This is a genomic window from Porphyrobacter sp. THAI-01a (genome assembly GCF_056868655.1).
This window is the reverse complement of the sequence record NZ_CP180579.1, coordinates 499,283-553,531: the sequence shown is the minus strand read 5'-3', so window position 1 is coordinate 553,531 and position 54,249 is coordinate 499,283. Positions and strand designations below refer to the sequence as shown.

55 protein-coding genes (1 of these 55 running past the window's edge) are annotated in these 54,249 nt (G+C 69.4%); 33 read left to right on the top strand and 22 right to left on the bottom strand.

What is annotated here, in order from left to right; genetic code table 11:
* The first annotated feature begins 114 nt into the window (after positions 1-114).
* From ACMX37_RS02705 to ACMX37_RS02660, 10 genes are all read left to right on the top strand, one after another.
* The gene (locus ACMX37_RS02705; protein WP_483147426.1) at positions 115-282 is read left to right on the top strand and encodes a YezD family protein; all 168 of its coding nucleotides are present in this window, start codon (positions 115-117) and stop codon (positions 280-282) included.
* An 85-nt stretch (positions 283-367) separates the two neighbouring features.
* Entirely contained in the window at positions 368-2,809 is a 2,442-nt protein-coding gene (locus ACMX37_RS02700) for a TonB-dependent receptor (RefSeq protein WP_483147425.1), read from the top strand.
* Positions 2,810-2,842: 33 nt separating this feature from the next.
* Complete coding sequence (locus ACMX37_RS02695) at positions 2,843-3,616, top strand: sulfite exporter TauE/SafE family protein (RefSeq protein ID WP_483147424.1); 774 nt, start codon at positions 2,843-2,845, stop codon at positions 3,614-3,616.
* Positions 3,617-3,644: 28 nt separating this feature from the next.
* On the top strand, positions 3,645-4,448 hold the full coding sequence (locus tag ACMX37_RS02690) for a lipid II flippase family protein (RefSeq protein WP_483147423.1): 804 nt from the start codon (positions 3,645-3,647) through the stop codon (positions 4,446-4,448).
* Positions 4,449-4,544: 96 nt separating this feature from the next.
* A complete protein-coding gene (locus ACMX37_RS02685; protein ID WP_483147422.1) occupies positions 4,545-5,093 on the top strand; it encodes a pseudouridine synthase in 549 nt (182 codons plus the stop codon).
* Positions 5,090-5,920 (top strand): 23S rRNA (adenine(2030)-N(6))-methyltransferase RlmJ, encoded by an 831-nt coding sequence (locus ACMX37_RS02680; protein ID WP_483147421.1) that lies wholly within the window; start codon positions 5,090-5,092, stop codon positions 5,918-5,920. The genes ACMX37_RS02685 and ACMX37_RS02680 overlap by 4 nt, the downstream gene beginning before the upstream one ends.
* A gap of 141 nt (positions 5,921-6,061) precedes the next feature.
* A complete protein-coding gene (locus ACMX37_RS02675; protein ID WP_483147420.1) occupies positions 6,062-6,967 on the top strand; it encodes an SH3 domain-containing protein in 906 nt (301 codons plus the stop codon).
* Between the two features lie 130 nt (positions 6,968-7,097).
* On the top strand, positions 7,098-7,778 hold the full coding sequence (locus ACMX37_RS02670) for a response regulator transcription factor (protein WP_483147419.1): 681 nt from the start codon (positions 7,098-7,100) through the stop codon (positions 7,776-7,778).
* Entirely contained in the window at positions 7,775-9,127 is a 1,353-nt protein-coding gene (locus ACMX37_RS02665; protein WP_483147418.1) for a sensor histidine kinase, read from the top strand. Before ACMX37_RS02670 ends, ACMX37_RS02665 begins: the two co-directional genes overlap by 4 nt.
* Positions 9,124-9,711: a hypothetical protein gene (locus ACMX37_RS02660; protein ID WP_483147417.1), complete on the top strand. Its 588-nt coding sequence runs from the start codon at positions 9,124-9,126 to the stop codon at positions 9,709-9,711. The genes ACMX37_RS02665 and ACMX37_RS02660 overlap by 4 nt, the downstream gene beginning before the upstream one ends.
* A gap of 3 nt (positions 9,712-9,714) precedes the next feature.
* Here the strand turns inward: ACMX37_RS02660 and ACMX37_RS02655 are convergent, their stop codons facing one another.
* Positions 9,715-12,714 (bottom strand): CHAT domain-containing protein, encoded by a 3,000-nt coding sequence (locus tag ACMX37_RS02655; protein WP_483147416.1) that lies wholly within the window; start codon positions 12,712-12,714, stop codon positions 9,715-9,717.
* A 196-nt stretch (positions 12,715-12,910) separates the two neighbouring features.
* Here ACMX37_RS02655 and ACMX37_RS02650 point away from each other — a divergent pair, with 196 nt between their 5' ends.
* Positions 12,911-13,273, top strand: a complete 363-nt coding sequence (locus tag ACMX37_RS02650) for a PRC-barrel domain-containing protein (RefSeq protein ID WP_483147415.1) — start codon at positions 12,911-12,913, stop codon at positions 13,271-13,273.
* 40 nt (positions 13,274-13,313) lie between these two features.
* Here ACMX37_RS02650 and ACMX37_RS02645 read toward each other — a convergent pair whose 3' ends face one another.
* From ACMX37_RS02645 to ACMX37_RS02620, 6 genes are read right to left on the bottom strand one after another with little or no spacing between them, the layout of a single operon-like run.
* Positions 13,314-13,616 carry a SemiSWEET family sugar transporter gene (locus ACMX37_RS02645; RefSeq protein ID WP_088915260.1) on the bottom strand — a complete coding sequence of 101 codons (303 nt, stop codon included), beginning with the start codon at positions 13,614-13,616 and terminating at the stop codon, positions 13,314-13,316.
* The gene (locus ACMX37_RS02640) at positions 13,613-14,683 is read right to left on the bottom strand and encodes a mechanosensitive ion channel family protein (RefSeq protein ID WP_483147414.1); all 1,071 of its coding nucleotides are present in this window, start codon (positions 14,681-14,683) and stop codon (positions 13,613-13,615) included. The genes ACMX37_RS02645 and ACMX37_RS02640 overlap by 4 nt, the downstream gene beginning before the upstream one ends.
* A gap of 18 nt (positions 14,684-14,701) precedes the next feature.
* Positions 14,702-15,553, bottom strand: coding sequence for an SDR family oxidoreductase (locus ACMX37_RS02635; RefSeq protein WP_483147413.1), 852 nt, complete (start codon positions 15,551-15,553; stop codon positions 14,702-14,704).
* A gap of 41 nt (positions 15,554-15,594) precedes the next feature.
* The gene (locus ACMX37_RS02630; protein WP_483147412.1) at positions 15,595-16,386 is read right to left on the bottom strand and encodes a ZIP family metal transporter; all 792 of its coding nucleotides are present in this window, start codon (positions 16,384-16,386) and stop codon (positions 15,595-15,597) included.
* 13 nt (positions 16,387-16,399) lie between these two features.
* A complete protein-coding gene (locus tag ACMX37_RS02625; RefSeq protein ID WP_483147411.1) occupies positions 16,400-17,278 on the bottom strand; it encodes a manganese catalase family protein in 879 nt (292 codons plus the stop codon).
* A gap of 8 nt (positions 17,279-17,286) precedes the next feature.
* Positions 17,287-17,478: a hypothetical protein gene (locus ACMX37_RS02620; RefSeq protein WP_483147410.1), complete on the bottom strand. Its 192-nt coding sequence runs from the start codon at positions 17,476-17,478 to the stop codon at positions 17,287-17,289.
* Between the two features lie 239 nt (positions 17,479-17,717).
* On the opposite strand from ACMX37_RS02620, the gene glf reads away from it, so the two are divergent.
* The gene (gene glf / locus ACMX37_RS02615; RefSeq protein ID WP_483147409.1) at positions 17,718-20,048 is read left to right on the top strand and encodes a UDP-galactopyranose mutase; all 2,331 of its coding nucleotides are present in this window, start codon (positions 17,718-17,720) and stop codon (positions 20,046-20,048) included.
* The gene (locus tag ACMX37_RS02610) at positions 20,045-21,487 is read left to right on the top strand and encodes a glycoside hydrolase 5 family protein (protein WP_483147408.1); all 1,443 of its coding nucleotides are present in this window, start codon (positions 20,045-20,047) and stop codon (positions 21,485-21,487) included. Before glf ends, ACMX37_RS02610 begins: the two co-directional genes overlap by 4 nt.
* A 10-nt stretch (positions 21,488-21,497) precedes the next feature.
* On the opposite strand, the gene ACMX37_RS02605 is transcribed toward ACMX37_RS02610, so the two are convergent.
* The 3 genes from ACMX37_RS02605 to ACMX37_RS02595 are packed head-to-tail and all read right to left on the bottom strand — an operon-like array spanning position 21,498 to position 23,169.
* Complete coding sequence (locus ACMX37_RS02605; protein WP_088915266.1) at positions 21,498-22,037, bottom strand: CinA family protein; 540 nt, start codon at positions 22,035-22,037, stop codon at positions 21,498-21,500.
* Positions 22,037-22,543, bottom strand: coding sequence for a hemerythrin domain-containing protein (locus ACMX37_RS02600; protein WP_483147407.1), 507 nt, complete (start codon positions 22,541-22,543; stop codon positions 22,037-22,039). Before ACMX37_RS02600 ends, ACMX37_RS02605 begins: the two co-directional genes overlap by 1 nt.
* A 29-nt stretch (positions 22,544-22,572) precedes the next feature.
* Positions 22,573-23,169, bottom strand: a complete 597-nt coding sequence (locus ACMX37_RS02595; RefSeq protein WP_483147406.1) for a hemerythrin domain-containing protein — start codon at positions 23,167-23,169, stop codon at positions 22,573-22,575.
* A 168-nt stretch (positions 23,170-23,337) separates the two neighbouring features.
* On the opposite strand from ACMX37_RS02595, the gene ku reads away from it, so the two are divergent.
* Genes ku through ligD form a run of 3 tightly spaced genes read left to right on the top strand, consistent with a single transcriptional unit; the run spans position 23,338 to position 27,183 of the window.
* Positions 23,338-24,225, top strand: a complete 888-nt coding sequence (gene ku, locus ACMX37_RS02590; RefSeq protein ID WP_483147405.1) for a non-homologous end joining protein Ku — start codon at positions 23,338-23,340, stop codon at positions 24,223-24,225.
* Positions 24,225-24,713 carry an MgtC/SapB family protein gene (locus tag ACMX37_RS02585; RefSeq protein ID WP_483147404.1) on the top strand — a complete coding sequence of 163 codons (489 nt, stop codon included), beginning with the start codon at positions 24,225-24,227 and terminating at the stop codon, positions 24,711-24,713. Before ku ends, ACMX37_RS02585 begins: the two co-directional genes overlap by 1 nt.
* Positions 24,697-27,183 (top strand): DNA ligase D, encoded by a 2,487-nt coding sequence (ligD, locus tag ACMX37_RS02580; RefSeq protein ID WP_483147403.1) that lies wholly within the window; start codon positions 24,697-24,699, stop codon positions 27,181-27,183. The genes ACMX37_RS02585 and ligD overlap by 17 nt, the downstream gene beginning before the upstream one ends.
* 12 nt (positions 27,184-27,195) lie before the next feature.
* On the opposite strand, the gene ACMX37_RS02575 is transcribed toward ligD, so the two are convergent.
* Positions 27,196-27,930 carry a Crp/Fnr family transcriptional regulator gene (locus tag ACMX37_RS02575; RefSeq protein WP_483147402.1) on the bottom strand — a complete coding sequence of 245 codons (735 nt, stop codon included), beginning with the start codon at positions 27,928-27,930 and terminating at the stop codon, positions 27,196-27,198.
* A 152-nt stretch (positions 27,931-28,082) separates the two neighbouring features.
* Complete coding sequence (locus ACMX37_RS02570) at positions 28,083-28,322, bottom strand: hypothetical protein (RefSeq protein WP_483147401.1); 240 nt, start codon at positions 28,320-28,322, stop codon at positions 28,083-28,085.
* A 198-nt stretch (positions 28,323-28,520) separates the two neighbouring features.
* On the opposite strand from ACMX37_RS02570, the gene ACMX37_RS02565 reads away from it, so the two are divergent.
* A complete protein-coding gene (locus tag ACMX37_RS02565) occupies positions 28,521-30,653 on the top strand; it encodes a PAS domain-containing sensor histidine kinase (protein WP_483147400.1) in 2,133 nt (710 codons plus the stop codon).
* A gap of 13 nt (positions 30,654-30,666) precedes the next feature.
* Positions 30,667-31,041 (top strand): response regulator, encoded by a 375-nt coding sequence (locus ACMX37_RS02560; protein ID WP_483147399.1) that lies wholly within the window; start codon positions 30,667-30,669, stop codon positions 31,039-31,041.
* A 162-nt stretch (positions 31,042-31,203) separates the two neighbouring features.
* Here the strand turns inward: ACMX37_RS02560 and ACMX37_RS02555 are convergent, their stop codons facing one another.
* A complete protein-coding gene (locus ACMX37_RS02555; protein WP_483147398.1) occupies positions 31,204-31,809 on the bottom strand; it encodes a Crp/Fnr family transcriptional regulator in 606 nt (201 codons plus the stop codon).
* Positions 31,810-32,208: 399 nt separating this feature from the next.
* Between ACMX37_RS02555 and ACMX37_RS02550 the strand changes: the two genes are divergently transcribed.
* Positions 32,209-32,961, top strand: coding sequence for a hypothetical protein (locus ACMX37_RS02550; RefSeq protein ID WP_483147397.1), 753 nt, complete (start codon positions 32,209-32,211; stop codon positions 32,959-32,961).
* Positions 32,962-33,395: 434 nt separating this feature from the next.
* Here the strand turns inward: ACMX37_RS02550 and ACMX37_RS02545 are convergent, their stop codons facing one another.
* On the bottom strand, positions 33,396-33,926 hold the full coding sequence (locus ACMX37_RS02545; protein ID WP_483147396.1) for a hemerythrin domain-containing protein: 531 nt from the start codon (positions 33,924-33,926) through the stop codon (positions 33,396-33,398).
* Positions 33,927-34,123: 197 nt separating this feature from the next.
* Here ACMX37_RS02545 and otsB point away from each other — a divergent pair, with 197 nt between their 5' ends.
* The gene (gene otsB / locus ACMX37_RS02540; RefSeq protein WP_483147395.1) at positions 34,124-34,864 is read left to right on the top strand and encodes a trehalose-phosphatase; all 741 of its coding nucleotides are present in this window, start codon (positions 34,124-34,126) and stop codon (positions 34,862-34,864) included.
* A gap of 94 nt (positions 34,865-34,958) precedes the next feature.
* The gene (locus ACMX37_RS02535) at positions 34,959-36,380 is read left to right on the top strand and encodes an alpha,alpha-trehalose-phosphate synthase (UDP-forming) (RefSeq protein ID WP_483147394.1); all 1,422 of its coding nucleotides are present in this window, start codon (positions 34,959-34,961) and stop codon (positions 36,378-36,380) included.
* Between the two features lie 100 nt (positions 36,381-36,480).
* Here the strand turns inward: ACMX37_RS02535 and ACMX37_RS02530 are convergent, their stop codons facing one another.
* Positions 36,481-37,101 (bottom strand): DUF4142 domain-containing protein, encoded by a 621-nt coding sequence (locus tag ACMX37_RS02530; RefSeq protein WP_483147393.1) that lies wholly within the window; start codon positions 37,099-37,101, stop codon positions 36,481-36,483.
* 205 nt (positions 37,102-37,306) lie between these two features.
* Between ACMX37_RS02530 and ACMX37_RS02525 the strand changes: the two genes are divergently transcribed.
* On the top strand, positions 37,307-37,843 hold the full coding sequence (locus ACMX37_RS02525; RefSeq protein WP_483147392.1) for a sigma-70 family RNA polymerase sigma factor: 537 nt from the start codon (positions 37,307-37,309) through the stop codon (positions 37,841-37,843).
* A 107-nt stretch (positions 37,844-37,950) separates the two neighbouring features.
* Here ACMX37_RS02525 and ACMX37_RS02520 read toward each other — a convergent pair whose 3' ends face one another.
* Positions 37,951-38,229: a hypothetical protein gene (locus ACMX37_RS02520; RefSeq protein WP_483147391.1), complete on the bottom strand. Its 279-nt coding sequence runs from the start codon at positions 38,227-38,229 to the stop codon at positions 37,951-37,953.
* Positions 38,230-38,245: 16 nt separating this feature from the next.
* Positions 38,246-38,515 (bottom strand): GlsB/YeaQ/YmgE family stress response membrane protein, encoded by a 270-nt coding sequence (locus tag ACMX37_RS02515; protein ID WP_088915282.1) that lies wholly within the window; start codon positions 38,513-38,515, stop codon positions 38,246-38,248.
* A 174-nt stretch (positions 38,516-38,689) separates the two neighbouring features.
* On the opposite strand from ACMX37_RS02515, the gene ACMX37_RS02510 reads away from it, so the two are divergent.
* Genes ACMX37_RS02510 through ACMX37_RS02490 form a run of 5 tightly spaced genes read left to right on the top strand, consistent with a single transcriptional unit; the run spans position 38,690 to position 41,244 of the window.
* Entirely contained in the window at positions 38,690-39,199 is a 510-nt protein-coding gene (locus tag ACMX37_RS02510; protein ID WP_483147390.1) for a hypothetical protein, read from the top strand.
* Between the two features lie 10 nt (positions 39,200-39,209).
* Complete coding sequence (locus ACMX37_RS02505) at positions 39,210-39,650, top strand: DUF421 domain-containing protein (RefSeq protein ID WP_483147389.1); 441 nt, start codon at positions 39,210-39,212, stop codon at positions 39,648-39,650.
* 48 nt (positions 39,651-39,698) lie between these two features.
* Positions 39,699-40,178 carry a VOC family protein gene (locus ACMX37_RS02500; RefSeq protein ID WP_483147388.1) on the top strand — a complete coding sequence of 160 codons (480 nt, stop codon included), beginning with the start codon at positions 39,699-39,701 and terminating at the stop codon, positions 40,176-40,178.
* Positions 40,178-40,855, top strand: a complete 678-nt coding sequence (locus tag ACMX37_RS02495; protein ID WP_483147387.1) for a dihydrofolate reductase family protein — start codon at positions 40,178-40,180, stop codon at positions 40,853-40,855. Before ACMX37_RS02500 ends, ACMX37_RS02495 begins: the two co-directional genes overlap by 1 nt.
* Complete coding sequence (locus ACMX37_RS02490) at positions 40,855-41,244, top strand: hypothetical protein (RefSeq protein ID WP_483147386.1); 390 nt, start codon at positions 40,855-40,857, stop codon at positions 41,242-41,244. Before ACMX37_RS02495 ends, ACMX37_RS02490 begins: the two co-directional genes overlap by 1 nt.
* A gap of 12 nt (positions 41,245-41,256) precedes the next feature.
* On the opposite strand, the gene ACMX37_RS02485 is transcribed toward ACMX37_RS02490, so the two are convergent.
* On the bottom strand, positions 41,257-41,868 hold the full coding sequence (locus tag ACMX37_RS02485) for a response regulator (RefSeq protein ID WP_483147385.1): 612 nt from the start codon (positions 41,866-41,868) through the stop codon (positions 41,257-41,259).
* Complete coding sequence (locus tag ACMX37_RS02480; RefSeq protein ID WP_483147384.1) at positions 41,856-44,330, bottom strand: hybrid sensor histidine kinase/response regulator; 2,475 nt, start codon at positions 44,328-44,330, stop codon at positions 41,856-41,858. The genes ACMX37_RS02485 and ACMX37_RS02480 overlap by 13 nt, the downstream gene beginning before the upstream one ends.
* A gap of 281 nt (positions 44,331-44,611) precedes the next feature.
* Here ACMX37_RS02480 and ACMX37_RS02475 point away from each other — a divergent pair, with 281 nt between their 5' ends.
* The 3 genes from ACMX37_RS02475 to ACMX37_RS02465 all read left to right on the top strand — a co-directional run bounded on the left by ACMX37_RS02475 (position 44,612) and on the right by ACMX37_RS02465 (position 48,655).
* Positions 44,612-45,103, top strand: coding sequence for a DUF4402 domain-containing protein (locus ACMX37_RS02475; protein WP_088915290.1), 492 nt, complete (start codon positions 44,612-44,614; stop codon positions 45,101-45,103).
* A 108-nt stretch (positions 45,104-45,211) separates the two neighbouring features.
* Entirely contained in the window at positions 45,212-46,033 is an 822-nt protein-coding gene (locus ACMX37_RS02470; RefSeq protein ID WP_483147383.1) for a fimbrial biogenesis chaperone, read from the top strand.
* Positions 46,034-46,060: 27 nt separating this feature from the next.
* Positions 46,061-48,655 (top strand): hypothetical protein, encoded by a 2,595-nt coding sequence (locus ACMX37_RS02465; protein ID WP_483147382.1) that lies wholly within the window; start codon positions 46,061-46,063, stop codon positions 48,653-48,655.
* Between the two features lie 23 nt (positions 48,656-48,678).
* Here ACMX37_RS02465 and ACMX37_RS02460 read toward each other — a convergent pair whose 3' ends face one another.
* Genes ACMX37_RS02460 through ACMX37_RS02450 form a run of 3 tightly spaced genes read right to left on the bottom strand, consistent with a single transcriptional unit; the run spans position 48,679 to position 51,180 of the window.
* A complete protein-coding gene (locus ACMX37_RS02460; RefSeq protein ID WP_483147381.1) occupies positions 48,679-49,290 on the bottom strand; it encodes a Smr/MutS family protein in 612 nt (203 codons plus the stop codon).
* Positions 49,290-50,477 (bottom strand): murein transglycosylase A, encoded by a 1,188-nt coding sequence (gene mltA / locus ACMX37_RS02455; protein WP_483147380.1) that lies wholly within the window; start codon positions 50,475-50,477, stop codon positions 49,290-49,292. The genes ACMX37_RS02460 and mltA overlap by 1 nt, the downstream gene beginning before the upstream one ends.
* Positions 50,478-50,529: 52 nt before the next feature.
* The gene (locus tag ACMX37_RS02450; protein ID WP_267890701.1) at positions 50,530-51,180 is read right to left on the bottom strand and encodes a Tim44/TimA family putative adaptor protein; all 651 of its coding nucleotides are present in this window, start codon (positions 51,178-51,180) and stop codon (positions 50,530-50,532) included.
* Between the two features lie 263 nt (positions 51,181-51,443).
* On the opposite strand from ACMX37_RS02450, the gene secB reads away from it, so the two are divergent.
* The 3 genes from secB to trpS form a co-directional block, all read left to right on the top strand.
* The gene (secB, locus tag ACMX37_RS02445; protein ID WP_088915295.1) at positions 51,444-51,989 is read left to right on the top strand and encodes a protein-export chaperone SecB; all 546 of its coding nucleotides are present in this window, start codon (positions 51,444-51,446) and stop codon (positions 51,987-51,989) included.
* Between the two features lie 138 nt (positions 51,990-52,127).
* Complete coding sequence (gene murJ, locus ACMX37_RS02440) at positions 52,128-53,693, top strand: murein biosynthesis integral membrane protein MurJ (RefSeq protein ID WP_483147379.1); 1,566 nt, start codon at positions 52,128-52,130, stop codon at positions 53,691-53,693.
* 16 nt (positions 53,694-53,709) lie between these two features.
* On the top strand, positions 53,710-54,249 hold the 5' portion of the coding sequence (trpS, locus tag ACMX37_RS02435; RefSeq protein WP_483147378.1) for a tryptophan--tRNA ligase. It continues 480 nt past the right edge of the window; the window shows 540 of its 1,020 coding nt (coding positions 1-540); it begins with the start codon at positions 53,710-53,712; the stop codon falls past the right edge of the window.

Below are 54,249 nucleotides of genomic sequence, written 5' to 3'. Positions count from 1 at the left end.
CCCACCTTTCATGCCCCCACAGAAAATCTGTGCGGCACACCCTATTGTCAACCAATTGCGTTGAGTTAAATTCCGGCGCTGCGGACCCGGTTCCGCGCAACGAAAGGCCCTATCATGGACCGTGATTCGAAACCTCAAGTCGAGCCCGGACGGCGGGCCGACGCTCTCGGCGTGGTCAGCGAAGCGCTGTCGCGCCTGCGCTACGGCGCGATCCAGCTGACCGTGCACGACGGCAAGGTCATGCAGGTCGACGTGACCGAGAGGACACGGCTGGCCGATTGAGCGCCGACCGTGACCGCACCCCACACACCATCAGGGACTGGCAGACCGGACCGCCGGATGCATGCCCGCTTGCAAAGGCGAGACCATGTATCCGAACTCTCTCCGCACCGCCCTGCTGCTCGGCGCAGGCCTGCCTGCGCTGCTTTCCGCCCCGGCCAAGGCGCAGGACGAAACCTTCGCCGTGCCTCCCCCGACCGCCGCACAAGAGGAGCAGGGAAGCGATGACATCATCGTCACCGCCCGCCGCCGCTCCGAGAGCGCGCAGGACATCCCCCTCGCCGTGTCAGTGATCGACGCCAGGCAGCTCGACGAGACCGGGGCGTTCAACGTGAACCGCCTCCAGCAGCTTGCGCCGACGTTGCAGTTCTATTCCTCCAACCCGCGCAACACCGCCGTGAACATACGCGGCCTCGGCGTCCCCTTCGGCCTCACCAGCGACGGGTTCGAGCAGGGCGTCGGGATCTATGTCGACGACGTCTACTATTCGCGCGTCGCCTCGGCGACCTTCGACTTCCTCGATGTCGCCCAGATCGAGGTGCTGCGCGGGCCGCAGGGCACGCTCTACGGCAAGAACACGACGGCAGGCGCGATCAACATCCAGACCAACCAGCCGAGCTTCGACTTCGAGGGCAAGGCCGAAGTGAGCCTCGGCAATTACGAGTTCCGGCAGGCGCGGCTCGCGCTGTCCGGCCCGCTGTCCGACACGGTGGCGGCGCGCATCGCCTTTTCCGGCACCTCGCGACGCGGGACGATCCGCAATGTCACCACCGGCGAGGACATCCAGAGCCTCGACAATCTCGGGGTGCGCGCCCAGCTTTTGTGGGAGCCTGCCAACAGCCTGAAGGTCAAGCTCGTGGGCGATTACAACAAGCAGGATGCGCGTTGCTGCGGCTCGGTGTTCGTGCGCACCGGGGCGACCCAGCGCCCGCTCAACCGCCAGTTCGCCGCGCTCGCCGCCGCGCAGGGCTATGCGCCGCCCTCGAGGGATCCCTTCGACCGCCTGTCGGACCTCGATTCCCGACTCAATGCCGGCAACGTGATCGCGGGTCTGGCGCTGAAGGTGGAATGGGACGTCGGGCCGGGCCGGCTCACCTCGGTCACAGCATGGCGGACCTGGGACTGGAAGCCCGAGAACGACCGCGATTTCACCGGCCTGCCGATCGTCGCGCTGTCGCAGAACCCCTCGCAGCAGGACCAGTACACGCAGGAATTCCGTTACGCGTACACCGGTGAGCAGTTCGATTTCGTGCTCGGCGCCTTCGCGTTCGACCAGCGCATCGACACGCAGGGGACAGAAGCGCAGGGCCGCGCGGCCAGCCGCTGGAACATTGCGCCGAACAATGCCCTTTCGCTCGACCCGACTGTCCTCGACGGGCTGACCGCGCGCAACACCCAGATCCTCGAGAGCACCAGTCTCGCGCTGTTCGGGCAGTTCGGATGGAAGGTGACCGACGCCTTCACCATCCAGCCGGGGGTGCGTCTCAATTACGACCGCAAGGCCGGGTTCTACCAGCGCCGGGTGTTCACCGGGACAGGCGTGGAGCTGACCGGTCGCGAAAGCGACGCGCGTTCCCGCGCCCAGCTGGCGATCTTCCAGCCGCAGGTCAGCGCGCCCGAGGACACCGACTGGAATCTCACCTACGACCTCACGGCGAGCTACGAAGTCGCGCCCGACGTGCTCGCCTACGGCACATACGCAAGGAGCTTCAAGACCATCGGCATCAACCAGAACGGCCTGCCGACCGACGCCAACGGGCAACCCATCGCGGCGGCAGGGACGATCAGGCCCGAGAAGGTCGACCACTTCGAGGTCGGCCTCAAGAGCCGGTTCTGGCATCGCCGCGCGACGCTGAACCTCGCCGCCTTCCGCACCGATATCCGCGACTATCAGGCGACCGTCATCAACGGCGAGTTCGGAGTGCTGCGCGGGTTCCTCGCCAATGCCGGCAAGGTGCGCTCGCAGGGAATCGAGGCCGATTTCTCGGTCCGGCCCGGCGAGAGGTTCAGCGCCTATGCAAGCGGGGCCTACACGGACGCGAAATATGTCCGCTTCGTCGACGCGCCGTGCCCGCCGGAACTGGCGGGCGGCACCACCGCCGGCCCCGGCCAGACTCCGTCGGCGCCCGGCACCCCCGGCGGGATCAGCCCGGCCAACTGCGACATTTCGGGCCAGCGCCTGCCGGGCGTGTCGAAATGGGCCTTCTCTTTCGGCGCCGAGGGCAACCTTCCCGCGACCTTCCTCGGCAAGGCGGGCGAGGCCTATCTCGGCTATGACGGCAGCTACCGGTCGGACTTCTCGTCCAACCCCTCGCCCTCGGCGCTGACCGGGGTTGCGGGATACCACCTCTCGAACTTCCGCGCCGGCTTCCGCTCGGACGACGGACTGAACCTGTTCGCCTGGGTGAGGAACGCCTTCGACGAAGACTATTTCGAGCAGCTCTTCGTCGGCCCCGGCAACACCGGGCTGATCGCTGGCCTGCCGGGAGACCCGCGCACCTGGGGCGTAACCGCCAGCATCGCCTTCTGACCCTTCCAGACCCTGCCAGAGAGGACATGCCTCATGCCGGACCTGCCTCAGCTTCTTGCCGACATCCTTCCCTTCATCCTGATCGGCATGGCCGCTCAGATGGTCGACGGGGCGCTGGGCATGGCCTTCGGGGTCATCACCCAAACCCTGCTGGTGAGCGCGATGGGGGTTCCGCCCGCGACCGCCTCGGCGAGCGTGCATCTGGTCGAGCTGTTCACCACCGGGGCATCGGGGGCAAGCCACATCTGGCATCGCAATGTCGACTGGGGCCTGTTCCGGCGGCTGGTCCCCTTCGGCGTGCTGGGCGGCGTGGCGGGAGCCTATCTGCTTTCCAGCATAGACGCCTCGGCGGCGCGGCCCTTCGTGATGCTCTATCTTGCCGCCATCGGCGTCTACCTGCTGTGGCGGGCGATCCGGCTGTCGCGCCCGCGCTTCGAGGACCCGCGCTACACCCGCCCGCTGGCGACGGTCGGCGGGTTCCTCGACGCGGCGGGCGGCGGAGGCTGGGGGCCGGTGGTGACCTCGAACCTGCTGATCCAGGGGGGCGATCCGAGGAAGGTGATCGGCACGGTCAATTCCGCCGAGTTCCTGCTGACCCTGTCGATCTCGATCGCCTTCATCGCGACGCTGGGCCTTGCCGCCTTCACGCTGGTGACCGTGGGCCTGATCATCGGCGGGGTGGTGGCCGCGCCCTTCGGCGCGGTGCTGGCGAGCCGGGTGAGCCCGCGCGTCCTGCTGCTGGCGGTGGCGGTGGTGCTGATCGCGACCAGCAGCTACAGCATCTACAAGGCGTGGCCGATCATCTAGATGCATCGCCTGAAGGGGTTTGCCGGGCATGGATACCGAACTGATCGTCATCTGCATGCTTACGGCCGTGATCAATCTCATCGGCGCGCTCGCCTATGCGGCACGGATCGCGGGCGTGCGCACCGGACGGATCGCGCTGTCCTTTGCGCTCTTCAACATCCTGCTGCTGGTCAGCCGCACCTCGAACGGCTTCCTCGGTCCCTTCCTCGCCAAGCGGATCGAGACCGCGCTTGCCGCGGGCACGGGCGAGATGCTGATCTGGGAGCTGCGGCTGGTCCTGCTCAGCGCCGCCGCCGCCGTGGCGCTCGGCATCGTGCTGGTGCCGACCGGCCAGCGGCTGTTCGCGGCGGCGATCACCTTCTTCCAGGCGAGGCGCTCGACCACCCGGCTGATCCTCGCCAGCATGACGCCTGCGGGTCTCGCCACCCTGCGGGATTCGGTCGCGCTGCCTTCGGGCGACACGCTCAAGGCGCTGAAAGGCCCGCGCGGCGTCAGCTGGACGGTGCTCGCCGCCAATGCCGCAGCGCAGGCCTTGCTCGCAGTGGGCGTGCTCGCCTCGCTATATGCCGGCTATCTCGTGCCGGAGTTCCGCGTCACCGCCTCGCAGATGACTGCCATCGTCAACGGCTTCGCGACGATCCTGCTGTTCGCGCTCATCGACCCGCAGATCTCGGCCCTCACCGATGACGTGGTCGACGGCAGCGTCAGCGAGCCGACGTTCCGCCGGGCGATGATCTGGGTATCCCTCAGCCGCCTCGCGGGCACGCTGCTGGCGCAGGCCCTGCTGGTGCCCGGCGCCGTTGTCATCGCCTGGGCGGCCGGGTGGCTGTGAGGCGATGCCGGGAAGGACGCAGCCCCCCGCTCCCGGTCCGCGACGAGCGGCGGCAAAGCTCAAGACATTGCCGCTGCCGCGCGATAAGAGCGCGCGATGGCCCGGCTGCTCCTGTTCAACAAGCCCTTTGGCGTCCTGTCGCAATTCACCGACCGCGGATCGCCGACGGAGCGCGCGACCCTGTCGGGCTTCATCGCGACGAAGGGCGTCTATCCCGCCGGGCGCCTCGACCGCGACAGCGAAGGCCTGCTGCTGCTCACCGACGACGGGCGGCTCCAGGCGCGCATTGCCGAACCGCGCTTCAAGCTGCCCAAGACCTATCTCGTGCAGGTCGAAGGCGACCCGCAGGACGGGGATCTCGAGCCCCTGCGCAAGGGCGTCCGGCTAAAGGACGGCATGACCCTGCCGGCCGAGGCTCTGCGCATCGAACCACCGGACCTGTGGCCCCGCGACCCGCCGATCCGCGCGCGCAAGTCCGTCCCCGACAGCTGGCTCAGGATCACCATCCGCGAGGGGCGCAACCGGCAGGTGCGCCGGATGACGGCGGCGGTGGGCCTGCCGACCCTGAGGCTGGTGCGCTGGTCGATCGGCGACTGGACCGTCGAAGGCATCGCACCGGGCACTTTCGTGGAAATTTCCGCATGAACTATCGCCACGCCTTCCATGCCGGCAACAGCGCCGACGTCGTCAAGCACGCGCTGCTGATGGCGCTGGTGCGCGCCTTGCAGCTCAAACCCTCGGCGCTGACCCTGATCGACACCCACGCGGGCCGCGGGCTCTACGACCTCCAGGGCGAGGAGGCAGGGCGCACCGGCGAGGCCGCAGGGGGCGTGCTGCGGGCCTTCGCCGACACCGACCCCCTGCTCGATGACTACCGCGCCGCGGTGCGCGCGGTGAACGAGGGCGGCGAGCCGCGGCTCTATCCTGGAAGCCCGCGCATCCTGTCGCAGCTGCTGCGCCCGCAGGATGGGCTGATCCTCAACGAGAAGCACCCTGAGGACGCCGCCGCCCTGCGCGGCGCGATGCGCGGCCTGCCCGCTGCCATCCACGCGCGCGACGCCTACGAGCTGTGGCTGGCGCTGCTGCCGACCCGCACCCCGCGTGGGCTGGTGGTGGTCGACCCGCCCTACGAACAGACCGACGAACGCGCGCGCATCGCCGCAACCCTCGCCGCCGCGCACCGCAAGTGGGCGCACGGAGTCACAGTGATCTGGTATCCGCTCAAGGACAGGGCCGCCCACCTGCGGTGGAAGCAGCAGCTAAAGCGGCTCGGTATCACCAAATTCCTGACGGTGGAGCACTGGCTCTACGATGCCGACCAGCCGGGCCTCTACAACGGCGCGGGGCTGTTCTTCGTCAACCCGCCCTATGCCTTCACGCAAGGGCTGCCGCCGCTGCTGGAGGCGCTGCGCTCCGCGCTGGCACCGGACGGGCACCGGGGAACGCTCACGGCCGAGTGGCTGAACGGCTAGACCAGGCCCCCTCTGCTCCCCTTCGGGCCGCTCTGACGGGCACCTAACAGCACTTGTCATCTCCATGACAGGCCATGTGTGTGGCGGCCCCGGGTGCCGCGCGGCAAGCTCGCGCCATCGAATGCAACGGGGAGTACGACGATGACGACACGTTTCCAGCGCCCTGCGCGTGCAGCCGCCGTGGCCATGCTGGCCGCGACCGCGATGCTCGCCGCGGGCGTTCCGGCCCATGCCAAGGGCGACGATGACGACGCGGTCGATCTGGCCAAGTGCACCGAAAGCCTCGGCACCATCGCGGTGGTCGAGGGCGACACGCAGGGCTGGTCCGATTACGGCCTCGGCAGCCCCCGCGCGCTGATCAACGCCCTCGCCACCGAAAGCGGCTGCTTCACCCCCCACAGCCCGGCCAGCGGTGCCTCTGCCGATTTCCTGATGAATGTCATCGCGGGCGACAGCGAGGAGGTCGACCAGTCGATCGAGCTCGCCAAGGGCGCGGCGATGGGGGGGCTGGTGCGTTCGGGCGCGGCGGGCTCGCTGCTCGGCAGCGTTCCGGGCGCAGGCGCGGTGCTGGGGATGTTCGGCGGGCTCGGCGGCAAGAAGAAGAAGCTCGCCGCCGGGATCAAGCTCCTCAGCCCCGCCAACGGGCTGACCGTCGCCACCGGACAGGGCGTGGTCAAGAAGAGCACGCTGACCTTCGGCGGTGCGGGCGCGTGGAACGCGGGGGCGAATGCCGCCGGATACGGCGCCACCAAGGACGGCAAGATGCTGGTCGAGGCCTTCGTGCTCGCCTTCAACGATCTCGTCGCCCAGCGCGAGACCATCGCCTCGGTCCCCAGGGCTGGCGGCAGCGCCTCCGCCGCGACCGGGCTTGCGACGGTCGCTACCACCACCGCGATGCTCGAAACGCCTGCCGCCGATGCCAAGGTGGTGCGCAACCTCAGGGTCGGCACGACCCTCACCCCCACCGGCAAGCGCGACGGCCTGTTCATCGAGGCGAAGGACAGCTTCGGCACCACCGGCTGGGTTTCGGTCGAGACTCTCAACTGACCGCCGGCCACTTAGGCGCCCGCCCGGGCGGACATGCTGCCATCGCTTGCGCGTCGCGCCGGGCGGTGGCAGCAATGTCGCGGGGGAGGCGGCGCTGCCAGTGCAATCGCGAAGACCGGAAGCAGGGCCGATGAGGATCCTCTACGTCGAGGACGATCCGCGCGCGGCGGCGATGGTGGGCGACATTCTCGCCGCGAACGGGGATGTGCTGGTGTGGGAAGCCAGCGGCAGCGCGGCCCTGCTGCGCGCGGGGATGGAGCATTTCGACGTCATCATCCTCGACCGGATGCTCGGCGACATCGACGGGCTGACCATCACACGCCGCCTGCGCGAAGGCGGTATCGGCACGCCGATCCTGATCCTTTCGGCGCTTGGCCGCGGCAGCGACCGGGCCGACGGGCTTGATACCGGCGCCGACGATTACCTCGCCAAGCCTTTCGCGCCCGAGGAGCTGGTCGCCCGCCTGCGCGCCCTGCACCGCCGCGCGAGCGGGCGCGAGCACAGTGCCGTGATCCTCTACGGCGCCTTCGAATGCCACGTGAAGGCGCGCACGGCCTTCCGCGACAACCGCCATCTCGCGCTGAGCCCCAAGGAATTCGAGCTGTTCCGCTATTTCATGGAGAATGCCGGCGAGGTCGTGACCCGCGAGATGCTGCTGCATCACGTGTGGAAGATGGACTTCGATCCCCAGACCAATGTGGTCGACGTGAACATCGGCAGGCTGCGGCGCAAGCTTGAGGACGGGTTCGAACGGCCCGCGCTCGAGACGATCCTCGGGTCCGGCTACCGCCTGCTCGACGGGCGGCCATGACGGGCGCGCCGCGCTCGATCTTCACCCGGCTGGTGGGCGCCGCGATCCTGCTGTCGCTGGTGCTGCTCGCCGCGCTGTGGTGGCTGACCCACGCCAGCGTCAGCGCCACGCTCGAAGACGCGGCGCGCAGCAAGGTCGATGTCGATCTGGCGGGGCTGGTCGATATCTACGCGACAGGCGGGCAGGCCGACCTCGAAGCCCGCATCGCCGACCGTATCGCCTTCACCCCCGCCGAAGGCGGCGCGGCGCATTACCTGCTCGCCGACGACGGCGGGAGGCGTATCGCGGGGGATCTGGAAAAGTGGCCGGCGCTCGATCCGGCGGTGTCGGAAAGCGGCGTGATCGCGATCGGCAGCAGGGAGAAGGCCTATGCGCGGGCCGTGCAGCTCGCCCCCGGCCTGAGGCTGCTGGTGGCGCGCGGCACCGATCTGGAGACGCCCGTCCTCGCCAGCATCACCGCCGCCTTTGCCGGGGGCGGCGCGGTGTTCGTGGCGCTGGTCGCGCTGCTCGGACGGCTGGCGGCGCACGGGCTTCAGGGCCGCATCGCGCGCATCAACCTCGCCTTCCGCGAGCCGCAGGATGCGGCGGGGCTGGTGACGGCGGGCAGGGACGACGGCGACGAGATCGACGAACTCGCCGCGCACAGCGCCGCCGCTCTGCTGCGGGTCAACGACCTGCTGGCCGCCTACAAGGACACCTCGGAACAACTCGCCCACGAGATCCGCACGCCGCTCTCGCACCTCGACAACAGGCTGGTGAAGGCGCTGGCCGGCCAGCCCGAACCCGCAGTCGCCGAACGCCTCGCCGAGGCGCGGGGGGAGATCCGGCGGATCGTCCAGACGCTCGAATCCCTGCTCGATATAGCCGCCAGCAAGGCCCATCGCGGCGACCGTGCCGGGCTCGCCCCGGTCGATCTCAGCGGACTGGTGAGCGCGATCTGCGACCTTTATGCCGGGAGCGCCGAGGAGGCCGGGCTGGACCTCGCCTGGACCGTCGCACCCGGCGTCCTGATCGCGGGCGACGCGCGGCAATTGCGCCGGCTGGTGACGAACATGCTCGACAACGCGATCAAATATGTCCCGCCCGGCGGGCACGTGACGGTAACGCTGGAGCCCGGCCCGGTGCTGATCGTCGCCGACGACGGCCCCGGCATCGACCCGCGCGACCGCGAGCGCATCTTCGAACGCTTCTACCGTGGACGCGGGTCGGGCGAGGAGACGCCGGGCAGCGGGCTCGGCCTTGCGCTCGCCCAGGCCATCGCCGAACGCCACGGGCTGGCATTGACGCTGGAGGAGCCTGCCGCGGGCGGGCCGGGAGGCGCGGTGTTCCGCATCGCGCCCGCGCCATGAGCCGCGCTCTCGCAACGGCCGCCGGCGCGCTGGCGGCGCTGGCCCTCGCGGGCTGCGCTCCCGGGGACCCGCCGCGCGGCGCGGCGTCTGAACCGGCGCCCATGCCTGCCGACCGCGCCGAACAGCTGGCGGCCGCGCTTGTGCTGGCCGACAGCGCCGAACGAAGCGGCGATACCGCCGCGCTGGCCGGGGCGGCGCTGACGATCGACCGGCTCGCCCCGAGCGCCCGGACCGATGCCGATGCCGAGACCCTGCGCCGCTGGCGCGCCGCCCTCCCCCCCGGCACCGCCCCCTTGCGCGGACGGGCGCTCGGCCCAGGCTACCGTTCGGAGGTGCTGATGCCGGGAGCGGCGACGCAGCTTCACCAGACCTTCCTCGGCGGACGCAGCGCACAGATCGTGGTCCGCGTCGCTGAAGGACCTGCCCCGAAACTGATGGTCCGCGACCAGTCTGCCCGCGAGGTATGCCGCGCCGTCCGCGATCCCGTGAATTGCCGCTGGGTCCCGCTCTACACCCAGCGCCACAGCATCGAGATCGTCAACACGGGCGACACGATGGCGCGGTTCTACATCGTTTTCGACTGACACTCAGCGCCCGACGAAGACGAAGGGCGCCCACAGGGCCGGATCGCGCAGGGCGGTGTCCCTGCCCCCGGCCATCGCCAGCATCGCGCGGCGCAGCGCCTCGGCCGGATCGCCGCCCTTGGCATAGCGCGCCAGTGTCGCGGTCGAGAGCCGCGCGGCGACATCGTCGCGCACGGCCCAGTGGGAGACCAGCAGATTGCCTGCGCCCGCGTGGAGGAAGGCGCGCGCCAGACCCGCAAGCCCGCTCCCGTCCGCGCCCGTGCCGGCGGCGGTGTTGCAGGCGGAAAGCACCACCCACGCGCCTGCGAGGCGCAGGTCCATGATCTCCTCCATCGTGAGCAGTCCGTCGCCCTGCGCCGTGCCGTCAGGGGTCAGCACCAGCGCAGGCTCGTCGAGCCCGTCGAGCTCGCCCGCGACGAGGCCATGGGTGGAGAGCGCCAGCACATCGACCCGCGCGAGATCGGCACTGCGCAGTGCGGCCTCGGTCGCTTCGGCGCCGGTGAGCACCCGGCTCTCGCGCGCGCCGAGCGCCTCGCCGAGCGCGGCCAGTTCGCCCGCTGCGGCCGGAAGGGGCGGCAGATCGGCCAGGCGGCTGGCGTTCTCGGCCGAGCGGAACGGGGCCACCGTCGCCGCCCCCGAGGCGGCGGCAAGCTGGACAGGTCGGCTGCCCGCCAGAACGGGCGCGCCCAGCGCCAGATAACCGCGCAGCCTAGGCGGCGCGCCGGGCCTCGACGCCTGCCGCAGGCTCGCCAGCGACGGGAGGGTGACGAGCGCGTGATCCTCGATCAGCCAGCGCGGGCGGTCCGCCGTGCCGCCTGCCAGCACGGCGAAGGGCAGCGACGAAAAGGCCCCGCCCGCCGAGACCAGCAGGCGCTCGCGCTTGCCGATCACCTTGGCGATCGCCTCGGGCAGCACGAGCGCGCGCAGCTCGGCGGCCGCGGCATGGTTGAAGCCGCCCGGCCGCTCCAGCCCCTCGCGCAGGGTGCGCACCAACTGCGCGGCGCGGCGGCTCGATCCGTGGCGCACCACCGCCGCGCCGGAGGTGGTGGCGGCGATCACCGTCACGCCTTGCGGCCCCGGCGCGATCATCAGCAGCGCCTCGTCAGGGGCGAGCAGCGCCTGCGCCTCCGAAAGCGTGAGCCGCTCGCCCGCCTCGCCCTGTGCGAGATCGGGGGCGGCGGCGGCAAGCGCAGCGGCGGCGGCCTCGAATCGCCGGGCCGCCTCGGTGCGCTCGGCCTCGAGAGCGGCCAGCCGCTCGGGCGCGGCGCCGAGGCCGGCCAGCCGCAACTGGCGGTCGAGCAGGGTCTGGAGCGCCTGCGCCGCATCCTGCCGGTCGCGCAGCAGCGCGGTCGTAGCGGGATCGCGCGCGGCCATCCGGCGCTGGGCGGCGCGCGCGGTGATCCCGGCCGCGCCCTCGACCACCGGCTGCGCCAGCACGAAGGACTGCGCGACGTCGCCCGCCAGCGCGCTCGCCTCGAGCGCCCAGCCAAAGCCCCTGCGCAGCTGCCGGTCGAGCCCCGAGCGGCGCGCCCCGCCCGCCTCGAGCTCGCGTAGCCGGCGGTCGAGCCGGGCGGCGGCGACGGCGGCACGCTCGCGTCCGGCGGGGACATCGCCGGCGAGCGCCTCGAACAGCGCCAGCCGCGCCTCGCCCACCACCGCCGCCGTATCGTCGCCCGCCCCGCTGCGCGCGCGCAGCGCCTGCGCGCCCTGCTGCACATCGCGCGCACGAACGGCATCCCCAGCCTCGAGCGCGGCGAGCGCGAGCTTGTCCTCGCCCTCGATCCGCTCGCGGTGGTGCGCGGGATAGCGGCTGCTGCGGACCATGGAGGTGGCGGAAAGTTCGGCAAGGGCCTCCGCCGCCCTGCCGCCCTCGAGCAGCGCCTCGGCGAGGGCATCGCGCGCGAGCAGCGTGCGGTCCGCCTCCGGCCCCAGGTCGCGGGTCATCTTCTCCGCCGCCGCGCGCGCCAGCACCTCGGCCTCGGCGGCTTTCCCGCCCTGCGTCAGCACATGGGCCAGCGTCGCAAGGTAACTGAGCGTCTGCTGGCTCTCGCCGAAGCTCGCATAGGCCAGATCCAGCCCCTTGCGCGCGACGCTTTCCGCCTCCTCCAGGCGGCCGAGATCGGTCAGCACCCGGGCGAGGCTGTTGAGGTTGACGGCAAGGAAGGGGTGGCGTTCGGGCAGGAAGCTCTCGAGCATGGCCTGGCTGCGGCGGCCTTCCTCGGCTGCTTCCTCGAGTCGCCCGGCGGCGTAGAGGAAGGTCACGAGGTTGGCGAAATGCGGCGCGGCGTTGGCGGGGATCGGGTCGAGCCGGCGGTTGATCGCGATCGCCTCGCGCACGCTGGCGATCGCGCGATCGGTCTCGCCGTTGCGGATCTGGGCGTTGGCGAGGTTCGACCACGCCGCCGAAAGCTCGGTGCTGGCGCGCGCGCCCTCGGGCTGGAGACGGGCGCGCTCGAGCCGCCATTCGAGCACCTGCTCGGCCAGCACCGTCGCCTTGTCGAAGGCGCTGAGGGTGAGGTAGATCACCACCTGCGCATTGGCGATCAGCATCCGCCGCTCGCGCCACTTGGGCTCGTCCGGTCGCGTGGCGATGGCGGCCTCGATCACCGGCGCGAGCCGGCTCAGGCGGGCCTCGGCGCCCTTGATGTCGCCTTGCAGGTAATCGGCCGTGGCGAGCTCGGATTCGACCCAGGCCAGTTCGGGGTGATCGGCGGGATAGATCGTCCGGCCATAGGCCAGCACCTCCTCGAAGGCGCGGCGATAGGCGGCCGGATCGGCGCCTTCGTCGAGCGCGTCGGCAGCGGCGAACATGGCATCGAGCCGTGCCTGTCCGGCCGCTGCGCGAGCGGCAACCGGCTCCTGCGCCACGACCGGGGAGGCAGGGGCTGCTGCTGACACCAGCGCCGCAACGAGCATCGCGCAGGGCCGCGCCGACCGGCATGCCTGCCCTCCCGCACCCGCATCCCGGCGATCACCCGGCGAGCCGATTCCCCGCTGTTCCATGCACTTCCCCCGTGTGCGCCCCCCGGTTGTCTGTCACCCGACTTACGCGAAATTGCAACAGGCAGCGCCGCCCCGCCCGCCTGCCGCGGCTCCGCCGCACCTGCGGGGCAGCTCGCCCCCCGTCTGACCTATGTGAATGCCGCGAGCGCCGCCCCGCCCCAGCCTTCGCGGACCCCATCACAGGAGGAGCAACCCCATGGCAGACGCAGTCAATACCGACGAAACCCGCGAACTTATCGCCTCGAACAAGGTCGAGGGCACCGCCGTCTACGATCTCGACGGCGAGCGGCTCGGCACGATCACCAACTTCATGGTCGACAAGCGTTCGGGCAAGGCGGAGTACGCCGTGATGCAGTTCGGCGGCTTTCTCGGGATCGGGGCCGATCACTACCCCGTTCCCTGGTCGATGCTGAACTACAGCACCGATCATGGCGGCTATGTCGTCGATCTCGACAAGGACGTGCTGAACGATGCGCCGCGTTATGCGGACAACGACGAGCCCGACTACAATGCCGATTACAACCGGCAGGTCTATTCCTACTACGGCGTGACCTACTGAGCCGCGCCGTCGACGGCCCCGCGCCCCCGCTGCGGGGCCGTCACCCCTCCGGGTCGAGCGCCTCGGCCACCTCCTCGGTCTCGCGCTGCGGCAAGGCGATCATGACGAGGATGAACAGCGCGAAAACCAGGCAGATCGCGTTCGGGATGATCAGCGTCCACTCGCTCTGGAGCAGGCCGAAGGTGGTCCATGCGGCGAAGGCGAGGCTGGTGAGCGCGAACATGCCGAGCGAGAGGCCGTCGGTCGAGCGTTCGCGGATGATCTTCCAGGCTTGCGGCGTGAAGCTCGCCACCGAGGCGCAGGCGCCGATCGTGCCCACCACGGTGATCCAGTCGATGTTCATGAGAGCTGCTTCTCCTCCAGCACCACCCGCGCCCGGTTGAGCGCGTCCGGCCAATCCCGCGCCAGCGCCCGCACCACCGCCTCTCGCACGTCGCAGCGCAGTTCGAACATCTCGCTGCCGCCGCGCGCGCTCATCAGCACCCGCAGTTCGAGCACCTCGGCGGTCATGTCGGTGACCTGCACCGCCGCCGCGCGCCCGTCCCACAGCCTGTGGCTCCGCACCGCCTCCAGCGCCACTTCGCGCAGGGCGGCGATGTCGGCGGCATGGTCGGTGTAGATCATCACCGTGCCGAGCAGGTCGCTGGTCTGGCGGGTCCAGTTCTCGATCGGCTCCTCGACCAGCTTGGAGACCGGGATCACCAGCCGCCGCTGGTCCCAGATGCGCAGCACCACGTAGGTGAGGCCGATGCGCTCTATCCGCCCCCATTCGCCGCGATAGACGACAACGTCGTCGATCCGCACCGGCTCGGTGAAGGCGAGCTGGAAGCCTCCGACGATGTTCTTGAGCAGCGGTTGGGCGGCGACCCCGACCGCGAGGCCCGCCAGCCCCGCCGAGGCGACGAGGGCGAGGCCGATCTCGCGCACCTCGGGGATCTTGAGCAGCATCAGCCCGGCGCTCACCAGCATCACCACCACAACCGCGATCCGCGCGAGGATATCGGCGCGGGTGCGGCGGCGGCGGGCGACGAGGTTGTCCTCCGCGCCGATGTCCGAACGGGCATCGACATAGCCCTTCCCGAACCGGATCAGCGCGATCACGAGCCAGCCCCACAGCAGCGGCATCAGGGTGCGGACCACCGCGACGATGCGCGCGGCGGCGGCTTCGTCAGGCACCGCGAATTCGTCGAGCGCCAGCAGCGCGAGCGCCACCGCTATCCAGCGCAGCGGGCGCAGGACGTGGCCGAGCAGCAGTTCGTCCGTGCCGGTGCGGGTGCCGCGCGCCACCCGGCGGGCGATCGCTCCGAGCACGGCGTGCAGCACCAGCGCCGCCAGGGCCAGCATGCCCGCCACGGCGAGCGTCCACAGCAGCGCGCTCAGCCCCTCGCCGGCGGGCAAGAGCGTGGTCAAGTCGGGCCCTTCCATGGCTCAGCTACCGACGATGATCCCGCCATTGGGGTGCAGGACCTGCCCCGTCATGTAGCTCGCATCCTCGCAGGCGAGGAACAGGAACGAGGGCGCGACCTCGTTGGGCTGGCCCGGACGGCCCATCGGTGTGCTTTCGCCGAAGTGCTCCAGCTTCTCCTCGCTTGCGCCGCCGCAAGGGTTGAGCGGGGTCCAGATCGGCCCCGGCGCCACGCCGTTGACGCGGATGCCCTTGCCCGCGAGGTTCTGCGACAGCGAGCGGGTGAAGGCGGTGATCGCGCCCTTGGTGGCCGAATAGTCGAGCAGTTCCTCAGCGCCCTGGTACATGGTCACCGAGGTGCAGTTGATGATGCTCGCGCCCTTGCCGAGGTAGGGCATGGCGGCCTGCACCATGTAGAACATCCCGAAGACATTGGTCTGGAAGGTGCGCTTCAGCTGCTTCTTGCTGATCTCGGTCACGTCCTTGTCGGGATGCTGCTCGCCCGCGTTGTTCACGAGGATGTCGATCTTCCCGAACTTGCGGATCGCGAGGTCGATGATCTCGCGGCAGTGGTCGCGCTCGCCGATGTCGCCGGCGATGGTGACGGCGCGCGCGCCCTCGTCCTCGACCATCTCGGCGGTGGCCATCGCGTCCTCCTCCTCTTCGAGGTGGGAGATGACGACGTCGGCGCCCTCGCGCGCGAACAGCACGGCGACGGCACGGCCGATGCCGCTGTCGCCGCCGGTGACGATCGCAACCTTGCCCTCGAGCCGGCCCGAGCCGGGATAGCGCGGCTCCCAGTCGGGCTGGGGATCGAGATTGGCCTCGAGCCCGGGCAGGTCGCCTTCCTCGAGCTTGGGGACGATCTTGGACATGGGGGAACTCCTTCGGGGGCTTGGGGAGAGAGAGGCGCCGGTCAGGCCAGCGAGATATCGAGCACCATCATCAGCACGAGGCCGGCCATCAATGCCGGGGTGGCCGAGCCGTGCTCGATCCGCCGCCGGGTGTGGGGAATGATCTCGGCAGCGACCACGAAGAGCATCGCCCCTGCCGAGAAGCCGAGTGCCCAGGGAAGCACTGCGGCGGAAATCTGTGCGACGGCCACCGCCAGCGCGCCGCCGAGCGGCTCCACGAGGCCGGTGGCAAGCGCGCCGGCGGCGCAGCGCGCGCGGCTCCAGCCGAGACTTGCCAGCAGGGCGGCGACGGCCATCCCCTCGGGCACGTTCTGGATGCCGATGCCGAGCGCGGTCGCCCAGCCGAGCGCGGGGTCCTCCGCAAGAAAGCTCAGCCCGACCGCCGCGCCTTCCGGGAGATTGTGGAGCGTGATGGCGACCACGAACAGAACGATCCGCCGCACTTCCTCGGTGTCGGGGGATGTCGCGAAATGCCGAGGGGCAAGGCCGCGCGCGGCGAGCGCATCGGCCCAGATTCCCAGCCGCCCCATGACGCCCGCGCCGAGCCACACCGCCGCGAACACACCGGCGGCCGCCCATGCGACCGAAGCCCCGCCGGTCCGCATCTGCGCGAAGGCTGGCAGGATGAGCGAGAAGCAGGCGGCAGCGATCATCACCCCGGCGGCAAAGCCGATCAGCAGGTTCTGCCGCCGGTCATCGGGTGCGCCGGACGCGGCGACCGCGAGGCCGCCGAGTCCCGTCGCCGCGCCTGCCCCGAGGCTCGCCGCGATCCCGAGGAGAGCCGGATCGGCCACCGCGCAGTTCCGCTCAGTCGTCGGCTTTGCCGCTGCCGAGGTCGGCGCCGGTCAGCGGGTCGCTGTCCGGATCCGACGCCGTGCGCTGCGCCATCGCGCGCAGGGTTTCAAGCTTGTCGGCGGGCAGTTCGACCTGCGCCGTCCCCTCGCCGCCATCGGCGGGCTTGCCCATGTCGTCCTCGTCGGTGCGCTCCCATTCCGGGCCGCTGTTCCAAGGCCCCTCCGTATCGCCCGGCCCCGTCGAGGCATTGACATAGAGGCTGTCGTAGGGGGCCATCCCGGCAAGGCGTCCCGGCGGGAAATTGTCGGCGATCGAATAGAGCGCCTTCTCGAAGCTCTTCTGGTGCGCGATCTCGCGGGTCATCAGGAAGCCCAGCGCATCCTTGATCCCCGGATCGTCGGTGATCGCGATCAGGCGTTCGTAGATGATCTTTGCCCGGCTTTCGGCGGCGATGTTCGACCTCAGGTCGCAGGTCGGATCGCCGCGCGAATCGATGTAGGCAGCGGTCCACGGCACGCCCGACGAATTGGTCAGCGAAGGCCCGCCGCCGTAGAGGATCGACTGGGTGTGACTGTTCCCGCCCGCGGTCAGCGACCGGTAGAGCTCGGCTTCCTCGAGCGCCGCCTCGGCGAGGTCGCCCTTGGCGCCCTTGTTGAGCATGGCGACGATCGATCCGATCACCTCGAGGTGGGAGAGTTCCTCGGTCGCGATGTCGAGCAGCATGTCCTTGCGGCCCGGGTCCTCCTCGGCGAGGCCCTGCGTGAAGTAGCGCATCGCCGCCGCAAGCTCGCCGTCCGGCCCGCCGAACTGCTCGAGCAGCAGCGAGGCGAGTGCCGGGTTCGGCTCGGATACGCGGACGGTGTATTGCAGGCGCTTGTTATGACTGAACATGGCGGGATTTATCCTCTCGATGCGGCGGTGTCGCCGGCGTGGATGTGCGATTCCCGCACGATGTTGTGCCGCTCGGCGCGGCGGTCGCGCGGCACGAGGTCGGCGTGTCGGGGCATACGGAAATAGCTAAAGATCGCGACAATCAGCGGTAGGCCGAGTATCCAGAACGGCAGAAGGTTGACGATCGAGAAACTGTTCATCGAAAATACTCCGTGCCGTCTTTCGGCATTTGGTCGGCTGGAGTGAACAAGACTGCACGTAGCCTGATGATGACCCCATAACATGAGTTCAAAACCTCACGGTTTGTGCATTAATCTGTGGTTTGTGATCTATGTGAGCCGCGAAGTCTGCGGCAGGGGTTAAGCGGTCCTGTCGCTCCCTGCGATGCTGCCGGCGCTTTGCCGGTACCGACCCTTCGATCCGCAAAGGCTCTCCGGCAATGCACCGCCCGTCCCAGACCCGTTTCCCGATTCCTTCCGCACAGCGCCCTGCAATCGTCTGCTTCTCGCACCTGCGCTGGAACCTCGTCTTCCAGCGCCCGCAGCACATCATGACGCGCCTCGCGGACAGCTGCGACGTGCTCTACTGGGAGGAGCCGCGCGAGGAGCCCGGGTGCGACGCGCCGCGGCTCGAGCGCGAGACGCTGGCCGAGGGACTCGAACGGGTCGTGCCGGTGCTGCCCGCGGGCCTCGACCCGGGCGAGACCGACTTTGCCCTGCGCGCACTACTGCACGGCGCACTCGCCGGCCGGACTGCACCGCGGGTGTTCTGGTACTATACGCCGATGATGCTCGGGTTCAGCGCCGGGACACCGGCCGATCTGGTGGTCTACGACTGCATGGACGAGCTCGCCAATTTCGCCTTCGCGCCGGCAGATATCGCCGCCCGCGAGTCGATGCTGATGGCACGCGCGGACATCGTGCTGTGCGGCGGGCGAAGCCTCTACGAGGCACGCCGCGACCGTCACGACAACATCCACTGCGTGCCCTCGGGCGTCGACGTCGCCCATTTCGCGCGCGGGGCGGAAGGCCTGCCGGAACCGGCAGACCAGGCCGACCTGCCCCGCCCTCGCCTCGGCTTCTACGGCGTGATCGACGAGCGCATGGACCTCGCGCTGCTCGCCGAGGCAGCGCGGATGCGGCCCGACTGGGCCTTCGTGATGGTGGGGCCAGTGGTCAAGATCGCCGAGGCCGATCTTCCGCGCGCCGCCAACATCCACTGGCTGGGCCGCAAGGACTATGCCGAGCTTCCGGCCTATGCCGCGGGATGGGACGTCGCGCTGATGCCCTTCGCGCGCAACGCCTCGACCGAGTTCATCAGCCCGACCAAAACCCCCGAATACATGGCGGCAGGCCTGCCGGTGGTCTCGACCCCGATCCGCGACGTGGTGACTGGCTACGGCACCCTCAACTGCGTGCGCATCGCAGCGGACGCAGCCGGCTTCGTCGAGGCCTGCGAGGATCTCGTCGCCGCACCCGACACGGCGCACGCCACATGGCGGGCCGAGGCGCGCGATTGCCTTGCCGACAAGAGCTGGGACGGGATCGCGGCGCGCATCACGCGACTTGTCGAGACCTCGCTTGCGAGCCGCGAGACGATTCGTATCGCCAGGCAGCCGCCGCGCCGTCACTTCGACGTGCTGGTGGTGGGCGCAGGCTTTGCCGGCTCGGTGATGGCGGAACGGATCGCCGCCGGATCGGGCCGCTCGGTGCTGGTCATCGACAAGCGCGACCACATCGCGGGCAATGCCCACGACCACAGGGACGCGGCGGGCGTGCTGGTGCACCAGTATGGCCCGCACATCTTCCACACCAACAGCCGCGACATCCTCGAGTATCTCTCGCGCTTCACCCGCTGGCGGCCCTACGAGCACCGCGTTCTCGCCCAGGTCGATGGCAAGCTGGTGCCGATGCCGATCAACCGCACGACGCTGAACGCGCTCTACGGGCTGGGCCTTGCGACCGAGGCCGAGGCCGAGGCCTATCTCAAATCGGTGGCGGTCGAAGTGCCCGAGATCAGGAGCTCGCGCGACACCGTGGTCGCGCAGGTCGGCGAGGACCTCTACGCCAAGTTCTTCGAGGGCTACACCCGCAAGCAGTGGGGCGTTGATCCGAGCCAGCTCGACAAGTCGGTCGCCGCGCGCGTCCCGGCGCGGACGAACACCGATGATCGCTACTTCACCGACACCTTCCAGTGCATGCCGGCAGACGGCTACACCGCGATGTTCGCGAGAATGCTCGACGAGCCGCGCATCACGGTGATGACCGGCCAGAGCTTCGACGACCTGCCCGACGACATCACCTGGGATCACCTGGTATGGACCGGCCCGATCGACGAGTATTTCGGTCACCGGCTCGGCAAGCTGCCCTACCGCTCGCTGCGTTTCGAGCACGAGACCCTGCCCTGCGAGCAGGCGCAGCCGGTGGCGGTGGTGAACTATCCCGACGAGGCCGTGCCCTACACCCGGATCACGGAATACAAGCACCTCACCGGCCAGCACGCGCCGGTCACCAGCATCACCCGCGAATATCCGGCGGACGAGGGCGACCCCTACTACCCCGTCCCCAACGATGCGGCGCAGGCGATGTTCAAGCGTTATGACGCGCTGGCGCGGGCCTGTGCCAACGTCACCTTCGTCGGCCGATTGGCGACCTATCGCTACTACAACATGGACCAGATCGTCGGGCAGGCGCTCGCCACGTGGCGGCGGCTCGATGCGCGCTGGCGGAGCGAGGCGATGGCCGGGGCCGGCGCGGTGGCGGCGGAATGAAGCGCGCCGATGACATTTCTGGCGAGGCGCTGCGTGTCGTCGCGGCGCCCGAGCCCCTGCTGGGCGGCTGGGTGCGCTGCGCCGAGGCGGCACCCTACTTCGAGACCGAGACGGGCACCGCCTGGACCCCTGTCGGTCACAACGAGGCGATTACCTGGCCCAATCTCGCCGGGCTGCACCGCCGCCGCGATCCCGAGGCGGCCGAGCGCCACTTTGCCGCGCTCGCGCAGCAGGGTGTCACCTGCCTCCGGCTGATGCTCGACTACAGCCAGGTGCCCCACCGGCATCTCGAACACCGCGTGGGCCGGTTCAGCCCGGCGATGGTGCGGCTATGGGACGATCTCGTCGCGCTGGGCGAACGGCATGGTATCCGCTTTCTGCTGACGCCCTTCGACACTTTCTACATGGCGCGGCGCTGGTCGCGGCACCCCTATTCGCACGCCCGCGGCGGCCCCTGCGCCTCGCCGGAAGCCATGTTCACATGCGCGGACACTCGCGCGGCGATCATCGAGCGGCTCCGCTTTGCCACCGCGCGCTGGGGACACAGTCCCGCGATCTTCGCCTGGGACCTGTGGAACGAGATCGACGCCTGGTATGCGGGTGGCGACATGGCCGTGGTGCACGACTTCGTGACCGAGATCTCCGCCGCCCTGCGCGCCGAGGAACAGCGCCTTCACGGCCGGTCGCATCTGCAGACCGTCTCGGTCTACCACCCCAATCTCATTGCCCGCCCCGACCTTGCCGACGTGGTGCTGCGGCACCCGTCGCTCGATTTTGCCAGCCTGCACCTCTACGAACGCGGCACCATCGATGCCCCGGAAAACTCGCTCGCCCCTGCGGAAGCGACCGCACGGCTGGTTTCCGAGGCGCTCGCGCAATGCCCGCCGATGCGGCCGCTGCTCGATACCGAACACGGCCCGATCCATGCCTTCAACGATCGCCGCGCAACCCTGCCCGAGGCGTTCGACACCGATTGCTTCCGCCGCACCCAATGGGCGCACCTTGCCGCCGGCGGGGCGGGCGGAGGGATGCGCTGGCCCTATCGCCATCCGCACGTGCTGCTTCCTGCCATGCTCGCGGCGCAGGGCGTGCTCGCGGGCTTCCTGCCGCTCATCGACTGGCGCAGCTTCGCCCGGGCCCCGCTGGGCGAGCGGCTCACCGTGCACGACTTCGCCGGGCTCGCGGTCGGCTGCGGCGACGCCCGCCAGGCAATCGTCTGCCTGATGCGGGGCGCCATGCAGGATTCGATCGCCAGCCACGTCGAGATCACCGGGCTCGAACCGGGCTGCTACAGCATCACGAGGGTCGACACCGTCACGGGGCGGCGCGAGACCAGCGCGGTGCATACGCGGCAGGACGGCACGCTGGTGGTGCTGGCCGTCGGGGGCGCGCACGATATCGCCCTCGCCATCACCCGCGCGCCGGACGATGCCTGCTGATGCGTCAGGGCTAGAGCGCCTGCCGCCACGCGAGGGCGCGCATCCCCACCGCCAGCGCCGCAGCCGCCGCGAGATTGCGCACCTCGTGGCGCGGACGCTCGCCGTAGTCGATGCGGTAGACCCATGACTGGTGCGGGATCGCGGCGGCAACGAAGGTGACGCCCGGCCCCTCCTTCTCCTCGGGGTCGGCGTCCCCCGCGAACCCCGTGATCGCCAGCGCGAGGCCGCCGCGCGAACGGCTGAGGCTCTCCTCGGCCATCGCCCGCGCGACCGGTTCGCTGACTGCCCCGGCGCGGTCGATCAGCGCGCGGTCGATCCCCAGCATCTGCTGCTTGGCGGCGTCGGAATAGGTCACGAAGCCACGGTCGAAGCCGTGGCTCAGGCCCTCGATGTCGGTCAATAACGAGGCGAGGAAGCCGCCGGTGCAGCTTTCGGCCGTCACCAGTGACATTCCCGCCTCATCGAGCGTCTCTAGCAGCGAGCGCGCCGCCGCATGGAGCTGCGCCAGTTTGGGGACGGTCCGTTCGGCGAGATCGGGCATGGGCGTCATCAGCTGCGCAGAGCGACCATGTCCGGCGGCGGCAGGCTGCCGGATTTGGCCTGTTCCTGGAGCTGCCGCTTGAGCGCGGCCATCTCCTGCCCGATCGCCTCGAGATCGACATCGGCCTTGCGCACCTGTGCGAACAGGCTGCCGCGCTGGCGCTCTTCCTCGTAGACGTGGTGTTCGACCTGCTCCTTGAGCACGCTGACCTTCGCCTCGTAGAATTCGTCGCCGGGATCGGCTTCGCGCAGCGAGAGGATCAGCGCCTTGGCGCTGTCGTGTTCGACCTGCGCCTCGTCGAGCATGTCCTCTTCGACTGCATCGCGTACCGCAGGGTAGAAGACCTGCTCCTCGATCATCGCGTGGATGGTCAGTTCCTCGCAGATCTGGCGCACGATCTTGCTGCGGGCCGCGCCGCCGCGTGCGCCTTCGAACTTCTCGAACAGTTCCTCGACCTTGCGGTGATCGGCTGCGAGCATCTGCAAGGCGTCGCGCCTATCGTCCTGTTTGGCCATGACGGGGGTTCCTTTCGTCCGGATTGCGATCAGGCGACCATCACGCCGGCCATGTTCATGGCGCGGGTGAGCTTGCGGTTCTCGGCCTCGGACAGGCGTTCGCGCAGGGCCGGGAACAGCACCTCCTCCTCCTCGCGCATATGCTCCTCCAGCGCATCGCGCAGGTTGCGGAGCGTGGCATCGAAAGCGGGATCGGCCTTGTCGGTCTCGGTCAGCTCGTAAAGCATCGCCTTGACCTCGCCGTGGTCCTTGTGGAGGTCGCCGAAGGTCTCGCCACCTTCGGGACCACGACGCAGCATCGGATAGACGACATTCTCCTCCTGGAGCGCGTGCTTGCCGATCATGTGCTTGAGCGCGGTGAGCTGCACCGTGCGGCGCTGGGGGTGATCGGCCGGAGTGGCGGCAAGCTTGTCGATCGCAGCCAGCGTTGCCTCGTGCTCGCGGGTCAGGCCCTCGCACCAGTCGCGCGCCATCGCGGTCGGCGCCTGGGTGACCATCTTGCGGCCGATGTTGGCGATCGCCGCGACACCGGCGGTGACGAGCACGCTTTTGGCGGTGGTGGCGAGAACGCTGCCGGTGCTCGAGGGTTCGTAGCGGCGGGTCTTGCGGGCATGGGCGCGTGACATCGGTTCTCTCCTTGAGCGGCCGCTGTTCGAGTCGCGTTGCGGCGTCGCGATCCTTCTCGCCCGCACCCGCCGGGGCGGCACACGCCTATGTTAGTGCGACCCTTTCCGGCGCGCGGCACAGCGCAGCGGGCGGACGATCCAGCCCGCACACAGCGGCAAGGAGACAGCATGGCAGCGCGCGCCTATTGGTCCGGCCAGATCCGCCTCGCACTGGTCTCGATTCCGGTGGAGATCTTCTCCGCCACCAAGTCGGGCGCGGCCATCCGCTTCAATCAGGTCCACAAGCCGAGCGGCAAGCGCATCGCATATGAGAAGGTCGTGCCCGGCATCGGCCCGGTGAACCGCGAGGACATCATCAAGGGCTACGAGGTCGAGAAGGGGCAATACGTCCTGCTCGAGGAGCGCGAGATCGAGGCGGTCAAGCTGGAGAGCAAGCGCACGCTCGAACTGGTGCAGTTCGTTTCCGCCGACGAGATCGACCCGCTCTATTTCGAGAAGCCCTATTACGTCGCCCCCAAGGACCAGCTGGCCGAGGAGGCCTTCGTGGTGCTGCGCGAGGCGCTGCGGCAGTCGAAGAAGATCGCGCTCGGGCAGCTGGCGATGCGGGGGAGCGAAAAGCTCGTGGCGCTGAAGCCCTGCGGGAAAGGCCTGCTGCTGGAAACCCTGCGCTATGCCGACGAGGTGCGCGCCGGACGCAGCTTCTTTGCCGACATCGACGACGCGAAGCCCGATGCCGAACTGCTCGATCTGGCCACCGCCCTCATCGACAAGCGCACCGCGCCCTTCGAGCCGGGCGAATTCGAGAACCGCTATGTCGAGGCGCTGCGGGCGCTGATCGACAAGAAGGCGAAGTCCAGGACCGGCAAGGCAATCATCGAGGACGCGGGTGAACCGGCGAGCCGGGGGAGCAACGTCGTGGACCTGATGGCCGCGCTCAAGAAATCGGTCGGCGGCGAGGGCGGGCGCGCGGCTGCGAAGAAGACCACGGCGAAGAAGGCTTCCGCCGGCAAGTCTGCCCCCGCGAAGAAGCCCGCCGCCACCCGCAAGCGCGCGTGATGCCGCTCAACGACCCGCTTCCCATCGGCAGCCTGAGCGCAGACATGGCCTTGAGGCTCGGGCTGGCTGCGGGGATCGGCTTGCTGCTCGGCATCGACCGCGAGGTGCGCGGGCGGGCGGCGGGACTGCGGACCCACGGGCTGGTCTGTCTCGCCGCCGCGACGCTGACGGTCTCGGCCATCGCGCTCTACCGGACGATGGACATGCCGAACGCCGATCCGATCCGCATCTACGATGCAGCCGCGACCTTTGTCGCGATCATCGGCGCGGGACTGATCTTCTTCGCAGCGGGCAAGGTGCACAACCTCACCTCGGCGGCGCACCTCTTCCTCACCGCGGTGGTCGGCATCGCCTGCGGAGCGGGACAATGGCCGGTGGTGGCGCTTGCGGGGACGCTGGGTGTCGTCATGCTGTCCGTTCTGCGCATGGCCGAGAGCAAGGACCGCACCCGGCCGGTCGGTGACGGCGACGATGGCGCGCAAGACTGACCCCCTCGCCGCCTACAACGCCAAGCGCGATTTCGCGCGGACGGCCGAGCCGGAGGGGAAGACGGCTCCGACAGGCGGCAACACCTTCATGGTCCAGAAGCACGCCGCGACCCGGCTCCACTGGGACCTGCGGCTGGAGGTGGACGGGGTGCTCAAGAGCTGGGCGGTGACCAAGGGCCCGACCCTCGATCCTTCCGTCAAGCGTCTCGCGGTGCGCACCGAGGATCATCCGCTCAGCTACGCGACCTTCGAGGGCACCATTCCCAAGGGCGAATATGGCGGCGGCACGGTTATGCTGTGGGACCGCGGCACCTGGGCGCCGGTCCCGGGCAAGAGCGCCGGCGACCTTGAGGACGGGCACCTTCACTTCACGCTCGACGGTGAGCGGATGAAGGGCGAGTGGCTGCTCGTTCGCCTGAAGCCGCGTCCCGGCGAGAAGCGCGAGAACTGGCTGCTGAGGAAGGTGACGGACCCGTATGCAGCCGAGGGCGACGCCCTCGTCGAGCAGGCCCTCACCAGCATCGCGACAGGCCGCTCGATGGCCGAGATCGAGGCCGGCAAGGAGGCCGAATCACTCCCCTCGCCCTCCTCGCCGAAGCCGAAGGCCCGAAAGAAGCCCAAGCGCGCCGCCAATGCCAAGGCTCGCAAGCTCCCCGCCTTCCGCAAGCCGCAGCTGGCAACGCTGGTCGATGCCGTACCCACCGGCAATAACTGGCTGCACGAGATCAAGTTCGACGGCTACCGCGCGCTGGTCGCCGTCACGGGCGAGACGGTGCGCGTCTACACCCGGTCGGGGCAGGACTGGACCGACAATTTCGCGCCCCTCGCCGCCGCGATTGCCGATCTCGACCTGCCGGGCGCGCTGATCGACGGGGAGATCGTCGCCATCGGTCCTGACGGCAACCCGGACTTCTCGACGCTCCAGAGCGTGCTCAAGCGCGGCCACGGCGCGCAGGGCCCGGATGACGCGCTGGCCTTCCACGCCTTCGACCTGCTCGAGCTCGGCGGCGAGGACCTGACGGGCCTTCCGAACATCGAGCGCAAGGAGCGGCTCGAGGCGCTGCTCGGCGATGCGCCGCCACCCGTCCATGTCGCCGACCACGTGATCGGCGCGGGCGAACGCCTGTTCGCCGCGATGTGCGGCGCCGGCCAGGAAGGGATCATCGCCAAGGCGGCGGATGCCCCCTATGGTCACGGTCGCACCCGCAACTGGGTCAAGGTGAAGTGCACGATGCGGCAGGAATTCGTGATCGCCGGCTTCAAGGCCTCGTCCGCGCGCGGCCGCCCCTTCGCCTCGCTCCTGCTCGCCCAGCACGAGGGCGGCAAGCTCGTCCACAAGGGCAATGTCGGCACCGGCTTCGACACCGACACCATGGCGGACCTCGCCGCCCGCATGAAGCCGCTCGTTCGTAAGACGCCGCCGGTGGAGGTCGACCCCGCAGCCGCGCGCGGGGTGACATGGCTCACCCCCAGGCTGGTCGCCGAGATCGCTTTCGCGGAATTCACCGCCTCGGGCAGCGTGCGCCACGCGAGCTTCATCGCCCTTCGCTCCGACAAGCCCGCGAAGGCCGTGAAGCCCGAGCGACCCGAGGCGTCGCCCGATCCAGCGCCCGACGTGGCCATTTCGAGCCGTGAGCGGGTGATCTTCCCCGACAGCGGCCAGACCAAGGGCGACCTTGCCGACTACTACGCCGCCATCGCGCCGCTGATGCTGCCGTTCCTCGGCGGGCGCCCGGTCAGCCTCGTTCGCTGCCCGCAGGGGCGGGCGCGCAAATGCTTTTTCCAGAAACACGACAGCGGGTCTTTCGGCGACGGCGTGCATCATGTGCCGATCCGCGAGAAGGACGGCGACACCGAGGATTACCTCTTCGTCAGCGACGAAAGGGGGATCCTGCAATGCGTCCAGATGGGAACGATCGAGTTCCACATCTGGGCCGCCCGCGCCGAGGCCGTGGAGGCGCCCGATCGCATGATCTTCGATCTCGACCCCGACGAGGGCCTCGATTTCGACCGCGTCAAGCAGGCCGCAGGCGACATCCGGCGCCACCTCGCCGATATCGGTCTTGCGAGCTTTGCCATGCTTTCGGGGGGCAAGGGGGTGCACGTGGTGGTGCCACTAACCCCCGGCCATTCGTGGGACGCGCACAAGGACTTCTCCCGCCGCTTCGCCGAGGCGCTCTCGCAGGCAGAACCCGACCGTTTCACCGCGACCATGAGCAAGGCGAAGCGCAAGGGGAGGATCTTCATCGACTGGCTGCGCAACCAGCGCGGGGCCACGGCGGTGGTGCCCTATTCGGCCCGTGCGCGCAGCGGCGCGCCGGTGGCCGTGCCCGTGACCTGGAGCGAGCTCGAAGGGATGGAAAATGCTCACCCCTTCGCCATTGACGATGCCCCCGCGCTGCTGAAGCGCGCGCGTTCGGCGGGTCTCAAGGGCTGGGGCTTCGCCGCGCAGAGCCTCCCACAGCTCTGAGCGCCGCTGCCCCTAGCGGTTGAAGTGCAGGTAGTTGTTGTTGAACATCGCCACGCGCTTCAGGCGGTCGAGATCGACGATCCGGAGCTGGCGGTCGGACAGCTCGATCAGCTCCTCCCGGCGCATCTCCTGGAGCGTGCGGTTGAGGTGGACGAGGCTGAGCCCGTTCGCCTCGGCGAGGTGGTTCTGGGTAATCGGCAGATCGAAGCCGAGCCCCGTCGCCAGCCCCACCGCCTTGAGGCGATAGTAGAGCTCGACGAACAGATGCGCGAGCCGCTCGAGCGGGGAACGCTGACCGATCGACAGCAGCCATTCGCGCTGGATTCCGGCGGAGACCATCTCGTGCCACAGCAGCGCCCGCAGCAGGTGGGGGCGTTCGTCGATCACTTCGTGGAACTGGTGCGGCTGGATTTCGTAGAACCGCACCGCAGTAAGGGCGCCGATCGAGTGGTCCAGCTCGGAGAGGATGTAGATGTTGAGATCGCAGAAGTCGCCCGGAAGGAAGAAGCCGACGATCTGGCGGCGCCCGTCGGGCAGGTCCTTGTAGCGGCACGCCCAGCCCGAAACGAGCAGCCGGATGACGGTCGGATTCTCGCCCTCTCGGGCAATGTCCGTCCGCGCGTCGCGCGCGCAGATCGGGCCAGTCTCGAGGGTCGAGAGCGCGGCGCGATCATGCTCGTCGAGCGGCATGTACCGGCCAAGCAGGCGGAACAGCGGCTCGATGCCTGCAGCGGTCAAAGTCGTCATGATCTTCACCCCCGATTGGTCGGACTGGACATCCACGCGTCAAGGCGAACCTGCGGATCATGACACTAACTTGTGTGATGATCCGCACCACGTCGGCGCGGCAGACCGGACCGGAAACCGGCTGCAACGAGCTCGACCACGGGGGTGCCCCGTCAGTAAGTGGCGGGAGGGTCGCTGGCGGGAAAACTTTGGTCGCTCGCCTCGTCGACTTCGGTCCAGGGCTCTGCCGGGGGATCGCGCATCGCCTCGGGCCCCGCGTCGCGCACGGCATTGGCAGCCCCGCCCGGCTGACCTTCGGCAAAGGCGGCGCGGGATGTGCCCGTGCCGGCGGAGCGCCGCGCGAGCACATAGGCGCCAGCACCGAGAGCAAGAAGGCCGAGAATTATGCGCATGAACTGTCTCCTGTCGGCCCGCCATGTCTCCGGGCCGGAGACGCAAGCGGCGCGCCGTCATGCCGCCACCTTGCGGCGCGCTGCCAGCAGCGTCCCTAACCTCGATCAGGTGCGACAGGGGCTGGCCCGCAGGCTGATCTATGTTAGTCAGGCTTCTGCCCGTGCTCCCTATGCTCCGGGCTCTGAAAGACGAGCGAAATGGCCGACTTCCCCCACGATTGCGACCAAAGCCTGCTCGATGCCGCGTTTCGCGCCCTACCCGACGCGGCCTGCATCCTCGAACCGGTCGCGGGTCCGGAAGCGGAGCCGGGCGACTGGCGCTACGTCGCGAGCAACGCGAAGCACGCCGATCTGCTCGGCCGGCACGATCTCGTCGGCAAGACCCTGCGCGAGGCCCACCCCGATCTGGCCGAGGAATGGTTCACCGACTTTGCGCGCGTGCGCGCCACGGGCGCTCCCGAGACCCTTGCACGCCACCACGCGACGGCGCCGCTGATCTTCGAGGTCTGCTTCTCCCCCCTTGGGTCCCGCGAAGCCATCATGGTGCGCATCCGCGACATCACCGCCGAACATGCAGCCCGCGAGGAAAGGCGCGAGGCGGACACGCGCTACAAGCAGATCTTCGATGCGATCGACGAGGGGTTCTGCATCATCAGGGTGCTCTTCGACGATGCTGGCGATCCGATCGACTACCGCTTCCTCGAGTGCAACGAGGCCTTCGTCGAGCATACCGGACTCGAAGATCCGGTCGGCAAGACGATGCGGACGCTTCAGCCCGACATCGAGGACAAGTGGGTGGCCACCTATGCGCGGATCGCGCTCTCCGGCGTCGCCGAGCGGTTCGAGAACGAATCGCCCGCGATGGGCCGCTGGTTCGATGTCTTCGCCTTCCCGATCGGCGACCGGGCACCCTATCTGCTCGGGATACTCTTCGCGGACATCGGCAAGCGCAAGGCGATGGAGCTGGCGCTCCGCCACTCCGAAAGCCGGCTTCAATCGCTGATCGAGGCAACCTCGGACCTGATCTTCCGCATGAGCCCGCAAGGCACGCTGATGGAGCAGCTCGACGGCAACAGCCTGCTGGGCGAGGTCAGCGGGGAGATCGACTGGATCGGGAGCTTTGTCGCGCCGGCCGACCGGGACCGGGTGCGGCACCTCCTTCAGGAGGCGATCGAAACGCGCCAGCCGCTCGAGATGGAGCACCGTTATCTCAGGCCCGATGGCGAGATCGGCTGGCTCTATTCGCGCGCCGTTCCGGTGTTCGACGATGGCGGAGAGGTCACCGAATGGTTCGGCATGGCGACCGACATCACCAGCCGCCGCCATGCCGAACGCCAGCTTGCCCATGGCGCAGAGATGCTGCGCGTGGCGAGCGAGATCGGCAGGGTGGGCCTGTGGGACTGGAACGTCGAGAGCGGCGAGCTCATCTGGTCTGACGAGCACTACCGCATGGAAGGCTACGAGCCGGGCGAGATCGAGCCGTCCTACGAGCTGTGGGCCGAACGCGTCCACCCCGACGATCTCGAGCGAACGCAATCCGTCATTGCCGAGGCAATGCGTACCGGGGATGAATACATCAACGAATACCGCGTCTGCCATCCCGGCGGCGAGATCGTCTGGCTCTCGGCGCGGGGACGCTTTCTTTACGACGAGCAGGGCAAGCCGGTGCGGATGCTGGGCGCGATGATCGACACGACCCAGCGGCGGCGCGAGGAGGAATGGCAGACGCTGCTGGTCGCCGAACTCCAGCACCGGGTGCGCAACCTGATCGGCATGGTCCGTTCGGTCGCGCGGCTGTCGGCCCCGAGCCACCGCCACGTCGACGAATATGTCGACCACCTGATCGGCCGCCTGCAGGCGATGGGGCGCACGCAGAGCACGCTCACCCGCTCACCCGGAAGAAGCGTGGATCTGGCCGAACTGGTGCGCGAGGAGCTGCTGGTCCACGCCGTCCAGCCCGACAAGTGCCATGTCGAGGGGCCCGAGGTCGCGCTGTCCCCCCATGCGGCAGAGATCGTCACTCTCGCAATCCACGAGCTCGCCACCAATTCGATCAAGTACGGCGCGCTCGGCGATACCGGCTATATCCGCATCGTGTGGGCCATGATGGACAGGGACGGAAAGCGCTGGGTCAGCCTGCGCTGGCAGGAAACCGCACCGGTGCGCAAGACAAAGCAGACCCGCAAGGGGTTTGGCCGCAAGCTGATCGAGGAGCGGGTGCCTTACGAGTTGCAGGGCGAGGGCCGCTTCGCGCTCCACGACACGGGCGTCCTCGCCGAGCTCGAATTTCCGCTGTCCGACGCCGGCAGCATCCTCGATCCGCGATCGTGAGGGAGAAGCGGGCATGACCGACCACGCGCTGAAAGGCCGCCGTCTGATCATTCTCGAGGACGATTACTACCAGGCGCAGGATTGCCGGCATCTGCTCGAGGAAGCCGGTGCGCAGGTGATCGCGATGTCGGGCACGCTGCCCGATGTCGACACCCTGCTCGCGGGCGGTCCGGTCGATGCCGCGCTGCTCGACATCAACCTGGGGCACGGCCTGTCGCTGGATTTCGCCCGAGAACTGCGCAGCCGCGCGATCCCGTTCCTGTTCCTGACCGGCTATGACGCCGCGACCCTGCCCGAGGATCTGACGGGCAGTGCCTATGTCAGCAAGCCTGCCGACAGCGCGCGCATCCTGTCGACGCTGGAACGGCTGATCCGGTCGGAAGCGTAGGTCGCGTGGCGGCCCTCAGGCCGCCACCACCTTGAGCCGCTCGCGTTCGCGCGGGGTCTGGACCCGCGGGGCGAGATAGGAGCTGTCGAACCCGGCGATCTGCTGAAGAGTGCGCAGGTCGAGGATGGTCAGCTGCTTCGAGCGAAGCGTGATGAGCCCTTCCTATCGCAATTGCTGGAGCTTGCGGTTGATGTGCACCGGAGTGAGGCCGAGAACGTCCGCAAGGTCGTCCTGCGTCAGCGGGAAGTAGATCTGATTGCCCTGGTGCGCATCGACCAGCGAGAGCCGGTAATGTGCCTCGCAGATCAGGTGCGCCATCCGCTCGAGCGCGTCACGGCGGCCGACATTGACCACCCACGACGACAGCACGGCGTTCTCCATGCAGCCGTAGTTGCGCATCGCCTCGCCGACCGCCGGGAAGCGGTCGATCACGCGGCGCATGTCGGCATGGAGGATGTTGACGATTTTGCACGGGCTCAGCGTGATGACTTCCTCGATCGCGATGCCGTTGGGCGAGGAATCGAAGTAGAAGGCATCGCCCGGCACCAGCAGGCGGGTGATCTGGCGGGCGCCGTTGCGCAGGATCTGGTAACGTGCCGCCCAGCCGCTGAGGACGACCGGGAAGGACACCATCTCGTCGCCGTCGCGCGACAGGTATTTCTTGGCGCCGATCTCCTTCGGCTGCCGGCACAATTCTTCGACCGCCTCGATTTCCTGATCGCTCAGTTCGGCAGCATGCATAAGTCGCAGCAGGAAGGCGTTGAACACGTGCTCGCTCCTCTGGAGGTGTTGAGAGACTTGCACTTGTCCCTCAACGCGCCGCTCGTCTCTCGATCAAAAGTTATCGGCGCTGTCGAATCCCTGCATTTCACCGCGTAAACGCAGCGTATCGTCTCACTCCGGTTTTCGCAAATGCGTCGCATTGAGGTGCGCCGGGTGCATCGGTGGAGCGCAAGGCCCCCGGAAATTCCCCCATTCTTGCAACCGATTCGGCCGTGTGTGCCGATCCCGGCATGCCATTCGACGGGGCGTCGCGACACGGCGATGGGGCGTCCGCCGTGGGTAATGCAGGATAGGGGTCTTCCGGCGCTTCGATGGGACTCTCGTTGAGGCCCGATCTTGCGGGGCAGCCGCAGGGTCGGGGTTCATAACGGAAAGGAATGTGACATGGCGAACGAGCGCAATCAGAACCGCGAGAGCCAGAACCGGGAAGGCGGCCGCAACGACCAGATGCAGGCGAGCGAGAACCAGCGCGGCTATGGCCAGAGCGGTTCGGGCTGGAACCAGGACCAGCAGGGCGATCAGGGCCGCTATGGTCAGGGCCAGCAGGATCAGGGTCAGGGCTCCTATGGCTCGCAGGGCGGCTACGGCGGCCAGAGCGGTGGCTACGGCGGCCAGAGCGGCGGCTACGGTCAGGACAATTACGGCCAGAGCGGATCGGGCGGCTACGGCGGCTCCAGCGGCTACGGTCAGAGCAGCCAGGGCGGCTATGGCGGCCAGAGCGGCTATGGTCAAAGCGGCGGCTATGGCCAGAGCGGGAGCTACGGCCAGGGTGGGCAGGGTGGCTTCGGGCAGAGCGGCCAAGGCGGGCAGAGCGCCATGATGGGCGGTTCGCAGCACGGTCAGAGCCAGTGGGGCCAGGGTCAGCAGGGCCAGGGCCAGCACGGCCAGCACGGCCAGCAGGGCCAGCAGGGCCAGCAGGGCCACCACCATGACCACAGCTACAGCCAGTGGCGCCAGCGCCAGATGGAACAGTTCGACAACGACTACAACGAATACCGCCAGCAGCAGCAGGACGAGTTCAACTCCAAGTTCGACGAGTGGCGCAAGAAGCGCGACAGCGAAGGCGGATCGTCCTCGGGTAGCTCGGGCAGCTCGGGCAGCCAGACCACCGGAAAATCGGGGTCTTCCTCGCGCTGAACGATGCGGCGGCGGGCACGCCCCCGCCCGTTGCCGCGCCCCCTCGCCGCCCTCCGGTCCCCGCGGTCCGGAGGGCGGCTTTTTCATGGGCGATTCGACGCTGCCTCATATGACAATTAACGCGGATATAATTCAGGTTAGAGCGTGCCGCGAATCAGTCGGGCAGAGTGTCACGGTCGTTGGGTTTCCCGATCCCTCTGACAACTCGATGGCCGGACATGCCTTCGGTTTCCACTTCGTCCGGTCATTGCCCCAACAACTCCCCGCCCAGCAATGGGCGGGGTTTTTTGTTGCCCGTCACCCGCTGCGCCGGCCCGCCACGCGAAAGCGCCCGCAAGACCGCGAGCATTCCCGGGGGCGGGGGAACTCGTCGGTCTCGCGGGCGCAGCCCGGCAGGTGCGCGGTGGGTCGCAAACCGCGCTGCCGGGTTGGGGTCAGCCCTGGTCGAAGCGCTGGAAATACTCGCGGAACTCCATGCTCATGCGCTGGCGCTCCTCGAGCGGCGCATGGCGGATCACGTCGGGCAGCCAGCTGCTCTCTTCCTGATAGACGTGCTGCTGCACCGCGCTTTCGATGTGATCGAGCTTCTCGCGCCACTCGCGGGTCCCGGGCGCGATCTTCTGCAATTCGGCCAGCTGCACCTTGGTCATCGCGTGCTCCTCGTACGCCATGCCCGCATGGGCCTTGCCCGAGTGCTCGGAAATATCGGGGTAGACCACCGCCTCCTCGGCCATCGAATGGCCGTTGAGCAGCACGGCGAGCGCCCGGACCGCAGCTTGGGCACCGGCACCGCTGGCCTCGCGGGCCTCGGCGAACAGGGCCTCTATCTGGCGATGCTGGGCGAGAATGTCCTCGGCAAAGGCCTCTCCCACCGCCAGCTCCTCGAATTGCCGGCGCGCCTCGATGCGCTGTTCGTCGGTGGCCGCCGGGGCGAGTGCGGCGGCGATGCGGTCCAGAAAGGACATGGGAGGCCTCCTCTTCGGGGGATTGGAACGGGGTTCGTGGGATCACCCTAGATTCCGCCCCGCGTGCGGCCATCGCCTGCTTTCCTATCCCGCGTTAGTGTCCGCGCACCTGTCGCGGGCCAAGCCCTCTCCACCCAGGGGCCACTCGGACGTCGCATGACCGTTTCTCCATTCCCGCCGCAGCCCGGGCCGCAGCGATGAGCGCCGCGGCCCCGCTCTCGCTCCTGCTCGATTTCGACGGAACGCTCGTCGAGACGGCTCCCACGCCCGACGCGGTCGAGATCGGCGCGGACCTGCGCGCCCTCGTGACCGAGGCGCTGCAACGCCTTGGCGGGCGGCTTGCGATCGTCAGCGGACGTTCGCTGGAGCAGCTCGACGCGTTGTGGGGCCGCACGCTCTGGCCGGTGACGGTCGCCGCGAGCCACGGCCTCGAACTGCGCCACGACGGACGGCTGCGCGCCCCGCCTCCCGCCCGCATCTTCGCCCGCCTGACGCGGGAGACCGAAGCCCGCTTCGGCGCCCGCAACGGGGTGGTGATCGAATTGAAGAGCTACGGGCTCGGCATCCATTACCGCCTCGCGCCGCGCCTCGGCGAAGCGGTGCGCGCCTGGGCCGAGGCTTGTGCCGCGGAGCACGACCTGGTGATCCAGGAGGGCGACATGGTGTGCGAGCTGCGCCTGCCAGGCGCCGACAAGGGCGATGCCGTGCGCACCATCATGCAGCGCCCGCCCTTCGCGGGAAGCCGGCCGGTCTACATCGGCGACGACCTGACAGACATCGCCGCGATCGACGCCGCCCGCGTGCTCGGCGGGCAGGGGATCGCGGTCGGCCCGCGGATCGCGGGGCACGCCGATGCGGTGCTCCCCGACCCGCAGGCCGTCCATGATCGCATCCGCCTGTTGCTCGACGAGGCCCCTGCCGCGCCTTTCATCACATAGGCGGTTTTTTGCACGCGTGCCTTGGGCGAAGGCCGCAGCCACGCCCGCACCCCCCCTTGCACGGCATCCCCGCCGGCCAAACGGAGCGCCTTCCATGCCCCGCCTCATCGCCGTATCGAACCGCGTCCAGGTCGAGACCGAAGGAGAGAACGCCAACCGCGGCGGCCTTGCCGTGGCGCTCGCCGCAGCATTGCGGAGCAGCAACGGACTGTGGTTCGGCTGGTCGGGCGAGCAGACCGAGGAGTTTACCGGCCAGATCACCTTCCGCCGCGAAGGCGGGGTGGCGACCGCCACGATCGACCTCGAGGCGCAGGACGTCGACGAATACTACAACGGCTTTGCCAACCGCACCTTGTGGCCGCTGTTCCACTACCGGCTCGACCTCACCGAGATCGCGCGCGATTTCGCCGGGGGGTATGCGCGGGTCAACGAACGCTTCGCCGAGACGCTCGGCCCCCTGCTCGAGCCCGATGACCTGATCTGGGTGCACGACTACCACCTGATGCCGCTCGGCGCGCGGCTGCGGATGCGCGGCTTCGACAACCGGATCGGCTTCTTCCTGCACATCCCCTGGCCCCCGCCGAGCCTGCTGATGTCGCTCCCCAACCACCGCGACCTCGTCGAGACCCTGCTCGCCTATGACGTGATCGGCTTCCAGTCCGACGAATGGCGGCAGGCCTTCATCGACTACGTCACGGCCCAGTTCGATGCCGAGATGGACGGCGAATACGCGTGCCACAAGGGACGGCGCACCCGCCTGCTCGAGTGCCCCATCGGGCTCGATGCCGCCGATTTCGGCAGCGCGGTGCATTCGCTCGCGGCCAAGCAGGCCGAGACGCGGCTGGTCGTGAGCGCGGTCGGGCGCGACATGATCGTGGGTGTCGACCGGCTCGACTATTCCAAGGGCCTGCAGGAACGCTTTGCCGCCTACGAACTCCTGCTCACCAAGCGCCCCGAGCTGCGCGAGAAGATCGCGCTGCTGCAGATCGCCCCGCCCTCCCGCGGGGACGTGCCGAGCTACCAGCAGATCCGCGCCGACCTGAGCGCGCTGTCGGGCAGCATCAACGGGGAGTTCGCCTCGATCGACTGGGTGCCGATCCGCTACGTCAACCAAGGCTACTCGCGCGACGAGCTGTTCGGCATCTATCGCGCGGCAAAGGTCGGCCTGGTTACTCCCTTGCGTGACGGGATGAACCTCGTCGCCAAGGAATATGTCGCGGCGCAGGATCCGGCCGATCCGGGGGTGCTGGTGCTGTCGTGCTTCGCCGGGGCCGCCGCGCAGCTCAAGGAGGCGGTGATCGTCAACCCGCACAGCGCCGAGGACATCGCCGACGGCATCGCCCGGGCGCTCGCAATGCCGCTCGCCGAACGGCAGGAGCGGCACAAGGCGATGCTCGAATGCATCACCCGTCAGGACGTGAACTGGTGGTCCCAGACCTTCATGGAGGCGCTCGCCGAAGCGCCCGGCCCGGACAGCCGGCCGCAGCTTCTGGAGGCGGGCGGCGGGAAGGCCTGATCCCGCCCTTGGGCGGCCGCGGCCGTGGGCGGGCACAAGACAACCCCCGCGCCAGATGGGATCGTGCGCGGGGGTCATCCGTGACGCTAGGCGCGTCCGCCTATGGCGCGGGCGTCGCCTGCGGCGGGGCGCCGGTCGCGCCGCCTGCCGCGCCGGTGCCTGCGCTGTTCCGCTCCAGCCAGTCGTGATGCTTCTGGACGGTCGGGATCGTGCTCTGCGCGAACTGGCGCAGCTCGGCGACATCGCCGTTACCGGCATAGGTCTTGAGCAGCGCCAGCGCCTTGCGGTGCGCGGCCATCTGCTGGCTCAGGTATTCGCGGTCGAAATCCTGACCGTCGAGCCGCTCGAGAATGTCGAGCTGCGCCTGGCGCTCGGTGTCGAGGCTGGCGGGCATGTTGAAGGTCTGGTTGCCGCTGCCTGCCGCATCCTTGAGCGCCTGGCTGGACCGGGTGTGATCATCGACCATCATCTGCGCGAATTCGCGGGTCGAGCCCATCTCGGCCTTTTCGAGCGCGAGCTTGCCGGCGGTGATCTCGTACATGTCGGACATGGCCACGGCCTGGGCGAAACCCTGCGCGCTGGGGGGCTGGTCGGCGAAGTCCTCGCCGGCGGCATCGGTCTGCATCATGCCGGTGCCGTCGCCCACGGTCTGATCGGTCGCCTCGCGACCGTCGCAGGCGGCCACCAGCAGGCTCGCGGTGATCATAAGGGCTATCCGCATCCTCATTCCTTTCATTGCGCTTGGCCCCGATTGCGGGGCGGCACCTGTGATAGGGACGAGGGGCGGCAGGCGAATTCACATAGGCCAGTGACCCGCTTTAGCGGGGTGGCGCGGGGCAAGCGCGCGGAATCCTTGCCGAGTTTAGGGAACGCGGCTGCGAGGTGTCCGACAAAGGCAGGGGGGAGGAACACAAGGACAAGGTGCCATGCCCAAGCCAGCCTCCATCGAACAGCGCGACCCCGCACCGCCCTGCTTCACCGCCGAGATGACCGCCTCCTTGCCCGCGCTGCGCAGCTTCGCGCGCTCGCTGTGCCGCCAGCGCGACATGGCCGACGATCTGGTGCAGGAGACGATGGTGCGGGCCTGGTCGTCGCGGCACACCTTCCTGCCGGGGAGCAACTTCCGCCCCTGGCTGTTCACTATCCTGCGCAACCAGTTCTACAATGCGGTGAGGAAGCGCAACCGGCTGGTCGCGTGGGAGCCCGAGGCGGCCGAGCGGCTGCTGGTGCAGGAGCCCGAACAGGAGGCGCGCCTCCATGTCGCCGACATCGAGGGCGCGCTCGACCAGCTGCCGCCGGGCCAGCGCGAGATGCTGCTGCTGATCGCGGGCGCGGGGCTGAGCTACGAAGAGGCCGCGGCGGTCGCCGATTGCAAGCTCGGGACGGTCAAGAGCCGCATCAACCGGGGCCGCGCAGGCCTGAGGGCGATCATCGAGGGCGGCGAGGCCCTGCCCGACTGCTGATCTGCCGCAGGCGCCATCATGCGGGCCCGCCCTGAGGCGAGCCCGCATGCAGGCGGCGCGGGCGATGTGCCTCTGATCCCGCGCCGCCCTTATGTCCGGAAGAAGGCCTACTCGGCCTGTTCCTCGACCCGTTCGGCCTGCGCCTCGCCCTGCTCGCGCACGGCATCGGCCCGGTTCTCGAGGTTCTGTTCAGCAGCGGAATCCGTGCCATCGACCGTCCGGTCGAGCTGGTCGGCGCGTTGCTCCATCGCGTCGGCTGTGGCCTCGGCGTTATCTTCGATGGCGTCCGCGCGTTCCTCGGCCCGCTCCTCGGCGGGGCTGTCGCACCCGGCAAGGCCGAAAGCCGCGAGCGCCATGGCCGCACCGGTGATGATCGTTTTCTTCATGTGCGTTTCTCCGGAGTTACCGCACCGAACCGCGGCGGAACAGGTTGACGATGGCGAGCAGCACCAGCGCGCCGAGGAACGAGACGATCAGCGCGCTGATCGAGAAATCGCCGGCAGTGATGTTGCCGCCGCCGATCAGCGGGTTGATCAGGAACCCGGCGAGCAGGGCGCCGACCACGCCGACGACGATGTTGAGGAAGATGCCCTGCTGGGCGTCGGTCCGCATCACCATGCTGGCAAGCCATCCGAGGATGCCTCCGATGATGATGATCAGGATGATGTTCATGAGCTTTCTCCTTGCCGAGAGGTGATCCTGTCCGGTCGGCAGCCGCCATTCGGCCACGCGCCGGAAGCTTTCGACAGCCCCATGCCTGACAGGGTGGCGGGGATGCGCCCTCACCTATGTTGTGGAGGATGCAACACTCTCTGGCGCATGGGGGCCCCATCATGAGGACGGGCGATGACAGCTGCGCATGAGGTGGAGGGTGCGGACCGGCCCACGGGCGCCGATCATGCCTTTCAGGAATGGTTCTGGCTGTTCCAGCGCTTCGCCTGGGTCGCGCTGGCCCTGTTCATCGTGGCGGCGTTCGCCGGATTGACGGGACGCGGCGGGCCGCTCTCGCGCGGGACGGTGGAGGCGGGTGCGGCTCGGATCGCGTTCCCCGCCGTGGCGCGCTGGCAGACCACGGATCACATCACCATCGATCTGCCGGGCGATGCGCGTCGGGCCGAGGTCATGCTGCCCGCAAGCCTCCTCGACGGCTTTGCCGTCGAGCATGTCAGCCCGCAGCCAAGCGCCGTCATCGCCGTGCCCGGAGGCGAACGTTACGTCTTCGCGGTCGATGCCGGCGAGGGCGTTGTGACGGCCCGCTTCGACCTGCGCGCGACCGCCCCCGCAGTTCCCGCCGGCACGCACCGCCTGAGCGTCAACGGCAATCCTGCGCGCCTTCGCGTGCTGGTGCTCCCCTAGGGACGGGGCCATGGACTCGGTGATCCGCGGCGCTGCGGTCTACCTGATCCTGCTCGTCATCCTGCGCGCCTCGGGGCGGCGCACCATCGCGCAGGCGACCCCCTTCGATTTCGTGCTGATGCTGATCATCGCCGAAACCACGCAGCAGGCGCTGCTCGGCAACGACTTCTCGATCGTCAACGCCGCGGTGCTGATCGCGACGCTGACCGTGCTCGACATCGGCTTTTCCTATCTCAAGCGCTGGTCGCCCGCGATCGACCGTCTGATCGACGGGGCGCCTACCCTGCTGATCAGCGAAGGCGTGATCGACTACCGCGCGCTGCGCCGCTCGCGCACCGGCATCGACGACATCCTGACCGCCGCACGCCTCAAGCACGGCATCGACCGGATCGAGGGCGTGCGCCATGCGATTCTCGAGACCGACGGGGGAATAAGCGTGGTGCCGCGCTGAACCGCGTGCGACACGGGCGAAAGACTGACGAGGGAGAGGAGAGACCCGATGCACAAGAACACCATCTGCCTGTGGTTCGATACCGCCGCCGAGGAGGCGGCGCGGTTCTATGCCGCGACCTTTCCCGACAGCAGTGTCGAGGCGGTCCACCATGCGCCGACCGACTTTCCCGGGGGGAAGGCGGGCGATGTGCTCACGGTCCAGTTCACCGTCCTCGGCATTCCCTGTCTCGGGCTCAACGGCGGACCGATCTTCCCGCAGACGGAGGCGTTCAGTTTTCAGGTCATGACCGAGGACCAGGCAGAAACCGATCGCTACTGGGACGCGATCACCCGCGACGGGGGCGCCGAAAGCGCCTGCGGGTGGTGCAAGGACCGCTGGGGCATCAACTGGCAGATCACGCCCCGCACCCTCACCGAGGCCCTCGCGGCGGGGGGGGACGAGGCCGCGCGGGCCTTTGCCGCGATGATGACCATGCAGAAGATCGACGTCGCCGCCATCGACACGGCGCGGCGGGGAGAAGGCTGATGCGCCGGATTCACGCCGCCGCCTTCGTCTCGCTCGACGGGGTGATGCAGGGCCCGGGCGGGCCGCACGAGGACGTCACCGGAGGCTTTACCGAGGGCGGGTGGGTGTTCAAGCTGTGGGACCCGACGGTGGGCGAGGAAATGGACCGTCTGTTCGGGCGCGACTACGACCTCTTGCTGGGGCGGCGCACCTACGACATCTTTGCGGGCTACTGGCCCCATGTCGGACCGGAGGGCGATGGCGCGGACATGGGCCGCGCCTTCACCGCCTGCCGCAAATATGTCCTGTCGCGCGGCACACCGAACCTCGACTGGGCGAACAGCCGTCATCTCGCCGGCATCGAAGATGTCGCGGCGCTCAAGCAGACCGACGGACCCGACCTCGTCATCCAGGGATCGGGCACGCTCTATCCCCCGCTCCTCGCCGCCGGGCTGATCGACCGGCTGACGCTGCTGATCTTCCCAGCCGTGCTGGGACAGGGCAAGCGCCTGTTCGGCGAAGGCACGCAGCCGGGCCTGCTGGCGCTGGTCGAGCAGCGTGCGGGCGTTCAGGGCACGCTCATCGCGACCTATGAACAAGCGGGCAGCCTGCCGCCGATGCCCGACTTCGCACCGCCGCAGAGCACCAGCGAACGCGAGACGGCGCGCCAGCAGGCGATGCGCGAGGGAGTGTGGTGATGATGCGGATGTTCCTGGTTGCATCGCTTGGAGCCCTGTCCGCCTTCGCTCTGCCTGCCCACGCTCAGCAGGCCGGAGAGACGCGGTTAGTGGTGCGACCGTCGCCGGCCGTGCCCGCGACGCCGACGCCGGACCAGCAGGCCGCCGTTCTCGAACGCTTCGCCCGCGCGCGCGACAATCTCGTCGCCCTGCGCGAGGGGCGGCGGTCGGTCGGCGACCTGTCGCCGCAGGAATTGCAGGACGTGCTCGATTACGACCGCCGGGTGCGCGGCGATTATCCCGATACGCGCAGCGCGAAGCAGCAATGCATCGACGACGAATTCCGCCGGGCGGGCGGACGGCCCTCTGCGCTGGCGCGGCAGGTAATCGCGCTCAAGTGCCGCAACTGAGCGGCGCGCGCCTCAAACCAGCGCCCGCTCGCGCGCGATCATCGCCGCCTGCGTGCGGTTCTTCGCGCCGAGCTTGCGGCAGATCAGCTTGACGTGGAGCTTGATGGTCGGCTCTCGCAGGTCGAGATCGCGGGCGATCTCCTTGTTCGCCTGCCCCGCGCACAGCCCCGCCAGCACCTGCCGTTCCCGCGGGGAAAGGCCGCCGCTCTCGCCCGAAGGACTGCGCGCAGGTCGGTGGAGGTCGATCGGCATGTAGGTCTCGCCCGCCGCCATGAAGCGGATCGCGTTGACCAGCGAGCGCGCGGGCAGGGTCTTGGGCAGATAGCCCGCCGCACCGCACGCCAGCACTCGCTCGGCGACATCGTGCGGGGCAAGGCCGCTCATCAGCGCGACCGGCCGTCCGAAGCTCGCCGCCAGCGCCTTCTCCAGCCCGGCATAGCCGTCCATCCCGGGCATCCCGAAATCGAGCACCACGAGATCATAGGGCGGCGCCGCCGCGGCGATGGCGGCGAGCGCCTGCGGCAGATCGGCGACCGTATCCACCGCGAAGCCGCCCTCGGCCTCGAGATAGGAGCGCAGCACGTCGCGCAGCAGTTCGTGGTCGTCGGCGATCAGGATGCGCATTGTTTCGTCCTTTCGCGAGCCGCCTCGATGGCGGCGGCGGCAGCGCCCGCAAGGCGCGCCGCGCCGGTCGGCTTGCCGAGCACGCCGTCGAAGCCGCCCTCCGGCCCCTGATGGAGCTGGTGGACGCGCGGCAGGGCGGTCAGCAGCAGCACCGGCAGGTCGGCGCGGTAACGGCGCAGCGCCTTGGCGAGCTGCGCGCCGTTCATGTTCGGCATGTCGTAATCGGTGATGACGAGATCCCAGGCCGACGGATCCTCGCGGATCACCGCCACGGCATCGGCAGGATCGAGGCACGGGCCGACCTCGGCGCCGACCTGTTCGAGCATTGCCGTGACCACGTCGACCACGCCGGGGTTGTCGTCGACCACGAGCACCGCCTTGCCCGCAAGCCCCGAACCGGGCCGCGCCGCCGCCTCGCGATCCGTTGCCGGATCGCCGGCCCCTACCGGCTCGAGCGGCCACCAGATCTCGAACACCGTCCCGCAATCGGGCCACGACTGGATCGCCAGTGCGCCGCGATTGCTGGCGATAATCCCGGACACCACCGCGAGGCCCAGCCCTGTCCCCGCCTCGCCCTTGTGGGTGAAGAAGGGCTCGAACACCTGTTCGAGTTCCTCCGGACGGATGCCGATCCCGGTGTCGCTGATCCGGATCAGCGCCGCGGGCCCGGAGGGCACGGTGCCGAGCATCAGCTTGCCGGTCGGCTGGTAGCCCTCGGCACTCAGCACCTCGAGCTTGATCCGCGCGGTCTCGCCCGGGCGCAACGCGTCGCGGGCATTGAGCACGAGGTTCAGCACCACCTGGTTCAGCTCGGTGTCGTCGGTCAGCGCCATCAGCGGCGCAGGCGGCAGCTCGAGCTCGATGCGGTGCAGCGGATCGGTAAGGCTCGGCGCGACCAGATCGCGCACGTCCCACAGGGTGCGGCGCAGGTCGACCAGCCGCGGGTGCGGCACCCGGCGACCGAGGGTGAGCAGTTTCTCGACCAGCCCCGCCGCGGTGGTCGCCGCCGACTGGATCCGCAGCGAATGGTGCCGCACGCGGTTGTCGTCGATATGCCGCAGCAGTTCGGCCGTGCCGGAGATCGCGGCGATGAGGTTGTTGAAATCATGCGCGATCCCGCTTGCGAGCTGCCCGACGACCTCCTGCCGCTGGGCCAGCATCAGCTGCTCGCGCAGCCGCGCCTTCTCGCGCTCCATTCCGCGCCGCTCGCCGACATCGCGGGTGACGCAGACGATCCCGCCGTCGGGCGCGAGCGAGAGCGCGATCTCCTGGTCGACCGGCGAACCGTCGGCCCTGCGTCCCTGCGTCTCGCCGCGCCACTGGCCGTGGGCGAACAGCAGCGGCATGGCCTCGTCGTTGATGCGCTGCGCCTCTTCGGGGGCATAGAGCGCGCTCCACGGCTCGCCCACCAGCACATCGGGATCGGGATAGCCGAACATCGTCGCATGGGCGCGGTTCATGAAGATGAAGCGCCCTTCGGCATCGGTCAGGGCAATGCCGTCGTCCGAAGCCTCGATCGCGGCGACCTGGCGGGCAAGCCGGGCCTCGGTCGCGACCCGTTCGGCCTCGGCGAGCTTGCGGGCCGAGATGTCGCGTATGATCGCCGCGAAGCCTGCCGGCCCCGCGTCCGGGCCGGCCTCCTCGGGCCACATCGCGAGCGAGAGTTCGACGGGAAACTCGTGCCCGGCCTTGCACAAGGCGGGCACCTCGACCGTCTGGCCGACCAGCTTGACCGGCGCGCGCGCGCGCAGCCGCGCGACCCCGGCGTGATGGTCCTTGCGATGCTGGCGCGGGATGATGAGGTCGAGGCTCTGGCCGAGCGCCTCCTCGGCGCTCCAGCCGAACATCGCCTCGGCGGCGCGGTTCCACAGGATGATGCGGCTATAGGCATCGGTGCAGACGAAGGCGTCGGTGGTGGTCTCGGCGATCAGCTGGGCGATGCGCCGCTCCCGCCGGGCCTGCTGCCCTTCGAGCAACGCCACCACCTGCCGCGCCATCAGCTGGAGAATGTCCGCCTCGCGCGCCGAGAAGCCCTCGCGCGGGGCCGGGTCGATGACGCAAAGCGTGCCGACCTGGTGCCCGTCCGCGAGCACCAGCGGGGCGCCCGCGTAGAAGCGGATATGCGGCGCGCCGGTGACCAGCGGGTTGTTCCTGAAACGCGTATCCTCGGAGGCGTCGGGCACCACCATCACGCCGCTTCCGGCGATGGTGTGCCCGCAGAAGCTGTCGCGGCGGCAGGTCTCGGACGCCTCGAGCCCGTGGCGCGACTTGAACCACTGACGGCCTTCGTCGACCAGGCTGACCAGCGCGATCGCGGTGTCGAAGCGGTCGGCGGCAAGCCGGGTGATGACATCGAGCTCGGGCTCGGGCGGCGTGTCGAGCACCGCCAGCCGGTGGAGCGCGGCGAGGCGCTCGGGCTCGTCATGCGGGATTGGCGGATAGGTGAAATCGGGCTCGAGCATGATGTGGTGCAGTCCGTCAGGAAGGTCGCGTCAAACAGGAGCCCCGGTTGGTTCACGCGCGTCGCCCGCGCAATCCGGCCATAAGGGAGAAAACTTATCCTTTCGTATAGGTGACCCTGTCCCTGCGGGCAGGCCGCTATCCGCGCGTTAGCTGGCCTCAACCCTTTCGCGCCCCGGATTAGCCTTGCGCGATCACGACAGGCCCGCGCCGGTCCGCCATCCGGGGGTCAGCCACGGCACTCCTGCCGCTGGACATGACCAGACCAAGAAGGACCAATGACATGAACAAGCTGTTTGCCGGAGCCGTCGTGCTCGCCTCGCTCGCCGCCGCCACCTCGGCCCAGGCTCAGTCGGCCGATGCCGGCGCCGGTGCCAAGATCATCGCCCCGCTCGAGATCAGCAACGTGACCGACCTCTACTTCGGCACCATCGCGCCCTCGACCAGCGTTGCCGACATCGTCACCGTCGCCGCCGACGGCAGCCGCAAGTGCGGCCCGGCGCTGACCTGCCTGACCGCCGACCACACCGCCGCCGCCTTCGCGGTGACCGGCGAGGCCGACGCCTTCTACACCATCTCGCTCCCCAAGGAGATCAAGATCGTCAACGAGAACGGCACCGCGATGCGCGTCGCGGACTTCACCGGCTCGAAGGCGAACGGCCAGCTCCTCAAGGGCGAAGACAGCTTCACCGTCGGCGGGACGCTCGATGTCGGCGTGCGCCAGGAAGCGGGCAAGTACACCGGTAGCTTCACCGTCGCGGTGGAATACCAGTAAGCCCTCCGTGGCAGGGGGGACGGGACCGCGCTTTTTCCCCCGCACGGTCCCGTTTCCCCCCCCCCGCGCCATGCCCAAGACCACCCCTGCCATCCCGAGGTCTTCCCCATGCTCCGCCTGTCTTTCGCCGCCGCGCTCGCTGCGGCGCTTGCCGCTCCCGTGCCCGCCGCCGCCGAACTGCTGGTCGCCCCCACCCGCGTGGTGCTGAGCCCCGAGGCGCGCTCGTCCGAACTCGTGCTCGTCAACAAGGGCACCGAGACCGCCGCCTTCCGCATCGGCATCGAGAACCGCCGGATGCTGGCGGACGGCAGTCTCGAGGATGCTCCCGCCGCGCAGGAGGGCGAGGCCTTCGCCGACGACAAGCTGCGCTATTCCCCGCGCCAGCTGGTGCTCGAACCTGGCGCGCGCCAGGTGGTGCGCATCATGGCGAGCGCCCCTGGCGATCTCGCCCCGGGCGAATACCGCTCGCACCTGCGCCTGATGTCCGCCCCCGTGAGCGCGGGCGCGGCGAGCGTCGCGGGAGAGGGTCCGGCCGACAACAGCCTGTCGATCGAACTCGTCGCGATCCGCTCGATCACCATCCCCATCATCCTGCGCGTCGGCGCGCTCGAGGCAAGTGTCACGATGGACAGCGCCGCGCTGCGCGAGGAGGCGCCCGACCAGCTCGTCGTCCGTCTGACCCGCTCGGGCACGCGCTCGACCTACGGCGATGTCAGCTTCACCCCCGAAGGCGCGAAGCAACCCGCCTGGCTGGTGCGGGGCGTCGCGATCTACACCCCCAACACCGCCCGCGACGTGATCGTGCCGCTGCCGCCCGAGGTGCGCAGCCAGCTGGCGGGCAAGCGGGTGCGGATCGACTACACCTCCACCGACGCGGGCGATCCGGCCAATGTCGGCAAGCTGCTCGCCAGCCTGACCGCGGCGCTTTGAGCGTATGACCCGGCTCGGCGATCCCCCATGTTCCGCCCAAGGTTCAGGCCGCTGCGCTGGCTGGCCCTGCTGCTGTGCGCAGCCGGACTGCTCGGCGCAGGCGCTGCCCCGGTTCGGGCGCAAGAAGACGGGCTGTTCGATCGGCTTTTCGGCAGCGAGCCTGCTGCCGAGCGCGCCGGTCAGGCCGCTGACGGGCTCTCCCTTCCGGCCCTTTTCTCTGCTGGGAGGCTGATCGCCGACGCCATCCCGCTCCACGATCTCGGGGCCGGAGGCGGCGCCTGCGTCGCGATCCTTCCGTTGCTGGAGGCGCTCGAACTGGCGCACGAGGAGACGGGCGAAGGCATTGCCCTCACCCTCCCCGAGCCGCGTCGCAGCGTCACCATCCCGGCCGCCGCCCTGCTCCCGAGCCCCTCCGGCGACTGCCTGCCGCTCGCCCATGTGCCCGCCCATCTCCCCCTGTCGCTCACCCACGACACGGTGAGCCAGCGCCTCGTGCTCGCCCCCACCGCCGCCCTGCCGGTGCTGATGCGCCTTGCGCGCGAGGAGCGGCAGGCACGGCTGCGGCCCGAGACCCTGCGCCCCGCCTTCCCGCTGCTCCCCCGCCCCGAGCGCCGCGCCGAACTGTGGAGCGCCGATCTTGGCGCGGGCGCGGGGATCGCGCCGCAGGGCCGCCAGTTTTCGGCCAGCCTGCTGGCGAGCGGCGCCCTGTTCGGCATGGCCGGCCGCGCGAACATCGCGCTGGGCGGTGACGGCCGGCTCACCGCCGGGCTCGCCTTTACCGAAGCCCGCGACACGCCCGACCTGCTCGGCCCGCTGGGCGCGCGCAGCATCGCGCTCGGCGACATCGCCGCCCCGGCCCAGCCGCTGATCGCCGACGCGTTATCGGGGCGCGGGCTGGTGGTCTCCTCGCGCGCACCGTGGCGGGCCGATCTGGTCGATACGATCACCCTTTCCGGCCCCCTCCCCGCCGGATGGGAGGCCGAGCTGTGGCACGAGGAACGCCTCGTCGCCGTCACCCGCACCCCGGACGCGGCCGGGCAATGGCTGTTCGGCGACATCCCGGTGCGGATCGGGGAGAACCGCTGGGTGGTGCGCCTCTACGGCCCCAATGGCGAGACCGACGAGCAGGTCTTCGCCCGGCTGGTCGGCACCGAGATGAACCCCGAAAACGAGGTCGGCTTCAGCTTCGGAGTGGTCGACGGCGGGCGCCCGTTGATCGGCGAGACGCTCGCCGGAGAGCCCGCCGGGCCGACCGCCTTCGCCAGCCTCGACTGGGGAATGACCCCCGATGTCACCGCGCGGCTCGATCTGCGCGCCGGGCTGGAGGGCAAACCCGCCGTCGCGCTGGGTCTCAACGGCGCGCTGGGCGGCGGGCTGTGGGCGGTGACCGGCGCGCGCGACCGCGCCGGAGGGCTCGGCGGGGCGATCCGGCTGGCGCGGCGGTTCGGGGCGCAGGACCTGACTCTAGACCTCGCCCGTCACGGCACCGACGATAGCCCCGGCCTCCCCCCGCTTGTGCGCGAATTCGCGAGCGTCATGACCCTCGCCGGGCAGGGCCGCATCGGCCTCGGACGGCTGAGCCTCCCCTGGCAGGCGCGCTTCCAGAGCGGCGCGCTGCGGCGGGGCGGGCGGCGCGAGATCGTCGCCACGCGGGCGGTGCTGCCGATGGCCGACTGGCAGGCGAACCTCGCGCTCGGCGCGGTGCGCGAGGGGACGACCCCGTGGATCGGCACCGCCGCCTTCGGCCTCACGGCAAGGCACGGCGAATGGCGCCTCAGGAGCGGCATTACCGCCTCGGACCGGGCGGGTTGGCGGGTCGACGGGGCCAGCCTCTCCGCCGCGCGGCGGCTGGGGGCGCAGGGCAATGTCGCGCTCGATCTCGACTGGGAGGCGCAGAGCGGCCGGATCGGCGGCGGCGTGACCTTCGCGCGGACCTTCGGACCCCTCGGCCTCAGCGCCTCGGCAGGGCGCGAGGGGGACGGGTGGCGGGCGGGAATCGGCGTAACCCTCGGCCTGTTTCGCGGCCCCGACCGCTGGCGCACCGCGCCCGCCGGAATCACGCGTTCGGGGGCGATCATGGCGGAACTGTTCCTCGACGAGGACGGCGACGGCACCCGCGATCCCGCCGAGGCCGGGGTCGGGGAGGGCCGCTTCATCGTCGGCGCGGCGCTGCGGCGCGAGGCGACCGACGCCGCAGGGCGCGTACTGATCGGGGGCATAGCGCCGGGGCCCTCGACCGATCTCGAAGTGCAGATGGCGAGCCTTTCCGACTTCACCCTGCGCCCCGCCAGGGCCGGTGACCGCATCGCCCTGCGCCCCGGGGAAGTCCGCCATGTCCCCATCGGCCTGCGCCCCACGGGGAGCACCGAGGTGCAGGTGCTGCTGGTCGCCGGGGACGAGCGCACCCCGCGTTCAGGCGTGCCGGTGATCCTGCGCGACGCGCAAGGCGGCGAGGCGGCGCGGGCGGTCACCGATTTCGACGGCTACGTGCTGTTCGAGGGGCTCTCTTTCGGCACCTTCCGGGCCGAGGCGGCGGGGCAGACGAGCGGCGCGCTGGCGGTGTCACGCGAGGCCCCCGATGCGCGGACCCGCCTGCTGATCCCGGCCGCGAAGCCACGCTGAGGCTCCGCCTCCCCGGAAGGTGGCTAGCGCCGCCTCAGCACGAGATAGAGCGCGCCCTCGCCGCCATGCCTGATATGTGCGCGGCGCACCGCCGCGATGGCATCGGCGTGGCGGCTCGCGGCAAGCCAGTCGAGCAGCTTGGCGCGGATCGCCCCGCGACGCGTCATTCGGTCGGCGGGATCGACCGGGCGCTCGCGCCCCGCCACCACCAGCACCACCCGTGCGTTCATCGCGCGGGCCTGGTCGAGGGCGCTCATCACCCGATCATAGGCGGTATCGAGGGTGTGGCCGTGGAGGTCGAGCGTCAGGTCCGGCTCCAGCCGCCCCGCCTTCACCCGCCGGTCCCAATGCGAATCGAGACCCTGTTGATCCTCCCCCTTAAGGGGAGGGGGACCATGCGCAGCATGGTGGAGGGGCGGGCGCGGCTTGATGAGCGGAGCCTTTGGCGCGGGTTTGGCCGGCTTGACGAACTTGCCGGGCGGGGCGGCCTTGGTCGCCCCTTCACCACCTTCGGTGGTTCCCCTCCCCTGAAGGGGAGCATCGGGACGGCGCTTCCCCGGCAGCGGCTTTACGCTGGCGGCGAGGTGCGCCCAGGCCGCCTGTTCGCCGGTCGTCAGCCCCCGCGGCGTCCGCATCACCGGGCGAGCCGCGCAGCGGCGGCCTTGGGCAGCAGCACATAGGCGCGCCCGCGCCCGCTCATGCCGCCCGCGATCCGGCGCGCATCCTCGCCCGCGCCCCAGAAGGTGTCGAAGCGGTTCGCGCCCTTGATCGCCCCGCCGGTGTCCTGCGCGATCCACAGGCCGTTGGCCTCGCGCCGGTCGAGATCGAGCCACACCGGCGCGCCCAGCGGCACGAAGGCCGGGTCCGCCGCCACCGAGGCCTCGCGCCGCACCGGCACGCCCAACGCGCCAAGCGGCCCGTCGCCGGTCAGCTCCTGGAAGAAGATCCAGCTCTTGTTGAGCCGCATGAGATCGCGGCCCTCGCGCGGGTTTTCGCGGATATAGGCCATGATGCCCTGCATCGAGCCCGAGTATTTCCCCGGCCCGCTGCCCAGAAGGCCGCGTTCGCGCATCACGCCGCCGATGCCGACATATTCGCGCCCGTTCTGCCCGGCATAGCCGATGCGGATCACCTCGCCCTCGGGCGTGATCAGCCGACCGGAGCCCTGGATCTGGAGGAAGAAGAACTCGACCGGATCGGCGGCCCAGGCGATCACCCGCGCCTTGCCTGCGAGCGCCCCGTCCTCGATCGCCGCGCGGTCGTGGTAGAGCACGAAGCGGCCCCGCTCGTCATAGCGCCCGAGCGGCGGGCGGCCGGTGCGTTCGGAGGGCTTCACGTCGTCGGGCCAGCCGCGCACCAGATCGGTCGGCATGGCATAGACCGGCACCTCGAACCCGGGGCGGCGGGTGCGGCTGCCGGCGATCTCGGGCTCGAAATAGCCCGTGGCGAAGGCTTTGCCGTCGCCGATCTGCACGGGGGTGAACTCCGCCGCGAAGAATTCCCGCGCGCGCGAGGGCGAAGCCGAGCGCGCACGCTCGCAGGGGCCGCGCCAGTCATCGGGACGGGTGAGGCCGCTCGCATCCTCGCGGGCGAGCAGACGCGGGCAGGATTCGATGAAGCCGGCAAGCGCACCTCGCGCATCGGCTTCTGCGACAGACAGCGCGGCGAAAGCGGGGCCGAGCGCCACACCGGCAAGCACGGCATTGGCGGCCAGCGGGGCCACGGGCGCGGTCACGGCAGGCGGCGGCACGGTGCCCTGCGGCACCACCCGCCCGCAAGCCCCCAGCGCCAGCATCACGGCCAGAGCCAGAACCCCGCGCATCGCCAAACTCTCCCTTGCGAAGGGCCTTCGCGGCCCGCCGATCAACTCTCGATCAACCCTCGTCGGTCTCGTCGAGCAGCCAGTTGGGATCGCGCGCCGAAACGTTGCGCGAGAAGGTCCAGACATCGCGGCTCTCGATCGCGTCGTCGAGCGATCCGGCAATCACGTTGCCTGCGCTGTCGCGGGTGACGGCGGCGATGTCGGCGACGAAGAGCAGCGCAATGCGCGCCATGCGGCCATCGAGCGCGGCCGAGTGGATGCGCACTTCCTCGATCCGGATGAGGGTGTTGTCCATCGTCTCGCCCGCCGCCTCGCGCGCGTCGATCGCGGCGATGAAGCCGGCATAGACGTCATCGTCGCACAGCTCGCGCAGGGTCTCGCGGTCGCCCTTCCAGAAGGCTTCGAGAATCATGCGATAGGCACCGCGCGCGCCTTCGAGGAACTGGGCGAGGTTGAAGCGGCCGTCGGCGGCGGCGATCTCGCGAAGGGCGCGCTCGACTGCGGGCATCACCCCTTCGAGCTCGGGCGCGCGCGGCGCCGGGACGGGCGCGGGCACGGCGGCCGGGCGGATCGCCGGCTTGTCGTCCGATTCGAAGCGCTGCACCGCGGGCTCCTCCTCCTGCTCGGCGCGGCGGCCGAGGACGGAATAGAGGCGCAGGCCGAGGAAGGCGGCGACCATGGCGAGGAGAACGATTTCGAGCACGGCAGGGATTTCCGATCTTCAATCAGGGCACAGGGTCGAGCTACGGCACGTCCTTGCCCATGGACGAGCCACCCTGCCTTAAATGGGGTCTGATTACAATTCGCCAACGCCCGATAGGTTGCCATGCGGGCCGAAAGCCCCGGCGGCATCGGCCGTGGTTGCGGCAGCCCCGCGCCCCTGCTAGGCGCATGGCCGTTCGAGGGCGCACCGGCAGGCTTGCCGCGCGCCCCCCTTTTCATCCGTTGCGAAAGACCAGTCTCATCATGGCCGAAGAAGAAGGCGTGCTCACCAATCTGGATGCCACCGCGGGCGAAGGCCCCCAGCCGAACGGCGCCGACACCGGCCCGGCGGTGGGGATCATCACCCAGTACGTGAAGGACCTTTCGGTCGAGAACCCGGCCGCGCCCGACGTGTTCCAGTGGCCCGAGCCGCCGCAGATCGACGTGCAGTTCAACATCGGCGCGGAGCCGAAGGCCGCCGACCTCCACGAAGTGACGCTCAAGCTGGTGCTGACCGCCGCCTCGCAGCGCGGGACGATGTATATCGTCGAGCTCGCCTATTGCGGCCTCGTGGGGATGCGCAACGTTCCCGAGGACCAGGCCCACGCCTTCCTCTATGCCGAGGCGCCGCGCCTCCTGTTCCCCTTCGCCCGCCGCGTGGTGGCCGATGCGGTGCGCGATGCCGGCTTCCCGCCGCTGATGGTCGACCCGGTCGACTTCAACGGCCTCTACGCCCAGCAGCTCGCCGCGCGCCGCGCCGAGGAAGCCGCGGGCGGCGAGCCGATCAAGCCGGTGACGGGCAACGCCTGATCGCCGATCATCCCTCTTCCCGTTCGCCCTGAGCTTGTCGAAGGGCTGTCCTTTCTTTTGATCCAATCTGCGGAAAGAAGAAGAACAGTGCTTCGACAGGCTCAGCACGAACGGTAACTGGCAGGGTTCGGCACCCCCATGAGCCTTCTGAAGAACGTCGGCACGATCGGCGGGCTCACGCTGGTGAGCCGCCTGTTCGGCTTCGCCCGCGACATCCTGCTCGCCCGCGTGCTGGGCGCGGGCGGGGCGGCAGACGCCTGGCAGCTCGCCTTCCAGCTGCCCAACCTGTTCCGCCGCCTCTTCGCCGAGGGCGCCTTCGCCAGCGCCTTCGTCCCGCTCTTCAACCGCCAGATGGCCGAGGACGAGAACGCGGCCAGGCGCTTCGCGGGCGAGGTGCTGGCGGTGCTGCTGCCGATCCTGGTGGTGTTCGGCGCCTTGATGATGCTGGCGATGCCCTGGGTGCTGTGGGCCTTCGCCAACGAGGAGCTGCGCGGCGATGCGGCGATGTTCGATCTGGCCGTGACGATGGGCCGGATCGCCTTTCCCTACCTGATGTTCATGAGCCTCGCGACGCTGGTCGCGGCGATCCTCAATTCGCTGTCGCGCTTCGCGGCGGCGGCGGCGGCACCGATCCTGCTCAACATCTGCCTGCTGACCGCGCTGGTGTGGGGCGCGCTCCAGCCCGCAGGCGAGGCGACCCGCGCCATGACGGGCGTGGGCCTCGCCATCGCGGTCTCGGTGAGCGGGCTGCTGCAACTGCTCTGGCTCTACTGGTTTATGCGCCGCGCAGGATTTCGCATCCCGCGCGCCGCGCCGCGCGTGACCGCCGGCGTCAAGGAGATGGGCGTGCTGATCGTGCCCGCCGTGTTCGGCGCGGGCGTCTACCAGATCAGCCGCTTCATCGACCTCGCCTTCATCCGCGGCCTGCCGGACGGGAGCCTGACCTACATGGCGATGGCCGACCGCTGGAACCAGCTGCCCCTCGGGATCATCGGTATCGCGCTGGGCACCGCGATCCTGCCCGCCCTGTCGCGCTACATCTCCCGCGCAGAGGACGAGGAGGCGGTGCGCCTCCAGGCCAATGCGATCGAGCTTGCCATGCTGCTCACCCTGCCCTGCGCGGTGGCACTGTTCATCACCGGGTTCGCCTTCGTGAAGGCCTTCATGGAGGGACAGGCCTTCACCGCCGAGGATGCGCGGGTGACCGGAATGGTCACCTCGGCGCTGGTGGTGGGGCTGCCCGCCTATGTGCTGGTCAAGGTGCTGACCCCCAACTTCTTCGCCCGCCGCGACACCAAGACACCGGTCTACACCGCGGCTACCTCGCTGGTGGTGACGGTCGGGTTCAACTTCCTGATGGTGCCGTTGTTCGGCGTGGTCGGCCTCGCGCTGGCGGGCGCGCTCGGCGCGTGGGTCAACATCGCGCTGCTGGGTACGGTGCTGGCGCGGCGCGGCTATTTCCGCCTGCCCGCACGGGTGCTCGGCCGGATCGGCCGGATCGCGCTGGCCGCAGCCGCGATGGGAGCGGCCCTGTGGGCGCTGATGCAGGCCATCACCCCGTGGCTCGACGGACCGTTCACGCTGCGTCTTGCGGCGGTGGGGGCGATCATCGGCACCAGCCTCGTGACCTACGGCGCGGCGACGGTGCTGCTGGGAGTTCTCGACAAGGCCACGGTCCAGCGCCTAATGCGCCGCCAGAGCTAACCTTTCGGGAAACACCATGCGCGTCGTCTCCGGCATCCAGCCCACCGGCAAGCCCCATCTCGGCAACTACCTGGGCGCGATCCGCAATTACGTGAAGCTGCAGGACGATGCCCACGCGGCGGGCGGCGAGTGCCTGATCTTCATCGCCGATCTCCACGCCCTGTCGATGCCGCACGATCCGGCCGAGCTGCGCTCCTCCACGCTCGAGCTGGTGGCGACGCTGGTCGCCTGCGGTTTGGATCCCGACAAGGCGATCCTGTTCAACCAGGCGCAGGTGCCGCAGCACCCCGAGCTGCAATGGCTGCTGAACGGCACGGCCCGGATGGGCTGGCTGAACCGCATGACCCAGTGGAAGGACAAGGCCGGCAAGAACCGCGAGGGCCAATCGGTCGCGCTCTTCACCTACCCTGTCCTCCAGGCCGCCGACGTGCTGCTCTACCAGGCGACCCACGTGCCGGTGGGCGAGGACCAGAAGCAGCACCTGGAGCTTGCCCGCGACATCGCGCAGAAGTTCAACAACGACTTCGGCACCGAAGACGCGCCGATCTTCACCCTG

Coding starts and splice junctions, on each gene's coding strand:
- ACMX37_RS02705 (WP_483147426.1), top strand. CDS start 115: ATGGACCGTGATTCGAAACCTCAAGTCGAGCCCGGACGGCGGGCCGAC.
- ACMX37_RS02625 (WP_483147411.1), bottom strand. CDS start 17,278: ATGTTCAGTCATAACAAGCGCCTGCAATACACCGTCCGCGTATCCGAG.
- ACMX37_RS02685 (WP_483147422.1), top strand. CDS start 4,545: ATGGCCCGGCTGCTCCTGTTCAACAAGCCCTTTGGCGTCCTGTCGCAA.
- ACMX37_RS02600 (WP_483147407.1), bottom strand. CDS start 22,543: ATGGCCAAACAGGACGATAGGCGCGACGCCTTGCAGATGCTCGCAGCC.
- ACMX37_RS02605 (WP_088915266.1), bottom strand. CDS start 22,037: ATGACGCCCATGCCCGATCTCGCCGAACGGACCGTCCCCAAACTGGCG.
- ACMX37_RS02525 (WP_483147392.1), top strand. CDS start 37,307: ATGCCCAAGCCAGCCTCCATCGAACAGCGCGACCCCGCACCGCCCTGC.
- otsB (WP_483147395.1), top strand. CDS start 34,124: ATGAGCGCCGCGGCCCCGCTCTCGCTCCTGCTCGATTTCGACGGAACG.
- ACMX37_RS02620 (WP_483147410.1), bottom strand. CDS start 17,478: ATGAACAGTTTCTCGATCGTCAACCTTCTGCCGTTCTGGATACTCGGC.
- ACMX37_RS02635 (WP_483147413.1), bottom strand. CDS start 15,553: ATGTCCAAGATCGTCCCCAAGCTCGAGGAAGGCGACCTGCCCGGGCTC.
- ACMX37_RS02515 (WP_088915282.1), bottom strand. CDS start 38,515: ATGAACATCATCCTGATCATCATCATCGGAGGCATCCTCGGATGGCTT.
- mltA (WP_483147380.1), bottom strand. CDS start 50,477: ATGCGCGGGGTTCTGGCTCTGGCCGTGATGCTGGCGCTGGGGGCTTGC.
- ACMX37_RS02575 (WP_483147402.1), bottom strand. CDS start 27,930: ATGACGACTTTGACCGCTGCAGGCATCGAGCCGCTGTTCCGCCTGCTT.
- ACMX37_RS02505 (WP_483147389.1), top strand. CDS start 39,210: ATGGACTCGGTGATCCGCGGCGCTGCGGTCTACCTGATCCTGCTCGTC.
- ACMX37_RS02595 (WP_483147406.1), bottom strand. CDS start 23,169: ATGTCACGCGCCCATGCCCGCAAGACCCGCCGCTACGAACCCTCGAGC.
- ACMX37_RS02665 (WP_483147418.1), top strand. CDS start 7,775: ATGACGGGCGCGCCGCGCTCGATCTTCACCCGGCTGGTGGGCGCCGCG.
- ACMX37_RS02530 (WP_483147393.1), bottom strand. CDS start 37,101: ATGCGGATAGCCCTTATGATCACCGCGAGCCTGCTGGTGGCCGCCTGC.
- ACMX37_RS02650 (WP_483147415.1), top strand. CDS start 12,911: ATGGCAGACGCAGTCAATACCGACGAAACCCGCGAACTTATCGCCTCG.
- secB (WP_088915295.1), top strand. CDS start 51,444: ATGGCCGAAGAAGAAGGCGTGCTCACCAATCTGGATGCCACCGCGGGC.
- ACMX37_RS02490 (WP_483147386.1), top strand. CDS start 40,855: ATGATGCGGATGTTCCTGGTTGCATCGCTTGGAGCCCTGTCCGCCTTC.
- ACMX37_RS02465 (WP_483147382.1), top strand. CDS start 46,061: ATGTTCCGCCCAAGGTTCAGGCCGCTGCGCTGGCTGGCCCTGCTGCTG.
- ACMX37_RS02545 (WP_483147396.1), bottom strand. CDS start 33,926: ATGTCCTTTCTGGACCGCATCGCCGCCGCACTCGCCCCGGCGGCCACC.
- ACMX37_RS02500 (WP_483147388.1), top strand. CDS start 39,699: ATGCACAAGAACACCATCTGCCTGTGGTTCGATACCGCCGCCGAGGAG.
- ACMX37_RS02475 (WP_088915290.1), top strand. CDS start 44,612: ATGAACAAGCTGTTTGCCGGAGCCGTCGTGCTCGCCTCGCTCGCCGCC.
- ACMX37_RS02520 (WP_483147391.1), bottom strand. CDS start 38,229: ATGAAGAAAACGATCATCACCGGTGCGGCCATGGCGCTCGCGGCTTTC.
- ACMX37_RS02570 (WP_483147401.1), bottom strand. CDS start 28,322: ATGCGCATAATTCTCGGCCTTCTTGCTCTCGGTGCTGGCGCCTATGTG.
- ACMX37_RS02700 (WP_483147425.1), top strand. CDS start 368: ATGTATCCGAACTCTCTCCGCACCGCCCTGCTGCTCGGCGCAGGCCTG.
- ACMX37_RS02535 (WP_483147394.1), top strand. CDS start 34,959: ATGCCCCGCCTCATCGCCGTATCGAACCGCGTCCAGGTCGAGACCGAA.
- ACMX37_RS02470 (WP_483147383.1), top strand. CDS start 45,212: ATGCTCCGCCTGTCTTTCGCCGCCGCGCTCGCTGCGGCGCTTGCCGCT.
- ACMX37_RS02680 (WP_483147421.1), top strand. CDS start 5,090: ATGAACTATCGCCACGCCTTCCATGCCGGCAACAGCGCCGACGTCGTC.
- ligD (WP_483147403.1), top strand. CDS start 24,697: ATGGCGCGCAAGACTGACCCCCTCGCCGCCTACAACGCCAAGCGCGAT.
- ACMX37_RS02655 (WP_483147416.1), bottom strand. CDS start 12,714: ATGGAACAGCGGGGAATCGGCTCGCCGGGTGATCGCCGGGATGCGGGT.
- ACMX37_RS02695 (WP_483147424.1), top strand. CDS start 2,843: ATGCCGGACCTGCCTCAGCTTCTTGCCGACATCCTTCCCTTCATCCTG.
- glf (WP_483147409.1), top strand. CDS start 17,718: ATGCACCGCCCGTCCCAGACCCGTTTCCCGATTCCTTCCGCACAGCGC.
- ACMX37_RS02690 (WP_483147423.1), top strand. CDS start 3,645: ATGGATACCGAACTGATCGTCATCTGCATGCTTACGGCCGTGATCAAT.
- ACMX37_RS02585 (WP_483147404.1), top strand. CDS start 24,225: ATGCCGCTCAACGACCCGCTTCCCATCGGCAGCCTGAGCGCAGACATG.
- ACMX37_RS02510 (WP_483147390.1), top strand. CDS start 38,690: ATGACAGCTGCGCATGAGGTGGAGGGTGCGGACCGGCCCACGGGCGCC.
- murJ (WP_483147379.1), top strand. CDS start 52,128: ATGAGCCTTCTGAAGAACGTCGGCACGATCGGCGGGCTCACGCTGGTG.
- ACMX37_RS02675 (WP_483147420.1), top strand. CDS start 6,062: ATGACGACACGTTTCCAGCGCCCTGCGCGTGCAGCCGCCGTGGCCATG.
- ku (WP_483147405.1), top strand. CDS start 23,338: ATGGCAGCGCGCGCCTATTGGTCCGGCCAGATCCGCCTCGCACTGGTC.
- ACMX37_RS02495 (WP_483147387.1), top strand. CDS start 40,178: ATGCGCCGGATTCACGCCGCCGCCTTCGTCTCGCTCGACGGGGTGATG.
- ACMX37_RS02485 (WP_483147385.1), bottom strand. CDS start 41,868: ATGCGCATCCTGATCGCCGACGACCACGAACTGCTGCGCGACGTGCTG.
- ACMX37_RS02560 (WP_483147399.1), top strand. CDS start 30,667: ATGACCGACCACGCGCTGAAAGGCCGCCGTCTGATCATTCTCGAGGAC.
- ACMX37_RS02480 (WP_483147384.1), bottom strand. CDS start 44,330: ATGCTCGAGCCCGATTTCACCTATCCGCCAATCCCGCATGACGAGCCC.
- ACMX37_RS02660 (WP_483147417.1), top strand. CDS start 9,124: ATGAGCCGCGCTCTCGCAACGGCCGCCGGCGCGCTGGCGGCGCTGGCC.
- ACMX37_RS02550 (WP_483147397.1), top strand. CDS start 32,209: ATGGCGAACGAGCGCAATCAGAACCGCGAGAGCCAGAACCGGGAAGGC.
- ACMX37_RS02610 (WP_483147408.1), top strand. CDS start 20,045: ATGAAGCGCGCCGATGACATTTCTGGCGAGGCGCTGCGTGTCGTCGCG.
- ACMX37_RS02460 (WP_483147381.1), bottom strand. CDS start 49,290: ATGCGGACGCCGCGGGGGCTGACGACCGGCGAACAGGCGGCCTGGGCG.
- ACMX37_RS02670 (WP_483147419.1), top strand. CDS start 7,098: ATGAGGATCCTCTACGTCGAGGACGATCCGCGCGCGGCGGCGATGGTG.
- ACMX37_RS02565 (WP_483147400.1), top strand. CDS start 28,521: ATGGCCGACTTCCCCCACGATTGCGACCAAAGCCTGCTCGATGCCGCG.
- ACMX37_RS02645 (WP_088915260.1), bottom strand. CDS start 13,616: ATGAACATCGACTGGATCACCGTGGTGGGCACGATCGGCGCCTGCGCC.